General features: G+C 73.2%; 44 protein-coding genes and 1 tRNA gene. 24 read left to right on the top strand and 21 right to left on the bottom strand.

Features of this window, described 5'->3' with window-relative positions; all coding sequences use genetic code 11:
- Positions 1 to 64: 64 nt before the first annotated feature.
- Complete coding sequence (locus ACFWIC_RS09190) at positions 65 to 448, bottom strand: VOC family protein (protein WP_329949113.1); 384 nt, start codon at positions 446 to 448, stop codon at positions 65 to 67.
- A gap of 117 nt (positions 449 to 565) precedes the next feature.
- Between ACFWIC_RS09190 and ACFWIC_RS09185 the strand changes: the two genes are divergently transcribed.
- From ACFWIC_RS09185 to pcaB, 7 genes are all read left to right on the top strand, one after another.
- The gene (locus ACFWIC_RS09185) at positions 566 to 1,318 is read left to right on the top strand and encodes a TetR/AcrR family transcriptional regulator (protein ID WP_380517224.1); all 753 of its coding nucleotides are present in this window, start codon (positions 566 to 568) and stop codon (positions 1,316 to 1,318) included.
- A gap of 130 nt (positions 1,319 to 1,448) precedes the next feature.
- Complete coding sequence (locus ACFWIC_RS09180) at positions 1,449 to 1,880, top strand: GNAT family N-acetyltransferase (RefSeq protein ID WP_380355355.1); 432 nt, start codon at positions 1,449 to 1,451, stop codon at positions 1,878 to 1,880.
- A 206-nt stretch (positions 1,881 to 2,086) separates the two neighbouring features.
- Positions 2,087 to 2,629 (top strand): SRPBCC family protein, encoded by a 543-nt coding sequence (locus tag ACFWIC_RS09175; protein WP_380355347.1) that lies wholly within the window; start codon positions 2,087 to 2,089, stop codon positions 2,627 to 2,629.
- A 232-nt stretch (positions 2,630 to 2,861) separates the two neighbouring features.
- On the top strand, positions 2,862 to 4,442 hold the full coding sequence (locus tag ACFWIC_RS09170) for a class I adenylate-forming enzyme family protein (RefSeq protein WP_329949110.1): 1,581 nt from the start codon (positions 2,862 to 2,864) through the stop codon (positions 4,440 to 4,442).
- Positions 4,439 to 5,719 carry an FAD-dependent monooxygenase gene (locus ACFWIC_RS09165; protein ID WP_380355345.1) on the top strand — a complete coding sequence of 427 codons (1,281 nt, stop codon included), beginning with the start codon at positions 4,439 to 4,441 and terminating at the stop codon, positions 5,717 to 5,719. The genes ACFWIC_RS09170 and ACFWIC_RS09165 overlap by 4 nt, the downstream gene beginning before the upstream one ends.
- Positions 5,716 to 7,728, top strand: a complete 2,013-nt coding sequence (locus tag ACFWIC_RS09160) for an FAD/NAD(P)-binding protein (protein WP_380355352.1) — start codon at positions 5,716 to 5,718, stop codon at positions 7,726 to 7,728. The genes ACFWIC_RS09165 and ACFWIC_RS09160 overlap by 4 nt, the downstream gene beginning before the upstream one ends.
- Positions 7,725 to 9,212, top strand: a complete 1,488-nt coding sequence (gene pcaB / locus ACFWIC_RS09155) for a 3-carboxy-cis,cis-muconate cycloisomerase (protein WP_380517221.1) — start codon at positions 7,725 to 7,727, stop codon at positions 9,210 to 9,212. The genes ACFWIC_RS09160 and pcaB overlap by 4 nt, the downstream gene beginning before the upstream one ends.
- Positions 9,213 to 9,359: 147 nt before the next feature.
- Here the strand turns inward: pcaB and ACFWIC_RS09150 are convergent, their stop codons facing one another.
- From ACFWIC_RS09150 to ACFWIC_RS09105, 10 genes are all read right to left on the bottom strand, one after another.
- Positions 9,360 to 10,742: an aldehyde dehydrogenase family protein gene (locus tag ACFWIC_RS09150; RefSeq protein WP_380517218.1), complete on the bottom strand. Its 1,383-nt coding sequence runs from the start codon at positions 10,740 to 10,742 to the stop codon at positions 9,360 to 9,362.
- A gap of 56 nt (positions 10,743 to 10,798) precedes the next feature.
- Positions 10,799 to 11,911, bottom strand: a complete 1,113-nt coding sequence (locus ACFWIC_RS09145; RefSeq protein ID WP_329884539.1) for a phenazine antibiotic biosynthesis protein — start codon at positions 11,909 to 11,911, stop codon at positions 10,799 to 10,801.
- Positions 11,912 to 11,934: 23 nt separating this feature from the next.
- Positions 11,935 to 12,360, bottom strand: a complete 426-nt coding sequence (locus ACFWIC_RS09140) for a DUF4440 domain-containing protein (protein ID WP_329949106.1) — start codon at positions 12,358 to 12,360, stop codon at positions 11,935 to 11,937.
- A gap of 5 nt (positions 12,361 to 12,365) precedes the next feature.
- Complete coding sequence (locus ACFWIC_RS09135; RefSeq protein ID WP_329949105.1) at positions 12,366 to 13,169, bottom strand: arylamine N-acetyltransferase; 804 nt, start codon at positions 13,167 to 13,169, stop codon at positions 12,366 to 12,368.
- A gap of 105 nt (positions 13,170 to 13,274) precedes the next feature.
- On the bottom strand, positions 13,275 to 14,297 hold the full coding sequence (locus ACFWIC_RS09130; protein ID WP_380355336.1) for a 3-oxoacyl-ACP synthase III family protein: 1,023 nt from the start codon (positions 14,295 to 14,297) through the stop codon (positions 13,275 to 13,277).
- A gap of 44 nt (positions 14,298 to 14,341) precedes the next feature.
- Positions 14,342 to 16,405: an anthranilate synthase family protein gene (locus ACFWIC_RS09125; RefSeq protein WP_380517214.1), complete on the bottom strand. Its 2,064-nt coding sequence runs from the start codon at positions 16,403 to 16,405 to the stop codon at positions 14,342 to 14,344.
- Entirely contained in the window at positions 16,402 to 17,154 is a 753-nt protein-coding gene (locus tag ACFWIC_RS09120) for an isochorismatase family protein (protein WP_380517211.1), read from the bottom strand. Before ACFWIC_RS09120 ends, ACFWIC_RS09125 begins: the two co-directional genes overlap by 4 nt.
- Positions 17,147 to 17,917, bottom strand: coding sequence for a 2,3-dihydro-2,3-dihydroxybenzoate dehydrogenase (locus tag ACFWIC_RS09115; protein ID WP_380517208.1), 771 nt, complete (start codon positions 17,915 to 17,917; stop codon positions 17,147 to 17,149). Before ACFWIC_RS09115 ends, ACFWIC_RS09120 begins: the two co-directional genes overlap by 8 nt.
- Before the next feature lie 244 nt (positions 17,918 to 18,161).
- Positions 18,162 to 19,343 (bottom strand): 3-deoxy-7-phosphoheptulonate synthase, encoded by a 1,182-nt coding sequence (locus ACFWIC_RS09110; RefSeq protein ID WP_380517205.1) that lies wholly within the window; start codon positions 19,341 to 19,343, stop codon positions 18,162 to 18,164.
- A 56-nt stretch (positions 19,344 to 19,399) separates the two neighbouring features.
- Entirely contained in the window at positions 19,400 to 20,017 is a 618-nt protein-coding gene (locus tag ACFWIC_RS09105) for an NAD(P)H-dependent oxidoreductase (protein WP_329949100.1), read from the bottom strand.
- 248 nt (positions 20,018 to 20,265) lie between these two features.
- Here ACFWIC_RS09105 and ACFWIC_RS09100 point away from each other — a divergent pair, with 248 nt between their 5' ends.
- Both ACFWIC_RS09100 and ACFWIC_RS09095 read left to right on the top strand, forming a co-directional pair.
- Entirely contained in the window at positions 20,266 to 21,441 is a 1,176-nt protein-coding gene (locus ACFWIC_RS09100) for a transaldolase family protein (protein WP_329884557.1), read from the top strand.
- Between the two features lie 174 nt (positions 21,442 to 21,615).
- Complete coding sequence (locus ACFWIC_RS09095; RefSeq protein WP_329949099.1) at positions 21,616 to 23,544, top strand: helix-turn-helix domain-containing protein; 1,929 nt, start codon at positions 21,616 to 21,618, stop codon at positions 23,542 to 23,544.
- A gap of 47 nt (positions 23,545 to 23,591) precedes the next feature.
- Here the strand turns inward: ACFWIC_RS09095 and ACFWIC_RS09090 are convergent, their stop codons facing one another.
- From ACFWIC_RS09090 to ACFWIC_RS09080, 3 genes are all read right to left on the bottom strand, one after another.
- The gene (locus ACFWIC_RS09090) at positions 23,592 to 24,761 is read right to left on the bottom strand and encodes a transposase (protein ID WP_329949098.1); all 1,170 of its coding nucleotides are present in this window, start codon (positions 24,759 to 24,761) and stop codon (positions 23,592 to 23,594) included.
- Positions 24,762 to 25,131: 370 nt separating this feature from the next.
- Entirely contained in the window at positions 25,132 to 25,980 is an 849-nt protein-coding gene (locus ACFWIC_RS09085; protein WP_329884562.1) for an NAD(P)H-binding protein, read from the bottom strand.
- 91 nt (positions 25,981 to 26,071) lie between these two features.
- Positions 26,072 to 27,259, bottom strand: coding sequence for an acyltransferase (locus ACFWIC_RS09080; RefSeq protein WP_329949097.1), 1,188 nt, complete (start codon positions 27,257 to 27,259; stop codon positions 26,072 to 26,074).
- A gap of 231 nt (positions 27,260 to 27,490) precedes the next feature.
- Here ACFWIC_RS09080 and ACFWIC_RS09075 point away from each other — a divergent pair, with 231 nt between their 5' ends.
- The 5 genes from ACFWIC_RS09075 to ACFWIC_RS09055 all read left to right on the top strand — a co-directional run bounded on the left by ACFWIC_RS09075 (position 27,491) and on the right by ACFWIC_RS09055 (position 35,333).
- A complete protein-coding gene (locus tag ACFWIC_RS09075) occupies positions 27,491 to 28,471 on the top strand; it encodes an NADPH:quinone reductase (protein WP_329949096.1) in 981 nt (326 codons plus the stop codon).
- A gap of 131 nt (positions 28,472 to 28,602) precedes the next feature.
- On the top strand, positions 28,603 to 30,057 hold the full coding sequence (locus tag ACFWIC_RS09070) for an MFS transporter (RefSeq protein ID WP_380517199.1): 1,455 nt from the start codon (positions 28,603 to 28,605) through the stop codon (positions 30,055 to 30,057).
- Positions 30,058 to 30,128: 71 nt separating this feature from the next.
- A complete protein-coding gene (locus ACFWIC_RS09065; RefSeq protein WP_329884568.1) occupies positions 30,129 to 30,908 on the top strand; it encodes an alpha/beta hydrolase in 780 nt (259 codons plus the stop codon).
- 238 nt (positions 30,909 to 31,146) lie between these two features.
- Positions 31,147 to 35,139 carry an ATP-dependent RNA helicase HrpA gene (gene hrpA, locus ACFWIC_RS09060; protein WP_380355312.1) on the top strand — a complete coding sequence of 1,331 codons (3,993 nt, stop codon included), beginning with the start codon at positions 31,147 to 31,149 and terminating at the stop codon, positions 35,137 to 35,139.
- 120 nt (positions 35,140 to 35,259) lie between these two features.
- Positions 35,260 to 35,333: transfer RNA gene (locus ACFWIC_RS09055), tRNA-Asp, on the top strand.
- Positions 35,334 to 35,694: 361 nt separating this feature from the next.
- On the opposite strand, the gene bldC is transcribed toward ACFWIC_RS09055, so the two are convergent.
- Entirely contained in the window at positions 35,695 to 35,901 is a 207-nt protein-coding gene (bldC, locus tag ACFWIC_RS09050; RefSeq protein WP_014137253.1) for a developmental transcriptional regulator BldC, read from the bottom strand.
- 529 nt (positions 35,902 to 36,430) lie between these two features.
- A complete protein-coding gene (locus tag ACFWIC_RS09045) occupies positions 36,431 to 37,357 on the bottom strand; it encodes a hypothetical protein (RefSeq protein ID WP_329949094.1) in 927 nt (308 codons plus the stop codon).
- A gap of 335 nt (positions 37,358 to 37,692) precedes the next feature.
- On the opposite strand from ACFWIC_RS09045, the gene ACFWIC_RS09040 reads away from it, so the two are divergent.
- Both ACFWIC_RS09040 and ACFWIC_RS09035 read left to right on the top strand, forming a co-directional pair.
- A complete protein-coding gene (locus tag ACFWIC_RS09040; RefSeq protein ID WP_380355309.1) occupies positions 37,693 to 38,853 on the top strand; it encodes a Glu/Leu/Phe/Val dehydrogenase dimerization domain-containing protein in 1,161 nt (386 codons plus the stop codon).
- Between the two features lie 395 nt (positions 38,854 to 39,248).
- On the top strand, positions 39,249 to 39,506 hold the full coding sequence (locus ACFWIC_RS09035; RefSeq protein ID WP_327679361.1) for a DUF3073 domain-containing protein: 258 nt from the start codon (positions 39,249 to 39,251) through the stop codon (positions 39,504 to 39,506).
- A 195-nt stretch (positions 39,507 to 39,701) separates the two neighbouring features.
- On the opposite strand, the gene purM is transcribed toward ACFWIC_RS09035, so the two are convergent.
- The 3 genes from purM to ACFWIC_RS09020 all read right to left on the bottom strand — a co-directional run bounded on the left by purM (position 39,702) and on the right by ACFWIC_RS09020 (position 43,601).
- A complete protein-coding gene (gene purM / locus ACFWIC_RS09030) occupies positions 39,702 to 40,787 on the bottom strand; it encodes a phosphoribosylformylglycinamidine cyclo-ligase (RefSeq protein WP_380517194.1) in 1,086 nt (361 codons plus the stop codon).
- A 79-nt stretch (positions 40,788 to 40,866) separates the two neighbouring features.
- Positions 40,867 to 42,450, bottom strand: coding sequence for an amidophosphoribosyltransferase (gene purF / locus ACFWIC_RS09025; RefSeq protein WP_329884600.1), 1,584 nt, complete (start codon positions 42,448 to 42,450; stop codon positions 40,867 to 40,869).
- Between the two features lie 290 nt (positions 42,451 to 42,740).
- Complete coding sequence (locus ACFWIC_RS09020) at positions 42,741 to 43,601, bottom strand: diacylglycerol kinase (protein ID WP_329884602.1); 861 nt, start codon at positions 43,599 to 43,601, stop codon at positions 42,741 to 42,743.
- A gap of 126 nt (positions 43,602 to 43,727) precedes the next feature.
- Between ACFWIC_RS09020 and ACFWIC_RS09015 the strand changes: the two genes are divergently transcribed.
- A complete protein-coding gene (locus ACFWIC_RS09015) occupies positions 43,728 to 45,011 on the top strand; it encodes an adenylosuccinate synthase (protein ID WP_329884604.1) in 1,284 nt (427 codons plus the stop codon).
- A 126-nt stretch (positions 45,012 to 45,137) separates the two neighbouring features.
- Positions 45,138 to 45,740 (top strand): GNAT family protein, encoded by a 603-nt coding sequence (locus ACFWIC_RS09010; RefSeq protein WP_355400512.1) that lies wholly within the window; start codon positions 45,138 to 45,140, stop codon positions 45,738 to 45,740.
- Between the two features lie 134 nt (positions 45,741 to 45,874).
- Here the strand turns inward: ACFWIC_RS09010 and ACFWIC_RS09005 are convergent, their stop codons facing one another.
- Entirely contained in the window at positions 45,875 to 46,072 is a 198-nt protein-coding gene (locus ACFWIC_RS09005; RefSeq protein WP_329949092.1) for a hypothetical protein, read from the bottom strand.
- 501 nt (positions 46,073 to 46,573) lie between these two features.
- On the opposite strand from ACFWIC_RS09005, the gene ACFWIC_RS09000 reads away from it, so the two are divergent.
- The 3 genes from ACFWIC_RS09000 to metG all read left to right on the top strand — a co-directional run bounded on the left by ACFWIC_RS09000 (position 46,574) and on the right by metG (position 49,882).
- Positions 46,574 to 46,744: a DUF397 domain-containing protein gene (locus ACFWIC_RS09000; protein WP_329884610.1), complete on the top strand. Its 171-nt coding sequence runs from the start codon at positions 46,574 to 46,576 to the stop codon at positions 46,742 to 46,744.
- 104 nt (positions 46,745 to 46,848) lie between these two features.
- A complete protein-coding gene (locus tag ACFWIC_RS08995; RefSeq protein WP_380355300.1) occupies positions 46,849 to 47,970 on the top strand; it encodes a damage-control phosphatase ARMT1 family protein in 1,122 nt (373 codons plus the stop codon).
- Between the two features lie 181 nt (positions 47,971 to 48,151).
- Positions 48,152 to 49,882, top strand: a complete 1,731-nt coding sequence (gene metG / locus ACFWIC_RS08990) for a methionine--tRNA ligase (RefSeq protein ID WP_380517188.1) — start codon at positions 48,152 to 48,154, stop codon at positions 49,880 to 49,882.
- A gap of 167 nt (positions 49,883 to 50,049) precedes the next feature.
- Here metG and ACFWIC_RS08985 read toward each other — a convergent pair whose 3' ends face one another.
- The gene (locus ACFWIC_RS08985; protein WP_380517185.1) at positions 50,050 to 50,529 is read right to left on the bottom strand and encodes a MarR family winged helix-turn-helix transcriptional regulator; all 480 of its coding nucleotides are present in this window, start codon (positions 50,527 to 50,529) and stop codon (positions 50,050 to 50,052) included.
- Positions 50,530 to 50,679: 150 nt separating this feature from the next.
- On the opposite strand from ACFWIC_RS08985, the gene ACFWIC_RS08980 reads away from it, so the two are divergent.
- The 3 genes from ACFWIC_RS08980 (at position 50,680) to ACFWIC_RS08970 (ending at position 51,917) form a co-directional block, all read left to right on the top strand.
- Positions 50,680 to 51,099 (top strand): DMT family transporter, encoded by a 420-nt coding sequence (locus ACFWIC_RS08980; protein ID WP_380517182.1) that lies wholly within the window; start codon positions 50,680 to 50,682, stop codon positions 51,097 to 51,099.
- An 80-nt stretch (positions 51,100 to 51,179) separates the two neighbouring features.
- The gene (locus tag ACFWIC_RS08975) at positions 51,180 to 51,500 is read left to right on the top strand and encodes a multidrug efflux SMR transporter (RefSeq protein ID WP_355400501.1); all 321 of its coding nucleotides are present in this window, start codon (positions 51,180 to 51,182) and stop codon (positions 51,498 to 51,500) included.
- 93 nt (positions 51,501 to 51,593) lie between these two features.
- Positions 51,594 to 51,917 carry a DUF6087 family protein gene (locus ACFWIC_RS08970; RefSeq protein WP_380355291.1) on the top strand — a complete coding sequence of 108 codons (324 nt, stop codon included), beginning with the start codon at positions 51,594 to 51,596 and terminating at the stop codon, positions 51,915 to 51,917.
- The last annotated feature ends 186 nt before the right edge of the window (positions 51,918 to 52,103 follow it).

The following is a 52,103-nucleotide window of genomic DNA, read 5'->3' as shown; positions in this document are numbered from 1 at the left end:
GGTGAGGCCCCAGGGAGCGGTAGGGGAAGGGACCCCCGCATACCAGGGCCGTCCGTCGCGGGCCTCAGCGGCCGGCGTCGGAGGCGCGGGTCATGATCTCCAGGTTGTGGCCGCTGGGGTCCTCGAAGTAGGCGCCGCGCCCGCCGTACCAGTCGTTGGTGCGGCCGGCGTGGCGGTGGAACGGGTCGGCCCAGAAGGTGAGCCCGCGGGCCCTGACCCGGTCGAGGATCTCGTCGAACTCCGTGTCGTCGACCAGGAAGGCGTAGTGCCCGGTGGTGATCGGGCCGTCGACCCGCATGACGTCGAGCGCGACGTCGTTGCTGAGCCGGACGATCTGGAAGGGCTCGCTGTAGACCGGGTCGGCGAGGCCCAGGATGTCGGCGAGGAAGCGCGCGGACTCCTTGTCGTCGCGCGCCGGAACGATCGTGTGGTTCAGCTGAACGGCCATGGAACGCTTCCCTCCGGGTGGTTCTGGACGTGCCACCGAGCGTAGGACTTCAAGTCCGCTTCACCTCAAGCATGTCGTAAACTACACGATGTAGTGCACTGCAAGGAGGTTATTCCGATGGTCGAACAGACCGCGACGGCACCGGTTTCGGCCACGCCGGCCACGCCGGACGCCACGGCGGCCCAGGCCGCCCCGGCGACACCGGCCACTCAGGCCGCTCAGGCCGCTCAGGCCGCCGGTCACCGCGGCATGCCGGAGAAGCGGGTGGCCATCGCCCGCGCCGCGCGCACCGTGTTCGGCCGGGAGGGCTTCACCCGCACCAGCGTGGACGCCATCGCCGCCGAGGCCGGCGTCTCCAAGCGGACCATCTACAACCACTTCGCCGACAAGGAGCAGCTGTTCCAGTCGGTGATCCTGGAGGGCGCCTCCACGGTGGCCGCCACCCAGGCGAAGATCGCCGACCGCCACCTTCGGAAGATCGTCGACCTGCGCGGCGACCTGATCGACTTCGGCCTGGACCGGGTCGGGTCGCTGACCACCTTCGCCGAGCACTGGGCCCTGGTCCGGACGATCGAGGCCGAGGCCCTGCACATCCGCCCGGCCGTCCTGGAGGCCTGGCAGGAAGCCGGGCCCCGCGAGACGCACCGGGTGCTCACCCACTGGATGACCGAGTTCGCCGACCGCGGGCTGCTGCTGGTGCCGGACCCGGACGAGGCGGCCCGCCACCTCAACCTGCTGACCTTCATCGCCGTCGCCCAACCCACCTTCTACGGTGCGATCCCGATGCCGGCGGAACGGATCGCCGAGGTCGTGGCGAGCGGGGTGACGGCGTTCCTCAAGGTGTACCGCGCCACCGGAGCGACCACGTGACCGGACGGACCACGCCGACCGCTCGACCGCTCGACCGCTTCACCAGCACGTGAGCACGTGACCGCTTGACCGTTTGACCGCTTGACCGTTTGACCGCTTGACCGTCGAAGCCGCCAGGGGGGCCGCGCAGATGGAACTGACCGTCGTCGACGTCGTACCGGGAACGCCTGCGCTGACCCGCGACGTCGCACCGCTGATCGGCGCCCTGCGGCCGGCGCTCGGCCCGGACGGGTTCGTCGCGTTCGCCACCGAGGCGCACGGCCAGGGGCTGGTGTTCACGGCCGCGTACGACGCCCGCGGGCGCTGTCTGGCGGTGGCCGCGCACCGGGTGCTGGCCACCAGCCGGGGGCGGCTGTTCTTCGTCGACGACCTGGTGACCGCGCCCGAGGCCCGGTCGACCGGGGTCGGCGGGCGGCTCTTCGCGGTCCTCCGGGAGCGGGCCCGGGCCGCCGGCTGCGTGCGGATCGAGCTGGACTCGGGCACGGCCAACCACGGCGCGCACCGCTTCTACCACGCGCACCGGATGGCCGTGACCGCCCTGCACTTCGGCCTGGAGGTGTAGCCCGGCGGGTCGCGGCACAGGTGGCGGGGCAGGTCACGAGCCGCCCCGACCCGACCCGCCCCGACCCGCGTGCGCCGGGAGCGTACCGGGGCCGCCACCCGCCGCCCGACCGGCCGGCCGCTGATCTGTCAGGTCCACCACCGGACTTGACGGACCCGCCGGGCGACCTTTGACCCTCCCGCACGCCGCCGCCCAGGATTCCGGCCATGGGAGAAAACACCGCAGAAATCGCGCCCCTTTTCGCATCCCGCGCCGAGCTCCGGATTTCCGCCGGACCGGCCGAGGTCTATTCGGTGATCAGCGACCTCCCGCGCAGCGGCGAGTGGAGCCCGGAATGCCAGGGCGGCAGCTGGATCTCCGGCGAGCCCGGAGCGGTCGGTTCGGTGTTCCGCGGCGAGAACCTGCGCAGCCCGGACGTGGTCTCCTGGGCGCCGGTGGTCCGCGGCACCTGGTTCACCCACGCCGAGGTGCTCGCGGCCGACCCGGGCCGGACCTTCCGCTGGGCCATGCGGGACAGCGGCGGACGGGCCCAGGACAGCGTCTGGGCCTTCGACATCGAGGCCGACGGCGACGGCAGCCTGCTGGTGCACCACTTCAGGATGGGCACCGCCACCGAGGGGATCCGCGGGATCACCGCGGAGATGGACGCGGACGCGAAGCGTCGGTTCTTCGCCGAGTGGGGCGAGAAGGTGGCCGGGGACCTCGGCGTGACCCTGGAGCGGATCAAGCAGGTCGTCGAGAAGGGCTGACGGAGCCCGGGTGCCGTTCGCGGCACATCCCGGCCGCCGACCCGACCGCCCGTCCCCGACACCCCGCCCGGTCGCTCACGGCAGCCTTCCCGGCCGCCTCCCCAGACCCCTCCCGGCCGCCTTCCCGGCCGTCTCCGGCCTCCGTGTGTCTGTGCACACCTCTGAACAGCGCTTGAAATGCCTTTCGATCCCCCCCTGAAAGAAAACCCGAAACCCACGAGAGGGCGGAACGGTGCTACTTCAGCGCATTGCCAACCGGGGCATCCGGCTGGGCACGCTCTTCGAGCGGGCCGCCGTCCGGAACGGCGCGAACGTGGTGATCCTCGACCACGACCTCGACATCGCCCCCGACCTGGGGCGGCGGGCCACCGTCGCCGAGATCGCCGACCTGGTCGACGACTTCGCGTCCCGGCTCTGGGCCGCCGGGGTCCGCCCGGGCCGCCGGGTGGTGGTCTACAAGTCGAACAGCTTCGACATCACCCTGCTCGCCTGCGCGGTGGCACGGACCGGCGGCGTCCCGGTGCTGCTGTCCCCGAAGCTGGACGGCGAGACCGTCGCCGAACTGATCCGCCGCACCGACGAGCCATTCCTCGTCACCGACCAGGAGAAGCTCGAACAGGAGCTGCCGGCCGAGGTGTTCGGACTGGCGCACACCGTCCTGCTGACCAAGGGCGGCCACCCCGACGGGATCGGGCTGGCCGGGCTGGCCGGCTCGCCCCGGATCGCGCCGGTGACCATGCCGCCGGAGCACCCGACGCTGATCACCCACACCTCCGGCACCACCGGTACGCCCAAGCTGGCCGTCCACACCGGCCGGACCCTGGAGGCCCGGTACCGCCCGCAGGCGACCGTCGTCCGGCCGCTGGTCCCCGGCCGCGAGACGATCGCGATGCACGTCTCCTTCGTCCACTCGCGGCTGATCACCGCCCTGGCGATCTCGCTGTTCCGCGGCTTCCCGATCCTGGTGCTGGCCGATTCGGACCCCCGGCACGTCGGCGACCTGTTCGCCCGGCTGCGGCCGGGGATCCTGGAGGCGCACCCCAACTCCTTCATGGAGTGGGAGGAGCTGGCCGAGGACCCGCGCCGCCCGCTGGCCAACGTCAAGCTGTTCTCCTCCACCTTCGACGCCATCCACCCGCGCACCGTGCAGACCATGCTGAACGCCTCGGCGCGCCGCGCCCCGGTGTTCGGCCAGCTGTACGGGCAGAGCGAGGTCGGTCCCGCGGTGGTCCGGTCCTTCTCGAAGCGGCGCGGCCCGGACGCGGACGGCCGGTGCGTGGGCATGCCGTTCCCGGGCTTCACCGACGTCCGGGTGGTCAGCCGGAACGGCGCGCCGCCGTCGGCCGAGAACCCGGGGTTCATCGAGGTGCGCAGCGACGGCCGGATCGTCACCTACCTCGGTGAGCAGGAGCGGTACGACAAGCAGGTCAACGACGGCTGGTGGCGGATGGGTGACGTCGGCTACCGCACCCGGTGGGGCTGTGTGCACCTGCTGGACCGCGAGGTCGACGTGATCGAGGGCTTCGGCTCCACCCTGGCGGCCGAGGACACCCTCTTCGCCCGGCTGGCCGACCTGGCCGAGGTGGTCATCATCCCCGGGCCGGACGGGCGGCCGGTCCCGGTCGTCTGCACCAAGGACGACCGCCCGCTCGACCGCACCGCCTGGCGGGCCGCGGCGGCGGGCCTGCCCCCGATGGCCGACCCGGTGCAGTGGAAGCTCGGCGAGCTGCCCGCCACCGCCACGACCAAGATCAAGCGGCTGGAGCTGGCCCGCCGGCTGGCAGCCGCCGAGGACGGCGGGGCGGGCCGATGAGCGCGCTCCCCGAGCGGGACGGGCGACCCCCGGCCGCGCCCCCCGACACGCTCCCCGGCGCCCCGGCGACCGTCGTCGTGGTCGGCGGCGGGATCGGCGGCCTGGCCACCGCCCTGGCGGTCAGCCGGGCCGGCCACCGGGCCGTCGTCCTGGAACGGGCCCCCGAGTTCGCCGAGATCGGGGCCGGCATCCAGATCGCCCCCAACGGCATCCTCGCGCTGGAGCGGCTCGGCCTCGGCGACGCCGTCCGGGCGGCCGGTGTCCACATGGCCGAACTCCGCTTCATGGACGGCGTGACCGGCGAGCACGTCACCAGCCTGACGCTCACCGAGCGCTACCGGCGGCGGTTCGGCAACCCGTACGTGGTGGTGCACCGCGCCGAACTGCACGGGCTGCTGCTGAAGGCCTGCCTGGCCGACGCGCGGATCGACCTGCGCGCCGCGACCGCCGTCACCGGCTACCGGCAGGACGGGCGCGGCGCCACGGCCCTGCTGGCCGGCGGCGGGACGGTCGCCGGGGACGCGCTGATCGGGGCGGACGGCATCCACTCGGCGGTCCGTGCCCAGCTGGTCGGCGACGGCGAGCCGAGGATCTCCGGGATCACCGTCTACCGGGCGATCGTCCCGATGGAGCGGGTGCCCGAGGAGCTGCGGCTGCCCACCTCGGTGACCTGGTGGGCGGGTCCGCACTGCCACTTCGTCCACTACCCGATCGCGGGCGGCGCCTTCCTCAACCTCGCCGCCTCCCGGGACAACGGCGCGACCGAGGCGATCGCCGGCGTGGCGGTCGGCGAGGAGCTGGTCCACGCCCAGCTGGCCGGTCTCACCGCGCCGGCCGCCCGCCGGCTGCTGGCCCTCGGCGAGGGCTGGCGCTCCTGGGTGCTGGTGGACCGCGACCCGGTGGACGGCTGGACCGACGGGCGGGTCGCGCTGCTCGGCGACGCCGCCCACCCGATGCTGCACTACGCGGCGCAGGGCGCCTGCCAGGCGCTGGAGGATGCCGTCCTGCTCGGCGAGTTGATGGTCCAGACCACCGAACTCACGGACACGCTCGAACGGTTCGCCGCCGAACGGCACGCCCGCACGGCGGCGATCCAGCGCGCGGCCCGCGAATCGGTCCGGCTCTGGCACCCGGCCGGGGAGGACGCGACGGCCCGAAACAAGCTGCTCGGCGGCCTCTCCGAGGACGAACTGCACGAGCACGTGGCCTGGATGCACGACATCCGGCCCTTTCCATCAATGGATCATCACAACTACGATGGCGAGCCGTGGGCATGATCGATCGCCATCTCCAGATCTGCGTCATCGGCGCAGGTCCGCGCGGCCTCTCGGTACTGGAGAGGCTCTGCGCCAACGAACGGAAGTCACCGGCCGGGTGCGCCGTCACCGTGCACGTCGTCGACCCTGCGGCGCCGGGGGCGGGCCGGGTCTGGCGCACCGACCAGTCCCGGCACCTGCTGATGAACACGGTCGCCTCGCAGATCACCGTCTACACGGACGACAGCGTCCGGGTGGAGGGGCCGATCGAACCCGGTCCGAGCCTCTACGAGTGGGCCACGTCCCTCTCCAAGGGCGAGCATCCGGGCGGGTACGACGAGCGGACCCTGGCCGAGGCCGCCGACCTCGGCCCCAACACCTACCCCACCCGGGCCTTCTACGGGCAGTACCTGAACGACGCCTTCCTCGCCGTGGTGGCCGGCGCCCCGCCGTCCATGACCATCCGCGTCCACCGCTCCCGGGCGGTCGCGATGGCCGACGCGCACGGCGTTCCCGGCGGGCCGCAGGGCGTCCGGCTGGAGGACGGCACCCGGCTCAACAAGCTGGACGCCATCGTGCTCGCCCAGGGGCACGTGTCGGCCCGGCTCACGCCCCGCGAGGCCCGCACCGCCAGCCTCGCGCGGATCCACCACCTGACCTACGTCACCCCCACCAACCCGGCCGACGTCCAGGTGGCCGTCCGGCCCGGTCAGACCGTGCTGCTGCGCGGCCTGGGCCTCAACTTCTTCGACCACATGGCGCTCTTCACCCTCGGCCGGGGCGGCCGCTTCGAACGGGTCGGCACCGGCCCCGCCGACGAACGCCGGCCGGGCGACGGGCAGCCGGAAGGCAGGCTGGTGTACCGGGCGTCCGGCACCGAGCCCCGGCTCTACGCCACCTCCCGGCGCGGCATCCCGTACCACGCGCGCGGCGAGAACGAGAAGGGCGCGTACGGCCGCTACCTGCCCCGGCTGCTCACCCCCGAGGTGATCGCCGAGCTCCGCGGACGCGCCCGCCGGGGCGAGCCCGCCCGGTTCGCCACCGACCTGTGGCCGCTGATCTCGCGCGAGGTGGAGTCCGTCTACTACGGCGCCCTGCTCACCGCGAGGGGGCGCGGCGCCGAGCGCGAGGAGTTCACCGACCGGTTCCTGACCACCGACGACCCGGCCGGGCTGCTCGACGCCCACGGTGTCGAGGAGTCCGGGCGGTGGAGCTGGGAGCGCCTCTCCCGGCCCTACGCCGGACGCGAGTTCGCCGACCGCGCGGAGTTCCGCGACTGGCTGCTCGACTACCTGCGCCAGGACGTCGCCGAGGCCCGGGCCGGCAACCTGAGCGGCCCGCTCAAGGCCGCCCTGGACGTGCTGCGCGACCTGCGCAACGAGGTCCGGCTCGCGGTCGACCACAGCGGCCTGGAGGGCAGCTCGCACCGCGACGACCTGGAGGGCTGGTACACCCCGCTGAACGCCTTCCTCTCGATCGGCCCGCCGACCGAGCGGATCGAGCAGCTGATCGCCCTGGTCGAGGCCGGGGTGCTGGAACTGCTCGGCCCGGGCACCGAGATCCGCATCGACCCGGTGGACCCGGCCTTCACGGCGCACTCCGCCACCGTGCCGGGGGAGCCGGTCCGGGCCTCCGTGCTGATCGAGGCCCGGCTGCCCGAACCCGACCTGCGGCGCACCGACGATCCGCTGCTGCGGCACCTGCTGGAGACCGAGCAGTGCACCACGTACCGGATCGACGGGGAGCACGGGAACGGCTACGAGACCGGCGGCCTCGCCGTCACCGAGCGGCCCTACCGGCTGCTGGACGCCCGCGGACGGGCGCACCCGCGCCGGTTCGCGTACGGCATACCGACCGAGTCGGTGCACTGGGTGACCGCCGCGGGCATCCGCCCCGGCGTCGACTCGGTGACCCTCGGCGACTCGGACGCGATCGCCCGCGCGGTGCTGGCCCTGCCGCTGGTGTCCGAGGTGCCGGCCGAGGTGCGGCCCCAACCGGCCGAGACCGACCTGAGAGGCGTCGTGATATGACGGACAGCCACCTTCCGCCGCAGGAATCCGCGGCGAACGGGACCGGACCGCAGGAGACCGGACCGCACGGAACCGGACCGCAGGGGACCGGCGCGGAGGCCGACCAGGACTCCGGACTGCTCTCCCCCGTCCGCGCCGGCACCCCGGTCGAGCGGGCCGTCGGCGACCGGGCCTGGCTCCAGGCCATGCTGGACGCCGAGGCCGCGCTGGCCCGCGCCCAGGCGGGGCTCGGCACCGTCCCCGTCCCGGCCGCCGCCGCGATCACCGTGGCGGCCCGGGCCGAACGGTTCGACCTCCGGGCGCTGGCCCTGGCCTCCCGGGAGACCGCCAACCCCGTCGTCGGGCTGGTCCAGGCGCTGACCCGGGTGGTCGCCGCCGAGGACCCGGCCGCCGCCGAGTACGTGCACCGCGGTTCGACCAGCCAGGACATCTTCGACACCGGCGCGATGCTGGTGGCGGCCCGGGCGCTGCGGCTGGTCCGGGCCGACCTGGACCGCACCGCCCGGGCGCTCGCCGCGCTGGCCGCCGAGCACCGGGACACCGTGCTGGCCGGACGCACCCTGGCCCTCCAGGCGGTGCCGACCACCTTCGGCCTCAAGGCTGCCGGCTGGCGCCAGCTGGTGCTGGACGCCGACCGGCGGCTGGCGGCCGTCCTGGCGGACGGTCTGCCCGTCTCCCTCGGCGGCGCCGCCGGCACGCTGGCCGGCTACCTGGAGTACGCCCGGCTGGACGGCCCGGACCCGGACGTCGACGCCGGTGCGTACCTCGACCGGCTGGTGGACGCGTTCGCCGCGGAGACCGGGCTGGCCCGCCCGGTGCTGCCCTGGCACGCGCTGCGCACCCCGATGGCCGACCTGGCCGCCGCCCTGGCCTTCACCGCCGGCGCGCTGGGCAAGATCGCGGTGGACGTGCAGTCGCTGACCCGGACCGAGGTCGGCGAGGTGGTCGAGCCGGCCGCGGCAGGCCGCGGAGCCTCCTCCGCGATGCCGCACAAACGCAACCCGGTACTGGCCACCCTGCTGCGCAGCGCCGCGCTCCAGGTGCCGGTGCTGGCCGCCGGGCTGACCCAGTGCCTGGTGACCGAGGACGAGCGCTCCGGCGGCGCCTGGCACGCCGAGTGGCTCCTGCTGCGCGAGTGCCTGCGGCTGGCCGGCGGGGCCGCGCACACCTCGGTGGAGCTGGCCGAGGGGCTGCTCGTCCGGCCGGAGCGGATGCGGGCCAACCTCGGGCTCACCGGCGGGCAGCTGGTCTCCGAGCGGATCGCGGCCCGGCTGGCGCCGAAGCTCGGCAAGGCGGTGGCCAAGCAACTGCTCACCGAGGTCTCCCTGACGGCGGACCGGGAGGGCCGTGCGCTGGCCGACGTCCTCGTCGAACAGGCCGAACTGGCAGGCAGGTTCACCCCGGCGGAGATCGCCGAGCTGTGCGACCCGGCCGGCTACACCGGCGCGGCCGGCGCGCTGGTCGACCGGGCGGTCGGTTCCTGACCTCCCGCGACCGCACGGGAAGGCCCCCCGCTCCCGGGGGGCCTTCCCGTGCCCGCGTCCGCGTCGTCCCGCGGCCGCCCGGTACCCCGACTGCCCGGTGCCGTGACTGCCCGGTACCGCGACTGCCCGGTACCGCGTCAGCCGGGCTCAGTCCCGGATGACGGTCTTGGTCCGCATCAGGAACTCCCCCAGGTAGCCGTCGTGCGGCACCCCCGGCCGGAGCCAGTACGTCGGGTGGTCACCCCGGTAGACGTTGCTGATGCTCGGCTCCCGGAGCAGCCGGTCGAACAGCGCGTCGTCCCGGGTGATCGCGGTGAGCACCAGGGAGTTGCGCAGCGGCGCGACGCCCGCCTCCTGGCTCCACGGCGCCACCCAGACGCAGGGGAAGGCGAGCTCGATGCCCGCCTGCTCGGCGTCGGGCCGGTCCAGCTGGTGCACGGCGGGCCGCAGCACCGCGCTGCCGTCGCCGAGTTCGGCGACCACGCCGTCCCCGCCGAGCCAGGCCCGGGTGCCGGCCGCGCGGCGCAGCAGGAACGCCTCGATCGCCCGGGCCTCCGCCACCGGCTGCACGGAGAGCACCGCCTTCTCGTCCTCCGGCGGCAGGCTGGGGATGACGGCCAGCCGCTCGGCGATCGCCCGGGCGAGCGGCGCCGGGTCGCCCTCGATCAGGACGGCGGTGGCGTTGATGCAGGCGACGCCGCCCTGGTGGCTGATCGAGTCGACGATGGTGTCCAGGTGCGCGCGCCAGTCGGTGTCCGCGGTGACCAGGATCTTGGAACGGCCGGGGCCCTGCGGCAGGACGGTGCTGCCCGCGTACTTGCGGACCACCTCGTCGCCGCCGTAGACCATGCCGAGGTCGGCGCCGTTCAGGATCTCGTCGGCCGCCTCGTGGTCGGTGGGCAGCAGCATCACCTGGTCGGCGCCGAAGCCGGCCAGCCGCAGGGCGGTGACCAGCCGGTGCGGGGTGAGCGGCTCGCGCCGGGAGGGCCGGACGGCGACCCGGTAGCCGAGTGCCAGTGCCTCCAGCCAGAGTCCGTGCGGGCCCGGGTGGTTGCCGGCCGCGTGGACGGCGAAGACGTCGCCGCGCCTGGTCCAGACGGCGCTGCCGTCGAGGGTGGCGCCGTCCCGCCAGTCGCTCACCGAGCCGACCGGCTGGGCCCGGTGGGCGGCCCAGCCGGCCTTCCCGGCCGAGTCGGCGATGGACCGGACGGCGTCGCGCACGACGCCGATCGGCACCCCGGAGACCCGGGCCACGGCCCGCTGGTAGCCGGGGAGGTCGAGGCCGTCGATGGTCGCCTCGGTGAAGATCCGCCCGGCCCGGGCCAGCGCGGCGAACCGCTCGGCGGCCGGCAGGGACTCGGCGGCGTGCAGCGCCCGCATCGCCCGGGTGACGAACAGCCTCGGTACGAGGCTGAGTTCGGCGAACGGCGCACCGGTGACGTCGGCGACGACGGTCCGCCGGCGGGCCCGGAAGGGCTCGCCGGGGCCGAGCGCGTCCAGTTGCAGGAGCCCGGCGGGCTCCGGAGGCACGTCCGCCCCGTGGGGCCCCGGCTCCCGGGACCCGGCGGGCTGCAGCGGTCCGGCCATCAGTAGACCCCCTCGATCACGGTCTCGTTGTCGAACTCCCGGACCGGGGCGATGTCCGCCACCGAGTCGCCGAGCTGCCCGGGCAGCGGGGCGATCCTGGTGCCGAGGTCACGCTCCAGGTTGTTGGGCATCAGCAGGCTCTTGGAGACGTGGTGCATGACCACCTGGCCGCGTTCGCCGAAGTCGACCGTCCGGCCGGTCTCCGGGTCGATCACGCCGAAGCTCATGTACGGCGAGTACGGGTCGTAGACGCAGGGGTCGTCGTCGGTCAGCCCGTGCCGCTCGCTGGCGTTGCCGAGGATCATGGTCGAGCCGTAGCCGCTGTAGAGCACGGCGTCGGGGAAGATCTCGGTGCGGTACAGGTGGCGGGTGTCCGGGTCCATCTGGGTGCCGACCCAGTTGATCGCCCGGACCTTCTCGCCCACGAGCTTGGCGAGGCCGTCCCGGCGGGCGATCCGCTCCAGGACGGGCGGGGTGCACATCAGCACCCCGACGTCCTGGGTCTCCAGCAGGTAGGCGACCTGGTCGACGATGTGCTCGGCGTACGCGCCGGCCTCGGCGGCCCTGCCGTCGGAGATCAGCTTCTTCACCCAGCGCGGGTCGAGGTCGACGGTGAACGAGAGGCCGCCCCGGTAGGCGGTCTGGGCCTTGATGACGTCACCGACCATGTGCGGGCCGGTGGGCGCGACGACCAGCCAGTTGACGCCCTGCGGCACGCCGTGGCCGTCGAGCTGGGCGCTGGACCAGCCGAGCAGCCGGTCCAGCCAGTCGCGCAGCAGCACGATCCGCTTGGGCGCGCCGGTGGTGCCGCCGCTCTCGTAGACGCCGAGCACGTCGGGGCGGTCGCCGTAGCCGCGCGGGACGAGGTCCTCGACACGGGCGGTGCGCAGTTCGTTGGCGAGGTTGGGGAACTTCGCGAGGTCGGCGTGGGTGCGGACCTCGGTGAGCGGGTCGAAGCCGAGGGAGCCGGCCCTGGACAGCCAGAACGGGGAGCCGGTCGCGGGCGAGAAGTGCCAGCGCATGGCGGCGCGCAGGTACTCCTCGGGGTCGGGCACGGCGTCGAACGGGAGGTCCAGCACCGGGTCGGCGGCGGGATCGTCGACAGGAGACACAGCGGTCCTTCCAGGGGTGGGGTTCAGCGGTCGGTGCCGGGCGGGTTGTCGATGGCGTAGCGCCAGCGGCCGTCGGCGCCGCGCCGGGCGACGTCGGTGGCGGTGCCCTCGGACCGGAACGGCCCGTCCGGCCCCTCGCCCTCGATCAGGTAGTCGCCGATCAGCAGGGCGAGGTCGCCGTTCTCGTAGCAGTGCCGGAGGGTGATCCGGATCGGCAGGCCGAGGGCGAGGAAGCGGCCGGTCGCGGCGCGCCGGTCGTCGCCGGTCAGCGGGGTGCCGGGCCGGTCGACGAGGACCGCGCCGGGCTCGAAGAGCTCCTCGACGGCCGCCCGGTCGCCGGTGTTGAAGGCCGCGACGAAGGCGGCCGGCAACCGCGCCGGATCGGTGGGCGCCGGGTGCACCGGCTGCGCCGGTCGCCCGGTCGCGGTGCGGGGTTCGCTGGTGGTCATGGCGGTCATCCCGTCTGGACGCCGGCGGTGACGCCGCCGCCCGGCTGGTCGGGCAGCCGGTCCAGGCTGAACCCGAAGTGGGTCTTGTACGCCTCCAGGACGGCGGCGTCGCCGACGAACTCCTCGGTGGAGCGGTCGCTGCCGGCGACCGTGGAGAGCTGGTTGCCCTTGAGGGTGATCCGGCCGTCCTCGGTCCGCAGCGAGCAGAACACGTCCTGCAGGAAGGGGGATTCGGGCGCGGTGCGGTACCACCAGAGGGTCGGCCGGAAGTCCTCGATGCGGACCGGGCGGTCCTCCAGGCGGTACAGCGGCTTGCCGTTGAGCAGGACGTCGAAGCCGCCGCCCTCGACGTCGGCGAGCTGGAAGTCGCCGTCCGGGTCGTGCTGGACCTCGCGGGAGGCCAGCCGGAGCGGGCGCCGGCTGTTGCGGCCGAAGCCGGTGTCGACGAGCCACTGCTCGCCGTCGACGGTGACCCGCAGGGCCAGGTGGCACAGGGCCGCGCCGAGCGTGCCGCCGGGCCGGTGGACCCGGCCGGGGAGGATCTCGACCTGGTAGCCGAGGGCGGTGAGCAGGAACGAGAGGGCCGGGTTGACCTCGTAGCAGCCGCCGCCGCGGCGCTGGCGGACGATCTTGTCGAGGACCTGCTCGTCCATGTGGATCGGCTCGTCGAGGTGGTAGCCGAGGTTCTCGAACGGCACGGACAGCACGTGCCGCTCCTGGATGCGGGTGAGCGCGTCGAGGTCGGCCCGCTCGGGCCGTTCGGCGCCGATCCGGGCGAGGTACGCGTCCACCATGGCGTCGTCCAGCACGGTGATCTCCTTGTCGGTCGTTCGGTCGAACCGGGTGGGAAGGTGCGGGCGGTACGGACGGGGGGTGCTGGGGGGGAGAGCGGGGGCCGGCCCGGGCCGGGGCCGTCACCAGCGCAGCAGGGCGAGGCCGATCGCCATGCCGCCGCCGAAGCCGGCCAGCAGCACCAGGTCCCCGGGGGCGAACCGGCCGGCCCGGGCGGCCCGGTCGAGGGTGACGGCGATCGAGGCCGAGCCGGTGTTGCCGTACTCCTCGACCGTGGTGCACGTCCGTCCGACGGGGATGCCGAGCCGGTCGGCCAGGTCGGCGAGCAGCAGCCCGTTGGCCTGGTGCGGGACGAAGCCCGCCAGGTCCCCGGGGGTGACCCCGGCGTCGGCCAGGAAGGACCGGACCGCCTCCGGGAGCCGGGTCTCGACGAACTCGCGCACGCCGCGGCCGTCCATCCGGAACCAGTGCAGGCCCTGGGCGAGGGTGTCGGCGCTGGCGGGCAGCCGGCTGCCCCCGGCCGGGACGCCGATCAGTCCGCGGTCGGCGCCGAACCCGGCCAGCCGCCCGGCGAGCAGGCCCCGGCCGGGTGCCGGGGCCGGGCCGAGCACCACCGCGCCGGCGCCGTCGCCGAACAGCACCGCGGTCCGGCGGTCGGTGGGGTCGAGGATCCGCGAGTAGACGTCGGTGCCGACCACCAGCGCGTAGCCGGGGGCGGCGTCGCCGAGCATCCGTTCGGCGGCGGTGAGGGCGAAGACGAAGCCGCTGCAGACCGCGTTGACGTCGAAGGCCGCGGTGCCGGGGGCGGCGCCGAGCCGGTCGGCGACCACGCTGGCGGTCGGCGGCTGCGGGGAGTCGGGGGTGGAGGTGGCGACCATGATCAGCGCGAGGTCGGCCGGGTCCACCCCGGCGTCCGCCAGCGCCGCCCGGCCGGCCGCCACCGCGAGGTCGCTGGCGGCCTGGTCGGGCCCGGCGCGGCGGCGCCGGACGATTCCGGTCTTCCGGGCGATCCATTCCCCGGTGACACCGGCCGGGGCGGCGGCCTCGGAATTGCTCACCACCCGGGCCGGCAGGTACGAGCCGGTTCCCAGGACGGCGACTCCCGTGTGCGTGCGACCCTTCCCGGGAATTCCCGTCGTTATCATCCTTGTCCCCTCGATCGGATCGGACACCGGGCTCCGACGCATCGTCAGGCGCCGGGAATGGACGGGCCGTAGGAGCCGGTACCGGCCCGCAGGACGGACCCCGGATCGGCCGGGGCGGACGGATCGGACGGGGCGGCCGGGCCGCCCAGCACGTGGGCGATCAGGTCGCCGATGATCCGCACGCCGTCGCGGGTGAGCACCGACTCGGCGTGGAACTGCACCGAGGCGAAGTGCGGGCCGCGCAGCGCGTGCACCTCCCCGGTGGCGGCGTCCCGGGCGACCCGGACGGCGCCGCCGGGCACGGTGAACGCCCCCTCCGGCCCCGTTCCCCCGGTCCAGGAGGCGGCGAAGGTGTTGTAGAAGCCGACCCGCTCACCGGCGCCGAAGAGGTCGATCTCCCGCTGGACGCCCTGGTTGGGCGTCTCCCGGCGGACCAGCGGCAGCCCGAGTTCCGCGCAGAGCACCTGGTGGCTCAGGCAGACCGCCAGGAACGGCCGCCGCTCGGCGAGGAACTCCTTCACCCGGGAGCGGAGATGGGCGATCTTCGGGTGGGCGGTGTCCCGCGGGTCGCCGGGCCCGGGGCCCAGCACCACCAGGTCGACCCCGTCCGGCGCGTACGGCCGGTCGAACCGCCGGACGTCGACGTCGAGGCCGAGCGCCCGCAACTGGTGGTCGATCATCGCGGTGAAGGTGTCCTCGGCGTCCACCACCAGCACCCGGCGGCCGGCCAGCTCGGCGCGGGCGAAGGACCGCTCGACGGAGCGCTCGAAGGACCCCTCGCCGTCGTCGGCGAGCCAGAACCCGGCCAGCGTGCGGTTACGCCCGGCCAGCGCCTGCCGGACGCTCGGATGCGCGCCGAACCGGCCCCGGCCGCCGTCCTCCAGCGCGGCGAGCAGCCCGGCCGCCTTGGCCCTGGTCTCGGCCACCTCGGAGTCCGGGTCGGAGTGGCGGACCAGTGTCGCGCCGACGCCGATCCGCAGCCGGCCGGCCGCGTCGATGTCGGCGGTGCGGATCAGGATGCCCGAGTCCAACGCCCGCGCGCCCTCCGCGTCACGGCCGATCAGGGCGACCACTCCGCTGTAGTAACCCCGGCCCCCCGGTTCGTACTTGGCGATCACCCGGGCGGCGGACTCCAGCGGGCTCCCGGTCACCGTCGGCGCGAACAGCGTCTCGCGCAGCACCTCGCGCGGGTCCCGGTCGGTCCGGCCCTCGATGAAGTACTCGGTGTGCGCGAGCCGGGCCATCTCCTTCAGGTACGGGCCGACCACCCGGCCGCCCGTCGTGCAGATCCGGGCCATCATCTTGAGCTCCTCGTCGACCACCATGAAGAGCTCCTCGGCCTCCTTGCGGTCGGCCAGGAAGTCCATCAGGCCGTCGAGGTCGGGGCCCCGCTCCGGGTACCGGTAGGTGCCGCTGATCGGGTTCATCACCGCCCGCCCGCCGTGCACGCTGATGTGTCGCTCGGGGGTGGCGCCGACCAGCGTCCGCTCCCCGGTGTGCACCGCGAAGGTCCAGTAGGCGCCGGTCTCCCGCTGGAGCAGCCGGCGGAACAGGGTGAGTGCGGCGGCCGGGGTGTAGCCGGTGATCTCGGCGACGAACGAGCGCTTGACCACGAAGTTGGCGCCCGTCCCCTCGCCGATCTCCTCGCCGATCACCCTGCGGACGGTCTCCGCGTACTCCTCGTCGTCGGCGTCGAAACGACCGCCGGCCAGCGTGATCGGCACGTCGGGGAGGCGGGCGAACAGTTCGGCGAGCGGCAGGACGGCCTGCTCGGTGACGGTCAGCGCGAGCAGTGGGGTGCCGTCGTCGGGCGCCTCGAAGCCGCGCTCGGCGATCTGCCGGTAGGGGACCAGCGCCAGCACTTCGTGGCGCTTCCCCGCAGTCTCCCCGGCCCCGGCCGGTCCGGCGCGGCGGGCGGGGTCGGCGGGGTCGGCGGGGTCGGCGGGGTCGGCGGGGTCGGCGGGCAGCGGGAGGTCCGCCAGGGTGGCCGGTTCGGAGACCTCGCCGACCAGCAGGTCGACCAGGCCCGGCCCGGTCGCCTCCGGGCGGTGCAGCAGCGCGAAGGCCGGCGGGTGCTCGGCCAGCACCCGGTCCAGCAGCTCGCTCATCGGGTCACCGCCCCGGCCGTCGACGGGTCCGGGCTCGACGGGTCCGGGCTCGACGGGTCCACGGAGGCCCGGTCCGCGGACGACGGGCCACCCGTCACCGAGTCCCCGGTCACCGCATCCGCGGTCAGCACCACGGCGCAGCGCCGGGCCGCGTACTCCAGGGCCATCCGGTGGTCCTCGGCCGTGAAGTCGGCCACCGCGTCGGCCACCAGGAAGGTCTGGATGTCGTTGGTGAACGCCTCGACGGCCGTCATCAGCACCCCGACGTGCGCGTACACGCCGCAGAGCACCAGCTGGTCCCGGCCGGCGGCCCGCAGCCGCGCCAGCAGGTCGTTGTTGAAGAAGGCGCTGTACCGCCACTTGGTGACCAGCCAGTCGGCCGGTCCCGGGGCGAGCCGGTCGACGATCTCCCGGTCCGCGGGGGCGGCCTGCATCCCCGGGCCCCAGAAGTCGGCCAGCAGGCCGCGCTGTTCGGGGGTCATGCCGCCCGGCTGCGCGGTGTAGGCCACCGGCACGTCGTGCGCGCGGGCCCAGTCCCGGAGCCGGACGGCGTTGGCGAGCAGCGGGCCGTCCTCGCCGAACGGCGCGAGGAAGTAGCGCTGCATGTCGTGCACGAGCAGGACCGCGCGGTCCGGATCGAGCGTCCAGCCGGCCGTGTTGGCGGGCAGGTCGGCCGCGGTGGGCAGCGGGTAGGGGGCGATCGCCGGGAGGCCCGGCCGCCGCGCCGGAGTGGGGAGGCCATTACGCACCGAGCCCGGCACCCCCGTCCACCGTGAGGTCGTGCAGGGTGATGTGGCCGGCCTCGTCGGAGAGCAGGAAGACGACGGCGTGCGCGACGTCCTCCGGCTCGGCGAGCTTGCCGAGCGGGATGCCGACCCGGTACGCGTCCGGCCGGCCCTCCAGGGTGCCGGCACGGCCGCTCTCGTCGTGCCACATGGAGCTGAGCATCGGGGTGTCGGTGGAGCCCGGCGCCACCAGGTTGCAGCGGATGCCGTACCGGGCGACCTCCAGGCCGAGGCTCTTGGTGAAGAGGGTCGCCGCGGCCTTGGAGGCCGCGTAGGCGGCCATCTCGCTGCGCGGGGTGGTGGCGGCGTTGGAGGCCACCGTGACGATCGCGCCGCTCCGGCGCGGGATCATCCGGTTGACCACGGCGCGGGAGACCCGGAAGACGCCGTCGGCGTTGACCGAGAAGGTGCTGTGCCAGTCCTCGTCGGTGAAGTCGCGGACCTCGCCGAGCCGGAGCACACCGGCGGTGTTGACCAGGTAGTCGAGCGGGCCGAGCCGCCGTTCGGCGGTGTCGACGGCCTCCTCGACGGAGGCGCTGTCGGTGACGTCGGCGGGGATCGCCACGACGGTGAGGCCCTCGGCGGTCAGTTTGCCGGCCAGCTCGGCGAGTCGACCGGCGTCCCGGTCGACGGCGGCGACGAGGACGCCGCGAGCGGCCAGGGCCCGGGCCACGGCGGCGCCGATGCCGCCGGCCGCGCCGGTGATGAGTGCCACCTTGTTCTGCATGTGCCAGACCTCCCTGGGGTCGGCCCGGGGGTGCGGGCCGGCAGTGTGGGTTGGGGGTTGTGCACGGTCGGACGGGACGGACCCGGGTCGGGTCCGCACCGGATCGGGTGGTGCGGGACAGCTGCTGCGGAACAGCTGCGGGGCAGGTCGTTCGGGACAGGTGGTGCCGGACAGTGGTGCGGGGCGGGCGGGTCGTACGGGGCGGGCCGGAAGGAACGGGGCGGGGCCCGTTGCCGTGCCCGGGTCAGGCCCGCCAGGCGGACATCACGGCGATGGCCTGGCCGGGGTTGAGCCGCGGATCGCAGAAGCTCGTGTACTTGTCACCGACCCGGCCGAGCCCGGTCTCGTCGTCGGCGCACTCGGTGACGTCGTCGGGCGTGGTCTCCAGGTGCAGGCCCCCGGCGGTGCCGCCCTCGGCACGGACCGCCTGCTGGAAGGCCTCGACCTCGCGGACGACGGTCTCCACCAGACGGGTCTTGAGGCCGTCGGGCCGGCTGACCGTGTTGCCGTGCATCGGGTCGGTCAGCCAGACCACCGGGTGGCCGGCGGCCCGCACGGCCCGGACCAGCCCGGGGAGGACCCCGGCGACGCGGTCGGCGCCCAGCCGGGCGATCAGGGTGAGCCGGCCGGGTTCGCGGCCGGGGTCGAGCAGGGCGCAGAGCCGGAGCAGCTCGTCCGGGGTCGTGGTCGGGCCGACCTTGCAGCCGACCGGGTTGACCACCCGGGCGAGCAGCGCGACGTGGGCGCCGTCGGGCTGGCGCGTGCGTTCGCCGATCCACGGGAAGTGCGTGGAGGCGAGCAGCGGCCGGCCCTCGTCGTCCCGGCGGAGCAGCGGCAGTTCGTAGTCGAGCAGCAGCGCCTCGTGGCTGGTCCATACCGGAGGGCAGGCCGCGGAGGGTTCGCCGGGGGCGAGCCGGCCGAGGTGGACCATGGTCTGCCGGGCGGCATCGTAGCCGGTCAGCAGGCGGCGCGGGTCCGGGGTGCGCTGGGCCGGGTCGGGCTCCGGGCCGTTGACCATGTGGCCCCGGTAGACGGGTAGTTCGACGCCGTCGCAGAGTTCGGTGGGGTGCGAGCGGGGCTTGGCGAACTGGCCCGCGATCCGGCCGATCCGGACCACCGGACGGTGGGTGGTGATCTTCAGGAGGCCGGCCAGCGCGTCCAGCAGACCGGCCTTGCGGGCGACGTCCCCCGCGGTGCACTCCTGGGGGTCCTCGGCGCAGTCCCCGGCCTGGAGCACCTGTGCACGGCCCTCGGCGACCTGGCCGAGCAGGGCACGCAGCCGGTGCACGTCGGCGGCCGACACGAGGGCGGGCCTTTCGGCCAACTCCTCTTTGACAGAATCGAGTTCGACGGAATTCGGCCAGTCCGGCTGCTGTCTTGCGGGGCGGCCGGCGAGCTGGCCCACGAGCAGGTTGTCCACTGACATCTCCATCACGGGTTGGGGGCCGGCCTGCGGCAGGCAACTGCGGCAGGCCCTCGGCCCTAGGGCGTGTCGAGGCCCCGGACCACACCGGCGACCCGGACCACGCGCCGGGCCTGGTACTCGACCGCGGCGATGTTCTCCTCGTGGACCTGTCCGGGCACGTTCCGGGAGACCGCGCTGGCGCCGTAGGGGTTGCCGTTGTTGGGCCGGAACAGCACCGGGTCGGTGGATCCGGTGGCCAGGATCAGCGAGCCCCAGTGGCAGAACGCGTTGTGCAGCGCGAGGATCGTGGTCTCGTGGCCGCCGCGCGGCGCCGAGCCCGAGGTGAACGCCGAGACGGCCTTGTCGGCCAGCCCGCCCGGGATCGACAGCGGCGCGGTGGAGTCGATGAACCGCAGGACCGGCGCGGCCGGCAGGCCGAACCGCACCGGGCTCCCGATCAGGATGCCGTCCGCCCACGCCAGGTCCGCGAGGTCGACCACGGGGACGTCCGCGGTGCGTTCCCGCAGCTCCCGCGCGGCGTCCTCGGTCCCGGGCACGTAGGTGTCGTCGGGCAGGTCCGCGATCCGGCGCAGCCGCACCTCGGCACCGGCCTTCTCGGCGGCGGAGGCCGCCGCCTCGGCCAGCCTGGCGACATTTCCGGTCGACGAGTAGTAGACGACGGCAATGGTGGTCATGACGGCGAACTCCTCAGGGACGGGGACGCGTTCAGCTGATCCTTGACGGTGGACAGCAGCTCGGCCAACGGAGTTACCGGCACTTCGTCAGGTGGCGTCGCACTCCGTCGAATACTCATCAGATGTCCCGTTCGACCCGACCTGACATTGACCGGAGCAGTCACTTTTCCGGGCACGAATTGCTCCCTATCCTCGGTGCCCGGCACCGTTTTCGGGCCGCCGCAGAGCCGAGGAGCAGTGATCCCGCAGTGAAGAAACCGCCGGCCGCCCCACCCCGTCGACGAGACCTGCGGCCGCTGATCGCCGAAGGCGTCTCCCCCTGGCTGGACGGGATCCACCGCGGCCTGGCCACCTCGGGCCTGCTCGGCCGGCTGATCGACGAGACCGGACTGCGCGGCGCCACCACCAACCCCGCGCTGCTGGCCGGACGACTGCGCCGGGACCCGGTCTACGGCGAGCAGTTGGCCCGGCTGGCCGGGCACGACGTGTCCCCGGAGGGCTCGGTGTGGGCCGCGTCGGTGCAGGACCTGCGGCTGGTCTGCGACCAGTTCCTGGACGTCTTCCGCACCGCCCACGGTCACGACGGCCTGGTCTCGGCGGACCTCGACCCGAGGCTGGCGCACGATCCGGCGGCGACCACCGCCGAGGCCGTCGAGCTGGCCCGCGCGGTGGACCGGCCCAATCTGCTGGTGAAGATCCCGGCCACCCCCGAGGGCCTGGGCGCGATCCGCGACTGCGTCGGTCTCGGCCTCGGCGTGCACGCGACCGGGCTGTTCTCGGTGCACCGCTACGGGCAGGTCGTGGACGCCTACTTCGACGGGCTGGAGCAGGCGCTGGCGGCCGGCCGGCCGCTGGCGGCGATCGCCTCGGTGGCCTCGCTGCCGGTCGGCCGGGTCGACCTGGAGATCGACCGCAGGCTGACCGCGATCGGCACCCAGGACGCCCTCGCCCTGCGCGGCCTGACCGCCCAGGCGGCGGCCCGACTGATGTACCGGGCGTACGAGGAGCGGCTCGGCGACGGCCGCTGGCGCACCCTGCGCGCCTCCGGCGCCCGGCCGCAGCGCCTGCTGTGGACCGACGCCGCACTGGCCGGCGCCGCCGCCGCGCAGGCCCGGTACGTGGCCGGCCTGGTCTCCTGGGGCACCGCGCACGCGATGACCCGCCCGGTGCTGGACGAGGCCGTCCGCAAGCTCCGCCTCGACGGCGACACCCTGATGGGCCGGCACGAGGCGGCCCAGGCGGTGCTCGACCGGCTGGGACGGCTCGGCATCGACTACTGCGCGGTGGTGCGACGGCTGGAGGAGGAGAGCGTCCCGCGGCTGGTCGACCACTGGCTCCGCCTGCACGCCTCGGCCGCCACCCGGCTGGCCCGCCCGGCCGACCTGCCGGGAGACAGCGAACCCGCCCGACTCCGTGGCAGTTGAGGATCTTTGACGAACCATCACCCTGTCGGCGCCGGGAGCGCCCGAACCCGCACCGGTGGCCCGGCGACCGGCCCGGACCTGTGCTTGACGGGAACATCCGCCCCCGCATACCTTCCGATTTGCAGGCCGTCACGCACTCCTTCTGCTCAGGAGGGCCTGGGGGGAGGGAAGGTCATGACGCGACGGTCGGCCGACTCAATCGCGTTCAACGTCCTGGAGTTGCTGGCCAGCGAGGCGCCCGCCGCCCAGCTGGCGGAGCTGGTCGAGCAGGCCCGGAAGAGTTGCGAGTCGCCCCGTGAACGGGAGGCGCTGGGCCGGATCGAACAGCTCGGCCTCTCCATACGCACACAGTCACAGCGCCGCCGCCGGCGCGAGGCCGGGCTGGCCGCGCTCGCCGACACCGCCCGCGACCTGGCGCTTCCGTACGACCTGGACGGCCTGCTGGCGGTGATCACACGCCGGGCCCGGCTGCTGCTGGGCGCCGACGTGGCCTGCCTGACCACCACCGACGAGGAGCACGGACAGGTCAGGATCCGCACCACCGACGGCCCGACCGGGGCGCTCGCGGTCGGCCTGCCCCTGCCCGACGGCTTCGGCCTGGGCGCCGGTGTCCTGGCCGACCCGGCGCCCTTCTGGACCCCGGACTACCTGCTCGACGAGCGGATCCGGCACAGCCCCGCGATCGACGAGACGATCCGCGCCGAGGGCCTGCACGCCGTGATGGCCGTCCCGCTCGGCCACCGCGCCCACCCGTTCGGTGTGCTGTACGTCGCCGAACGCACGGTCCGCCGCTTCACCGCCGACGAGATCTCCCTCATGGCCGCGCTCGGCGACCTCGCCGGGGTGGCGGTCGAGAAGGCCCGGCTGCTGGAGGAGGCCGCCCGCCCGGCCCCCGTCCCGGAACCGGACCGCACCGCCGGCGAACTCGCCGCGGTGCACCGCGCCCTGGTCGACCTCGCGCTCTCGGGCGGCGACCCGCACGCCCTGGTCCGGGACGCCGGGCGCCGTCTGGACCTCGGCCTGCGGGTGTACGCCACCGACGGCACGGTGGTCGCCTCGTTCGGCGACCTGCCCGAGCTGGACGAGCCCACCGTGGTCGCCGCCGCACTGGACACCCACGCCGCCGGCCGGCCGGTCCGGCTCGCCGGTCCGCTCTGGGCCGCCCCGGTCTGCGCCGGCTCGACCGACCTGGGCACCCTGCTCGCCCGGCCGGCCGACGGACGGGCCGACCTGGCCGCGGAGTCCTGCCAGGGCCTGGCGCAGGCGGTGGCGGTCGCACTGCTGCTGGAGAGCGGCCGGGCGGCCGGGCACACCGGCCCGGCCGGCCAGGTCCGGGACGAGCTCCTCGACGAGCTGCTGGCCAGCCCGCAGCGACCGCCGCAGCAGCTCGCGCTGCGCGCGCGCCGCCTGGGCATCGACCTCTCCACCGCGCACGTCCTGGTGGTCGCCCGGCCCGAGGGCGAGGCCCAGGGCAAGGCCGCCACCTGGGCCAACCTGTACGCCCACCGGATGAGCGGGCTGAAACGCGTCCACAACGGCCGGGCCGTCCTGCTGCTGCCGGGCAGCGACCCGGGGACGGCCGCCCGCGCCGTCTCCGACGAGCTGACCCCGCTGCTCGGCATCCCGGTGACGGTCAGCGCGGCCGGTCCGGTCTCCGATCCGACCTCGGTGTTCCACGGCTACCAGGAGGCGCTGCGCTGCCTGGACGCGATGACCTCGCTCGGCGCAGTCGGCCGCGCCGCCTCTGTGCGTGAACTCGGCTTCGTGGGCGTACTGTTGGCAGACAACCATGACATCGAGGGATTCATCGAGTCCGCCGTCGGGCCGGTCCTCGACTACGACCGGCAGCGGCTCACCGAGCTGACCCGCACGCTCCAGGCGTACTTCGAGACCGGCAACAGCCCGACCCACGCCGCGCAGCAGCTGCACGTCCACCCCAACACGGTGGCCCGGCGGCTGGACCGGATCGGCGAACTGCTCGGCCCGGACTGGCAGAAACCCGAGCGGGCCTTCGAGATCCAGCTGGCGCTCAAGCTCTGCCGGGTGCGTCGCGTCCTGCTGGACCGCGCGGCCCGCAAGGACCGCCCCGGACCGCCGTCCTGACGCTCCGCGCGCACGGACGGCCCCGACACCGTCCACCCGGGGCTCCGTCACGCCCGCCGGTCGTCCCCCCGGGCCAGCACCGCCACCGCGTGGGCCGCCGAGGCCAGGGTGATGTGCCGGTGCCATCCGCTGAACGACCGCCCCGCGAAGTCCCGCACCCCGACCCGGTCGGCGGTCCGGGCGAAGTCCCGGCCCACCCGGTCGGTCAGCCGGGCCAGCCGGACCAGCGCCGCGGTCGGCAGGTCCACCAGATCGGTGAGCCAGAGCTCGGCCGGCCAGCGCCGCCCGGCCGCGCCCACCCCGAGCAGCAGCAGTTCCCCGCCGCCCCGACGGTCCCGCCCGCCCGACCGGGCACCGCGCCCGGGCAGCCGGACCGGGACCGTGGCCACCAGACCGTTGCGCAGCCCGCCGGCCGGACCCGACCAGACCACCGGCCGGCGCAGCTCCCGGGCCGCCGACATCAACCGGTGGGCGGGGCCCGGGCCGGCCGGGAGGCCGGTCAGCACCGGCCCCACCGGCAGCAGCGGGAACGAGCCGCCGACCCGGACCAGCATCGGCAGCCGCTCGGCCCGCAGCCGGCGCACCATCCGCATCCCGTCCGCGTCCCGGGCGTCCGCCACCACCGGGCGGACGGGCAGGCCCCAGCGGGCCGGCAGGCCGATCACCGCCTCCAGCGCGCAGTCGCCGAGGGTCTCCGCGTCCACCTCGTCCGGGATCAGCGCCTGGCTGCGCCGCGGCTCGTTGTCCAGCCAGGCCTGCGGCAGGTGCAGGCGCCAGTTGAGCGGGCCGCTGAAGCTGTCCGAGGCGGCCCATACCCCCACCGCCTGCTGGGCGTTGAGGACCTGGCCGAGCGCCGGGATGAACCGGCGGTCCACGCCCACCGAGTGGTCACCGGCCTTCGGGATCACCATCGGCCGCAGCACGTACGCCTGCGGCGGGGCGATCCGGGCCAGGTGCTGGGCCAGCGCCTGACGGACCGGTCCCCAGTCCCAGGTGGAGCTGGTGATGAAGTGGTGCAGGCTCTGTTCGGCGGCCTGGCCGCCGACGACGGTGGCGATGTTCCGGATCGACTTGCGTCCGCGCGCGCCGAGCAGGCCGCGGAGGTACTGGGCGCCCTTCTGCCGCTGGTCGCTGCGGGGCAGGGAGGCGAACAGCACGGCGCACAGCTCCCGGAGCAGGACGTCGTGCGAGGCGTCGAGGCCCGGCAGCTCCCGCACCGCCGGAACGCCGTGGGCCGCGGTACTGCGGGCCGGTACCCCCTGTACCGGAACGCCGTGGGCCGGAAGGCCGTGCAGTGGAACACCGTGCAGTGGAACGCTGTGCAGTGGAACGCTGTGGGCTGGGGCGCCCACGGCGCCCAGGGCGAGACCGCTCATTGATCCCCCTCGAATGCGCGGATGGCTGCGCCGTCCTCACGCTAGGCGCCGCGCTCCCTCCCGCTAAGGTGCGCTGCCCACCCGTCCGGCGCTCTCGGTGGTGGCCCGGCCACCGGGGTCCGTCCCACCGGTGCGGCGGGAGCGGAATCCGGCGCGCCGGACCGGCACCGGCCGGGTGCGCCCGCGAGGGCGCCCCCCCGGCCGGACGGGGTCAGGCGGTGAAGTCCGACGCGTGGTCCCGGGCCCAGTCGGCGAAGGTCCGGGCGGGTCGGCCGGTGAGCTTCTCCACCGTGTCGGACAGCTCGGTGGGGACGCCGTCGGAGCCGGCCCAGTAGCCGACGACCGCGTCCATCACCCAGACCGGCACGATCGGGGAGAGCGCCTCGCGCGCCTCGGCGTCGGTCAGCTCCTCGAACTCCAGCGGCCGGCCGAGCACCTCGGCGAGGGTCGCCAGCTGCTCCCGCTGGGTGACCGACGCCGGACCGCTGAGGAAGTGGGCCTGGTTCTCGTGGCCGGGCTGGGTCAGCGCGACCACGGCGACCGCGGCGATGTCCTTCTCGTGGATCGCGTCGCTGTGCGACTCGGGGTACGGGAAGCGGATCCGCCCCTCGGCCCGGATCGACTCCGGCCACCCCCACATCAGGATGTTGGTGGCGAAGTTGTGCGGCCGCAGGAAGGTGTGGGGGATGCCCGAGGCGACCACGGCCGCCTCGACCGTCCGGTGCATCTCGACGATCGGCCGCTGCACCGGGAAGGCGTCCACCACGGTCTGCGAGGAGAGCACCACGACGTGCCGGACGCCGGCCTCCTTCGCCGCCGCGAGGAAGCCCTCGGTGCCCTGCGGCACCGCGTAGAGGAAGACCTTCTCGACGCCGGCCAGCGCCGGTCCGTAGGTCTCCGGGTCGGTCAGGTCGAGCACGGCGGTCTCGGCCGTGGTGGTCGACGCCAGCTTCTCCGGGGTCCGGGCACCGGCCCGGACGTCGGCGCCGGCGGCCAGCAGCTGCGCCAGCACCTCGGCGCCGACCTGGCCGGTCGCCCCGGTGACGAGGATCTTGCCCATGGGAACGGCTCGCTTTCTTGACGGACTGACGGACTGACGGTCTGACGAACGGACGGTCTGACGGGTCGACGGACGGGCGACGGGCGGCCTGTCAGTCGTTCCGGACGGCGGGTCGGTCGCGGCGCGGGGAGGAGAAGCGCCGGGTGATCGGGGCCTCGACCAGCCGGTACAGCACCCAGGAGACCAGGACGGTCGCCGCGATGGCGAAGAGGAGCAGGCCGACACCCTCCACGGTGGAGTACATCCGGGTGCCGAGCAGGTCGCGCAGCTCGGTCAGCACGATGAAGTGCAGCAGGTAGAAGGCGAAGGAGATCTCCCCCAGCCAGGTCATCGCCCGGTTGCGGAAGATCGTGAACCGCCCCTCGTTGTCGGCGATCGCGGCGGCCGCGATGAGCAGCGCGATCGGGACGACCAGGACGGCCCGCTGCGCGTACAGGTAGGGCACGTAGTGGGTGGCGACGTAGCCGGCCACCAGCAGCAGGCCGGACCAGACCATCCCGATGTTGCGCCAGCGACCGCTGCGCACCGCGTGGGCGACCAGCATGCCGAGCGCGAAGTCCAGCATCCGCACCGGCGGCAGCACGTAGCTGAACCAGTACTGCGAGACCGAGCCCTCGTACCCGCCGGGGACACCCGGGGTGTCGGGCAGCAGCAGGTAGGCGACGGCGGGGGTGGCGACGACGGCGGCGACCGCGCCGGTGATCCAGAACACCAGCCGCTCGGGGCGGATGGCCCGGAACACCCGGTGCAGGAAGGGGAACGAGAGGTAGAAGAACGCCTCGGCGCCCAGCGACCAGCTCGGCGGGTCGACGCTGAAGTAGGTGTTGAAGTCGGGTATCCAGACCTGGAGCATCAACAGGTTGACGATCGCGGTCCGGGCCGGGGTGTAGGTGCTCGCGAACAGCACCATGGCCAGCGCCCAGGCGACCACGTAGTTCGGGACGATCTTGACCAGTCTTCGCCGCCAGAACCCGGTGACCGTGTCGTCGGCGCGGGCCGACCAGGTGAGCACGAAGCCGCTGAGCACGAAGAAGAACGCGACGCCGAGACCGCCCGCCTGGTCGGCGATGTCGACGAAGCGGAACTCGGTGCCGTCGTCGGCGAAGAGCCGCAGGGTGGGGATGGGCAGGGCCGCGTGGTACGCGAAGACCGCAAGGGCGGCGGGGAAGCGCAGGCCGGTCAGCGACGGCAGACGGCTGGTGAAGGGGCGCTGCGACTGCTGTCCGCTCCCGCCGTCCGGTGTCGGTCCCGGCTGGGCGAGGAGTCGGTCGGTGGCCATGGTTCCGTCCTTGAGGGTGTCGAGCCTGTGGAGCGGACCGATGGCGCCGGTCCGACCCGAGACCCAAGTAAACTACTCGGTGCAGATGAGAGATTGCACCGATCGGTGTAGCATCTATGTCAGGTCGGGGGACACTCCGGTCCGCTCCGCCTTTCCTTCCGAGCCAGAGGAGTTGACGAACGATGCCGCGATCCGCCGCAGCCCGGCCGTCCCTCCCGGAGGATCGGCCCCATGTACGCAGCGTTCATCACCCAGCACGGACCGGCCACGGACATCCGCTACGGCGAGGTGCCCCGGCCGGTCCCCGGGCCCACCGATGTCCTGGTCGACGTGGCCGCGGTCTCGGTCAACCCGGTCGACACCTTCGTCCGCTCGGGGCTCTTCCGCACCCCGCTACCCTTCCCCTTCGTGATCGGGCGGGACCTCGTGGGCACCGTCGCGGAGGCGGGCCCGGGAGCCCCCGGCTTCGCCCCCGGTGACCGGGTCTGGTCCAACAGCCTCGGGCACGGCGGCCGGCAGGGCCCGACGGCCGAACAGGCCGTCGTCCCCGCCGACCGGCTCTACCACCTGCCCCCGGGCGTGGACGGGCCCGGCGCCGTCGCCGTGGTCCACCCGGCCGCCACCGCCCACCTCGCGCTGTTCGCCCACGGCGGGCTCCGGGCCGGCGAAACCGTCCTGGTGGCCGGTGGGGGCGGCAACGTGGGCGGCGCCCTGGTCGTCCTGGCCGCCGAGGCCGGCGCCCGGGTGGTCGCCACCGCGAGCGCGGCCGACGCCGACCACTGCCGGGACCTCGGCGCCACCGAGGTCCTCGACTACCGCGCACCCGACCTGACCGACCGGATCCGCGCCGCCTGCCCGGGCGGCGTCGACGTCCACCTCGACACCTCCGGCACCAACGACCTCGCCACCGCCGTCGACCTGCTCGCCCCGCGCGGCCGGATCGTGCTGCTCGCCGGCGCCCGCTCACGCCCCGAACTGCCCGCCGGACAGCTGTACATGAAGGACGGCTCGATCCGCGGGTTCGTCATCTCGCACGCCCGCACCGACGAGCTCGCCGAAGCCGCCGGCACCGTCAACCGCCTGCTCGCCGCCGGTCGGCTGCGAGCGCGCGCCCTGGAGAACCTCCCGCTCGACGCCGCCGCCGAGACCCACCGGCGGCTGGAGAAGGGCGGGCTGAACGGCCGCCGGGTCGTCCTGCGACCCGACCTGTGACGCCCCGCCCACGACAGCCCCGACCACAGCCCCGACCACAGTCCTGTCCACAGCCGCACCCAAGACAGCTCCCCGGCACGGTCCGTGACGCCCCGTCCGCCGAGCCCCCGTCCCCGAAAGGCCGCCCCCCCATGCCCCCGTCCGCCGGCGCCGACCAGGCGTCCGGGCCGCGTCATTCGGGTCTCCTCCTGGCCCTGCTGGCGTTCGCCCAGTTGATCGTCTCGGTCGACTACAACATCGTCTACGTGGCGCTCCCCGAGATCGGCAACGGCCTCGGCTTCTCCGCCCAGAACCTCCAGTGGGTGGTCAGCGCCTACGCGGTCGCCTTCGGCGGCTTCCTGCTCTTCGGCGGCCGCGCCTCCGACCTGTTCGGACGCCGCCGGATGTTCGTCCTCGGGCTGCTGCTGTACGCCGGCTCCTCGCTGATCGGCGGACTGGCCACGACCCAGGGGCTGCTGATCGCGGCCCGCGCCCTCCAGGGGCTCGGCGGCGCCTTCCTCTTCCCCGCCACCCTCGCCCTGGTGGTCACCAGCTTCGCCGAGGGCCGCGAACGCAACCGGGCGCTCTCGGTCTGGGCCGCGGCCGGCGCCAGCGGCATGATCATCGGCTCGCTGGCCGGCGGCGTGCTGACCTCCGCCTTCGGCTGGGAGGCGGTCTTCTACGTCAACGTGCCGCTCGCCGGCGGCGCCGCCCTGCTCGCCCCCCGGCTGATCCGCGCCGACGGGCCCCGCGAGCAGGGCCGCTCCTTCGACCTGCCCGGCGCGCTGACCGCCACCACCGGCGCCACCCTGGTCGTCTTCACCCTCGTCCAGGCACCCGCCTCCGGCTGGACCTCGCCGCTGGTGCTGACCACCGCCGTCCTGGGCCTCGCCCTGGTCGCCGCGTTCCTGGCGATCGAGGCCCGCACCACCGACCCGCTGATGCCGCTGCGGCTCTTCCGCAACCGCAACCTCTCCACCGGCGTGGTCACGACCTTCCTCTTCATGGCCTCCTTCGGCACCCTGCTGTACTTCCTGACCGTCTACTTCCAGACCGTGCACGAGTACAGCGCGCTGCGGACCGGCGTGGCCTTCCTGATCCCGATGGCCTGCGGCTTCCTCGGCTCCATGCTGGGCGGCCGGCTCGCCACCCGGTTCGGCGCCCGCACCACCCTGGTCGCGTCCTTCGTCCTCGGCGCGCTCGGCACCACCGTGATGGCGTTCGCGATGGAACCGGACGGCTCCTACGTCTCGCTGCTGCCCGGTCTGGTCGTGCTCAGCCTGTGCCAGGGCGTCATCTTCACCACGATGTTCTCCGCCTCCGCGACCGGGGTGCACCCCTACGAGCAGGGCATCGCCTCCGGCATCGTCTCCACCGGCCAGCAGGTCGGCAGCGCGGTCGGACTGGGCGTCCTGGTCGCGATCGCCAACGCCGGCACCTCCGGGCTGACCGGCGAGGCGTTCCGCACCGCCACCACGGACGGTCTGCGCACCGCCGTGCTGGTCGCCACCGGAGGGATCGTCGCCCTGATCCTGGTCGCACTCGGCTTCGAACGCGCCCCGCGGGCGGCGGCCGTCAAGGAGACCCCGGCCGAGAGCCTGGCCTGACCCCGCCCGCCCGCACCCGTACCTCCCGCCCACCCACCTGTCCCACTCGTACTCCGAGGAGAACCGCCACCATGCCCATCGTCTCCACTCCCAGCGCCCGCGTCTCCTACGAGGTGGACGGCTCCGGCCCGGGTCTGGTCTTCGTGCACGGCACCGGCTTCGGCGCCGCGGGCACCTTCGGCCACCTCGCCGGCGACTTCACCGGCTCCCGCACCGTGGTCCTGCCGGACTACGCCGGCTGCGGCGACACCGAGGACGACGGCGGCGAGCTGACCGTCGAGCTGCTCGCCGAGCAGATCATCGGCGTGATCGAGGAGGCCGGCAACGGCCCGGTCGACCTGGTCGGCTTCTCGCTCGGCTCCGTGGTCGCCGCCGCCGTCGCCGCCACCCGGCCCGACCTGGTCCGCAGCCTGGTGCTGACGGCCGGCTGGACCCGCCCGGACGACGCGTACCTGCGCAACCACATGACCACCTGGCTCGGCACCAGGGCCGACACCGACGCCTTCGGCCGGTTCGGCACGCTGACCGCGTTCAGCCGCGACCACCTCAACAGCCTCGACCACGGCGTCGTCGAGGGCATCATCAAGGGCAACCAGCCCACCGACGGCGCGCTGCGCCACATCGACCTCAACCTCCGGGCCGACATCCGCGAGCTGCTGCCCCGGATCACCGCCCGCACGCTGGTGATCGGCTGCGCCAAGGACGCCACCGTCCCGGTCGAGCTGACCCGCGAGCTGGCCGAGGCGATCCCCGGCAGCACCTACGCCGAGATCGAGAGCGGCCACGTGGTGGTCTACGAGAAGCCGGCCGAGTGGGTCCGGCTGGTCAGCGACTTCATCGCGCAGGACTGACCCGCGCCGCCCGGCGCACCGCACCGCCCGTCGCACCGTGGGGCCCGTCCGAGCAGTCCGGACGGGCCCCACGGCCGTCCCCGGAACCGTCCTCGGAGCCGTCCCAGGAGCCCTCCCCGGCCCCGTGCCCTGTTCCGCTTCCGGGCCGTCGTTGGCAGCGGACCGCCGTCCCCTGTGACACTGGAGTCGCTCGAAAACCGAGGTGCGCTCCACCGCATCTCCTTGCGAACCTAGAGGGATGCCCGCCGTGAGTTCTCCCGCAGTCCAGCCCGCCGACGCCCCCACCGAGGACCAGGGGCCCGGGATCGGCGAGCTGGCCGCGCGCCTGCCCGAGCTGACCCTGCGCGACCAGGTGCGCATCGGCCGCCGGCTGGAGGGTGCCCGCAAGGTCCGCAAGCCCGAGGCCCGCCGGCAGATCGCCACCGAGATCGCCGGCGACATCGAGCGCGCCGAGCTGCTGGTCGAGCGCCGCCGTGCCGCCGTCCCCGCGATCGACTATCCCGCCGAGCTGCCGGTCAGCCAGAAGAAGGACGAGATCCTCGAAGCCCTCCGCGACCACCAGGTGGTGATCGTGGCGGGTGAGACCGGCTCCGGCAAGACCACCCAGATCCCGAAGATCTGCCTGGAGCTGGGCCGCGGCGTACGCGGCCTGATCGGCCACACCCAGCCCCGCCGGATCGCCGCCCGCACGGTGGCCGAGCGGGTCGCGGAGGAGATGCGGACCCCGCTGGGCGAGGCCGTCGGCTGGAAGGTCCGGTTCACCGACCAGGTCGGCCCGGACACGCTGGTCAAGCTGATGACCGACGGCATCCTGCTCGCGGAGATCCAGACCGACCGCGAGCTGCGCCAGTACGACACCCTGATCATCGACGAGGCCCACGAGCGCAGCCTCAACATCGACTTCCTGCTCGGGTACCTCAAGCAGCTGCTCCCCCGCCGCCCCGACCTCAAGGTGGTCATCACCTCGGCGACGATCGACCCGGAGCGCTTCGCCCGGCACTTCGGCGAGGCCCCGATCGTCGAGGTCTCCGGCCGCACCTACCCGGTCGAGGTCCGCTACCAGCCGGTCACCGACGAGTCCGACCCGGACGGCGACGGCGACGAGGTGGACCGCGACCGCGACCAGATCCAGGCGATCTGCGAGGCGGCCCGGGAGCTGCAGGCGGAGGGTCCGGGCGACATCCTGGTCTTCCTCTCCGGCGAGCGCGAGATCCGGGACACCGCCGACGCGCTCGACAAGCTCAAACTGAGGTCCACCGAGATCCTGCCGCTCTACGCCCGGCTGAGCTCCGCCGAGCAGCACAAGGTCTTCCAGCGCTCCGGCTCCCGCCGGATCGTCCTGGCCACCAACGTCGCCGAGACCAGCCTCACCGTCCCCGGCATCAAGTACGTGATCGACCCGGGCACCGCCCGGATCTCCCGCTACAGCCACCGCACCAAGGTCCAGCGCCTCCCGATCGAGGCGATCAGCCAGGCCAGCGCCAACCAGCGCAAGGGCCGCTGCGGCCGCACCTCGGACGGCATCTGCATCCGGCTCTACTCGGAGGAGGACTTCCTCTCCCGCCCCGAGTTCACCGACCCCGAGATCCTGCGCACCAACCTGGCCTCGGTCATCCTCCAGATGACCGCCGCCGGCCTCGGCGACATCGCCGCCTTCCCGTTCCTGGACCCGCCGGACTCCCGCAACATCAAGGACGGCGTCAGCCTCCTGCACGAGCTGGGCGCGCTCGACCCGGAGGAGAAGGACGTCCGCAAGCGGCTCACCCCGCTCGGCCGCAAGCTGGCCCAGCTCCCGGTGGACCCGCGGATGGCGCGGATGGTCCTGGAGGCCGACCGCAACGGCTGCGTCCGGGACGTCATGGTCATCGCCGCCGCGCTCTCCATCCAGGACCCGCGCGAGCGTCCCGCCGAGAAGCGCCAGGCCGCCGACGAACGGCACCGCCGGTTCAACTCGGAGACCTCCGACTTCCTCGCCTTCCTCGCCATGTGGCGGTACGTGCGCGAGCAGCAGCGGGAGCTGTCCTCCTCGGCCTTCCGCCGGATGTGCAAGGCCGAGTTCCTCAACTACCTGCGGATACGGGAGTGGCAGGACATCTACTCCCAGCTGCGCACGGTCGCCAAGCAGCTCGGCGTCACCATCGAGGAGCCGCACGACGACGCCGAGCCGGACGCCGACCGGATCCACCAGTCGCTGCTGGCCGGCCTGCTCTCCCACATCGGCCTGTACGACGTGGAGAAGCGCGAGTACGGCGGCGCCCGCGGCGCCCGGTTCGCGGTCTTCCCCGGCTCCGGCCTGTTCAAGAAGCCCCCGCGCTGGGTGATGTCCGCCGAGCTGGTGGAGACCTCCCGGCTCTGGGCCCGGATCAACGCCAAGATCGAGCCGGAGTGGGTGGAGCCGCTGGCCGCCCACCTGGTGAAGCGCAACTACAGCGAGCCGCACTGGGAGAAGAAGTCCGGCGCGGTGCTGGCGTACGAGCGGGTCACCCTCTACGGGGTCCCGGTGGTCGCCCAGCGGAAGGTCAACTACGGCCGGATCGACCCGGAGCTCTGCCGCGAGCTGTTCATCCGCAACGCGCTCGTCGAGGGCGACTGGGAGACCCACCACCGGTTCTTCGCGGAGAACCGGAAGCTGCTCAGCGAGGTCGAGGAGCTGGAGAACCGGGCCCGTCGCCGGGACATCATGGTCGACGACCAGACCCTGTTCGACTTCTACGACAGCCGGCTGCCGGACGGGATCGTCTCCACCCGGCACTTCGACTCCTGGTGGAAGCAGACCCGGCACGAGCAGCCGGACCTGCTCAACTTCGAGAAGTCGATGCTGATCAACGACGCCGCGGACGGCGTCACCGAGGACGACTACCCGGACTACTGGCAGCAGGGCAAGCTCCGCTTCAAGCTGACCTACCAGTTCGAACCGGGCAGCGACGCGGACGGCGTGACCGTCCACATCCCGCTGCCGGTGCTGAACCAGGTCACCGCCGAGGGCTTCGACTGGCAGATCCCGGGCCTGCGCGAGGAGCTGGTCACCGCCTGGATCAAGTCCCTGCCCAAGGCGGTCCGCCGCAACTTCGTGCCCGCCCCGGACTTCGCCAAGGCGGCGCTGCGCGAGCTGAGGGAACGGCAGGAGCCCCTGCTGCCGACCCTGGAGCACGTGCTCAAGCGGATGACGGCGATCACGGTCCCGCCGGAGGCCTGGGACGAGGAGCGCGTCCCGGAGCACCTCAAGGTGACCTTCCGGGTGGTGGACGGCCGCAAGAAGCTCGCCGAGTCCAAGGACCTGGAGGAGCTGCGGCTGAGCCTCAAGCCGAAGCTGAAGGAGACCCTCTCCTCGGCGGCCTCCGGGCAGGGCATCGAGCAGTCCGGGCTGACCGCCTGGCCGTCCGCCCTGCCGGTGCTCCAGCGCACCTTCGAGCAGCGCTCCCGGGGCCATTCGCTGCGCGCCTACCCGGCGCTGGTGGACGAGGGCGACACGGTCGGCATCAAGCTGTTCGACACCCCGCAGGCGCAGGCGCAGGCGATGTGGGCGGGCACCCGGCGGCTCCTGGCGCTGACCACCACCTCGCCGGCCAAGTCGATCCAGGGCCGGCTGGGCAACCAGGCCAAGCTCGCGCTGTCCTACAACCCGCACGGCTCGATCCCGGCCCTCTTCGAGGACGTGGTGGCCTGCGCGACCGACCGGCTGATGGCCCGGGCCGGCGGACCGGCCTGGGACGAGGCGGCGTTCGGCTCGCTGCACGACAAGGTCCGGGCCGACCTGTACGACCTGTCGGCGGACACCACCCTGAAGTCGGCCACCGCGCTGATCGCCTTCCACAAGGCGTCGAACCGGCTGAAGTCGGTGAGCAGTCCGGTGCTGCTGGGCGCGGTGAACGACATCCGGCTGCACCTGGCCTCGCTGGTGCACCCGGGCTTCGTGACCGCGACCGGCTGGCAGCGGCTGCCGGACCTCAAGCGGTACCTGCTGGCGGTGGACCGCCGGCTGGAGGCGCTGCCCAACCACCCCCAGCGGGACTCCCAGCAGCTGCTGAAGGTCCAGCAGGTGCAGCAGGCGTACGGGGAGCTGCTGGCGGCCGTACCGGCCGGGCAGCAGCCCTCCGAGGAGGTGCGGGCGATCCGCTGGATGATCGAGGAGCTGCGGGTCAGTTTCTTCGCCCAGTCGCTGGGCACGCCGTCACCGGTCTCCGAGAAGCGGATCATGAAGGCGATGGAGGCCGCCCGGGCGTCGCTCTGAGCCCGCCCCAGCTCAGCGGGCCGGGGTCCCCAGGAGCCAGTTCGACCTGGGGGCCCACCATGGGCTACAGTCTGTCTTGTTCGCAGCGCAGCAAGCGAGTGAACGAGATCAGAACACTCTGGTCCCGTGGAGCAGTTGGTTAGCTCGCCACCCTGTCAAGGTGGAGGTCGCGGGTTCAAGTCCCGTCGGGATCGCCGTAGTCGAGAGGCCCGGAACCGTTTGGTTCCGGGCCTCTCGTTTTTGTCTGACGCCCCATTACCCGGTCCAGGTCTAGACCACAAGTGACCGTGTGTGTGATGGTCGTCACCCACCCCCTCCGGGAACCGGCCGTTCGAACGCCTCTCCGGGAGGGCGCTAATTTAATATGTAAAATTGTACTGTCATTAACAGTAAATCCCCCCCACCCCATCCACCTCAAATCGTTATCCGGAGTTCAACATTCCGGGCGGTGGCGCCACCACGACAGACGTGTAGAAACAAAGAAAGGGACCGCTTACCGGACCCGGCGGAGTCCGGTAAGCGGCCCCTTTCGAAGAGCCTTGCGTCTTCGGCCCGTCAGGCCTCGGTGCGCTGAGCCGGAATACCGGCCAGCAGGGCGCGCACCTCCGCCTCGCGATAGCGGCGGTGACCGCCGAGCGTGCGAATGGACGTGAGCTTGCCGGCCTTGGCCCAGCGCGTCACGGTCTTCGGGTCCACGCGGAACATGGTGGCGACCTCTGCCGGCGTCAGCAGAGGTTCGGCATCAGGGGTACGAGCGGTCATGAGCGGCCTCCTCGGGAGAACCGAACCAGGGCGGTTCTATCCTTCAAATTCTGCACCTTGGCCCGCGATGCCCGAAATGGCATAGACGGGCCGAGTCGGTAATAGGACGAACGGCTTGTCCTGGTGTCTACAACTACACCATCCGTCCAGCCCTATCGACCAAACCGCCAAAATTGACCCCTCACGGGTTCAAGGCCGACGGATGGCGATGGACCACCCCATAACGGGCAGTCACGTAATAGTGACATTCGGTTACGAGGGGACCAGACCCCCCGTTTTCCCGCAAAGCGCGCATCGACTCCAGAACCACCCAAAAGTGGGCACGCTCACGTGAAGTTGGGCTGGTTGTCCCATTTTTGCACATAGGGGTTAGTTCGCGTCAACGGTGAGTAGTGTCACGTTCGACAGGTATTGACCCGAACCAGGACCTTGGTCATGCAGGACGGGCCGTAGGACTCTTACAGTCTTACAAGTACCACCGACACCCCGAGGGCCCTGCCGTGACGGCCCCTCAGCCGGACGGGCCCGCCTAGTTCGCGTACCGCAGCGCCAGCACCCGCCGCCAGCGCACCGTGAGCTCCTCGTACGCCCTCATGGCCTCCGCGGCCTCCCCGGCCCGCAGCGCCCGCAGCCCGTCCTCCAGCTCCCCCGCCGAACGGTCCGCCGACAGCCGCTCCGGCCCCAGCAGGTGCACCAGCCCCCCGTAGTCCAGTTCCACCAACGACCGCGGATGGAACTCCTCCAGCCACCGCCCCACCTGTTCCGCCCCCCGCACCAGTTCCCCCTCCGGCACCGCCTCGCGCAGCGCCCGGTACGCCCGGGCCACCCGCCGGCGCGCCTGCGCCATCGGCGTCAGGTAGAAGAGCGCCGCCGTGTCCCCCCGGATCCCCTCCCCGTCACGTTCCCCCGTTTCCCCCTCTCCCACTCCTGCGGGGACGAAGCACCGGTCCTCCTCCCCGAACGGCAGGAACCACCGCACCGGCACCTCCCACCGGCTGGTGAGGATCCACGGCCGGGCGTCCGGGTGCTCGGCCCGCCAGCGCTCCCGGTCCGCCTCCGCCGCCTCCCGGGTCGCCTGCGGCAGCGCGGTGTCCACCAGCGCCACCGGGGCCCCCGCCCGCAGCTCCTCCAGCGCCTGCCAGCTCCGCAGCCTGGTCGCCCACGGGCAGACGTACAGCACCCCGTCCACGGCGCGGACGAACGCCCGCTCGCTCTCCCGCTCCGGCAGCGCCCGCGGCGTCCGGCCGACCACCTCGGCCAGCGCCGAGCGCTGCTCGTCCAGGACCGCCGCCGCGACCGACCGGCCGGCCTCCGCCGCGTCCGGCCCGTGCTCCGCCGCGTAGGCCTGCCAGCGTGCCCGCTCGGGTTCCGGGTACGCGGCCAGCGGTTCGTAGACCCGCAGGTGCGCGGCGTAGGGCGGCAGCACGGAGGTGCGTACGACGGTCACGTCCTGCATGGTCCCACGCGGCCCCGCCGGCCGGGAGGGTGCGGTTCGCGGACGCACTCCCGCGTCGCCGCCGAACCGTCCCCGAACCGTTCGCGGACGGCCCCCGGGAGCGGCTCCGGAACGGCTCCGGGCCTGGTCCGGGCCGCGGGCGGGCCACGGGCGGGCCTGGTCCGGACCGCCCGCCGGTCGGACCGGCGGAGCCCCTCCCACCCGGCCCGTCTCACCCATCGGACAACCGGCCCGAGCTTCGCCAAGGGGGCGGATCGGCGGCTTTCCCGCGGCTACGCTTCGCCCTACGCGCCCGCACCACAGCAGCGGGCCTCGGAATTACTGGAGTCACCACAGTGACCGACGTACAGACCGCATCCGCCACGCACCCCGCACCCGGCGTGCTCAGCAGGATCTTCGGCACCTCCCAGGACGGCGCCAACGGCGACGGCCACGAGCAGGTCGTGCTCTGCCACGACCGCTCCTCCGGACTCAAGGCGATCATCGCCGTCCACTCCACCGCGCTGGGCCCCGCCCTCGGCGGCACCCGCTTCTTCCCGTACGCCTCCGAGGAGGCGGCGCTGGAGGACGCCCTCAACCTCTCGCGCGGCATGTCCTACAAGAACGCGCTGGCCGGGCTCGACCTCGGCGGCGGCAAGGCCGTCATCATCGGCGACCCGAACAAGGACAAGAACGAGGCGATGCTCCGCGCCTACGGCCGGTTCGTCGAGTCGCTGCGCGGCCGCTACATCACCGCCTGCGACGTCGGCACCTACGTCCAGGACATGGACGTCGTCGCGCGCGAGACCGGCTTCGTGACCGGCCGCTCGCCCGAGAACGGCGGCGCGGGCGACTCGTCCATCCTCACCGCGTTCGGCGTCTTCCAGGGCATGCGCGCCTCGGCCCAGGCCCGCTGGGGCCAGCCGACCCTGCGCGGCAAGCGCGTCGGCGTCGCGGGCGTCGGCAAGGTCGGCCACTACCTGGTCGGCCACCTGGTCGCGGACGGCGCCACCGTCGTCGTCACCGACGTCTCGGAGACCGCCGTCAACCGCGTGCGGGCGGCCCACCCGGAGGTGGAGGTCGTCGCCGACACCGCCGCGCTCCTCCAGGCCAAGCTGGACGTCTACGCCCCCTGCGCCCTCGGCGGCGCGCTCACCGACGACTCGGTGGCGGCGCTGGGCGAGTTCGGCACCGTCGTCGTCTGCGGCGCCGCGAACAACCAGCTGGCCCACCCGGGCGTCGAGAAGGACCTCGCCGACCGCGGCATCCTCTACGCCCCGGACTACCTCGTGAACTCCGGCGGCGTCATCCAGGTCGCCGACGAGATCGAGGGCTTCAACTTCGACCGCGCCAAGAACAAGGCGACGAAGATCTTCGACACCACCCTGGAGATCTTCACCCGGGCCGCCTCCGACGGCGTGCCGCCGGCCGTCGCCGCCGACCGCCTGGCCGAGAAGCGGATGCGCGAGATCAGCGCGCTGCGCTCGGTGCTGCTGCCGGCCGCCCGCCGGGGCTGATCCCGGGCCCCCGGCCGGACCGGGTCGACCCGCGGTGCGCGGGGGGCGTCCACTTCCGTCCCCCGCGCATCACAATGTGGAACCGGATTCTCACTTCTGCGCCCGATCGGGTGATCCAACGTCCCCCTTGGGGGGATAATCGATCCGGGAACAACGGACCCGAGACACCTCCGGACAGCGTGCAGAAAGCCGCAAAACCTCCCCTGACCTGGGACGACCCGGTCGCGGGTGCGGCCGGTGCGCGCCACGTCACACCGACGACGTACCGTCCAGCGGCAGAAACAGGTACCGTTAATGCTCCAAGGGACGGTTCTCCCCATTCGGGCAGGCCGCTCTTGATCATGAACACGTGTCAGACTCGGGGCCGTGAGCCCCATCGTTGAGGGGGTCGACCCATGGGGCGCGGCCGGGCCAAGGCCAAGCAGACGAAGGTCGCCCGCGAGCTGAAGTACAACAGCGGCGGGTTCGACGCCAATCGTCTCTCCAGCGAGCTGGGCGTATCGCCCTCCACCTCCCCGATCGAGCCGGAGCCGATCGAAGAGGACGAGGACGACGACCCCTACGCGGAGTACGCGGCTCGTTACGCCGATGACGGCGAGGACGACGACACCGAGTCGGGTACCGGGCCTTCGCAGGCCCGCCGGCGCGCGTAGTCTCCCAGTCTGACCAGACCGGCCTCGGTGCCCAGTGCACCGGGCCGGTTTTCGGCGTTCCCGCGTGCTCCCGGCGCACCCCGGGGCTCGTGGGGCACCCGCCCGGGCCTTCGCGTACCCCTGCGCACGGGCACCGGTACGCGAAGGGGCCCCGCCGGCGTGCCGCCCGGCGGGGCCCTTCGCCCGGTTCCGTGCTCAGCCCGCGGTGAAGCCCTCGTAGGCGTTGTAGAGCGCCGCGCCGCCGTCGTGCTCGTCGGTCCGCTCGACGATGTCGCCCAGCAGCCAGGACTCGACGCCGCGGTCCTCCAGGATCGACAGCACCACGTCCACCGAGTGCGGCGGGACGACCGCCACCATGCCGATGCCCATGTTGAGCGTCTTCTCGATCTCCAGGGTGGCCACCCCGCCGACCCGGGCGACGGCCTGGAACACCGGCAGCGGGGTCCAGGTGCCGCGGTCCAGGCGGGCGTGCAGGCCGTCCGGGACGACCCGGGCCAGGTTGGCCGCGAGACCGCCGCCGGTGACGTGCGAGAAGGCGTGGACCTCGGTGGCCCGGGTCAGCGCCAGGCAGTCCAGCGAGTAGATCCGGGTCGGCTCCAGCAGCTCCTCGCCGAGGGTCCGGCCGAACTCCTCGACCTTGCGGTCCAGCTTCCAGCCGGCCTCGTTCAGCAGCACGTGACGGACCAGCGAGTAGCCGTTGGAGTGCAGGCCCGAGGCGGCCATCGCGATCACCACGTCGCCGGCCCGGACGCGCTCGGCGCCCAGCAGCGCGTCCGCCTCGACCACGCCGGTGCCGGCGCCCGCGACGTCGTACTCGTCCGGCCCGAGCAGGCCCGGGTGCTCGGCGGTCTCGCCGCCGACCAGGGCGCAGCCGGCCAGGGCGCAGCCCTCCGCGATGCCCTTGACGATCGCCGCGACCCGCTCCGGGACGACCTTGCCGACGCAGATGTAGTCGGTCATGAAGAGCGGCTCGGCACCGCAGACCACCAGGTCGTCGACGACCATGCCGACCAGGTCGTGGCCGATCGTGTCGTGCTTGTCCATGGCGGCGGCGATCGCCACCTTGGTGCCCACGCCGTCGGTGGCCGAGGCCAGCAGCGGCCGCTCGTAGCGCTTGAAGGCGGACGCGTCGAAGAGCCCGGCGAAGCCGCCGATGCCGCCGACCACCTCGGGCCGGCTCGCCTTCTTCACCCACTGCTTCATGAGCTCGACGGCGCGGTCGCCCGCCTCGATGTCGACGCCGGCGGCGGCGTAGGTGGCGCCGTTCTGGTTCGTGGTCACTGCGGTGCGGCCCTCTCGGGTCAGTGGGGGTCGGAACAGCGGTGGGGCCCCGGGGTTCCGGGACCCCACCGTCGGGTCGTTACGGGCGGCGCAGCGCGTCGGCCGCGCCCGCCCCGCCGAGCAGCGACTGGACGCCGTCCAGGTCGCTGCCGCTGGTCGGCTTGCCGCGGACCGCCGGCTGCTGCTGGCCGCCCTTGATCTCGGCCTCCAGCAGGAGCTTGCCGAGCAGCGCCGGATCCGGCAGCTCCATCGGGTACTCGCCGTCGAAACAGGCCCGGCAGAGCCGGTCCTTCGGCTGCTTGGTGGCCTCGATCATGCCGTCGATCGAGATGTAGGAGAGCGAGTCCGCGCCGAGCGTGCGGCCGATCTCCTCGATCGTCATGCCGTTGGCGATCAGCTCCGCACGGGTGGCGAAGTCGATGCCGAAGAAGCAGGGCCACTTCACCGGCGGCGACGAGATCCGGATGTGGACCTCGGCGGCGCCCGCTTCGCGGAGCATCTTCACCAGGGCGCGCTGGGTGTTGCCGCGGACGATCGAGTCGTCGACCACGACGAGGCGCTTGCCCTGGATGACCTCGCGCAGCGGGTTCAGCTTGAGCCGGATGCCGAGCTGGCGGATGGTCTGGCTGGGCTGGATGAAGGTGCGGCCGACGTAGGCGTTCTTCACCAGGCCGGAGCCGTACGGGATGCCGCTGGCCTCGGCGTAGCCGATCGCGGCGGGGGTGCCGGACTCGGGCGTCGCTATCACCAGGTCGGCGTCGGCCGGAGCCTCGGCGGCCAGCTTGCGCCCCATCTCCACGCGGGAGAGGTGCACGTTGCGGCCGGCGATGGAGGTGTCCGGGCGGGCCAGGTAGACGTACTCGAAGACGCAGCCCTTGGGCCGGGCCTCGGCGAACCGCGAGGTGCGCATGCCGTTCTCGTCGATGGCGATGAGCTCGCCCGGCTCGACCTCGCGGATGAAGGAGGCGCCGCAGATGTCCAGTGCCGCCGTTTCGGAGGCGACCACCCATCCGCGCTCCAGCCGGCCCAGCACCAGCGGGCGGATGCCCTGCGGGTCGCGGGCGGCGTAGAGCGTGTGCTCGTCCATGAAGACGAGCGAGAAGGCGCCCTTGACCTTGGGCAGGACGAGCTTGGCCGTCTCCTCGATGGAGAGGTCCGGGTGACCGGCGAGCAGCGCGGTCACCAGGTCGGTGTCGTTGGTCGCCGCCGAGCGTCCGGAGCGGGAGACGTGCTCCTCACCGGGGAGTTCGGCGACCATGGCCGCCAGTTCGGCGGTGTTCACCAGGTTTCCGTTGTGCCCGAGGGCCAGCGAACCGTGGACGGTCGCCCGGAAGGTCGGCTGGGCGTTCTCCCAGACCGAGGAACCGGTGGTCGAGTAGCGGGCGTGTCCGACGGCGATATGCCCGTGCAACGACCCCAGCGAGGCCTCGTCGAAGACCTGGGAGACGAGTCCCATGTCCTTGAAGACGAGAATCTGGGAGCCATTGCTCACTGCGATGCCCGCGGATTCCTGACCGCGGTGCTGCAGGGCGTAAAGGCCGAAGAACGTGAGCTTGGCGACCTCCTCGCCGGGAGCCCAGACACCGAAGACGCCGCAAGCGTCCTGGGGGCCTTTCTCACCGGGAAGAAGATCGTGGTTGAGTCTTCCGTCACCACGTGGCACGCCTTCGAGTCTAGGGCAGTTGGCACAGGCTTCCGGAACCCGGGAGGACGGGATTGTCGGGCGGTCGGCTGGTAACGCGCGTAGACAAAACCCCTTACCCGCGGTGGATTTCGGCGGCCCCGCATTCCCCGCGCACCCGGTTGGCCTTGCGGTTCGCGCCCGTTGGCGCATTCCGTGCACGGACGACCCTTCGCCGCGCGTTCGGCCGCCGTTCGCCCAACGTGAGCCTGCTCACCCGGGCCGTTCGATGACGCCGGGTGTCCTCCGGGTAGCGCTGCGCTCCGCGGCGACTACGCAGCCGGCAGCAGCAGGCCCCAGCAGCCGGGGTGGACCGTCCAGGTGCGCGCCCGGACGGGGCCGACCGGATGGCCGTCCGCCTCGTACCCGAAGCCGCGTCCGACCACCGAGACACTGGCCGCCCGCACCCGCACCAGGGCGCCGGGCGTGCGGACCACGATCTCCATGACGCCCTCGCCGAGCGCCTCGCCGGACGGCAGCGTCACCTGGACCGCCCGGACCGGGTGGTGGACGTCGGCGAGCAGCCGGCCGTCCGCCTCGACCCGCACCCGGGCGCCCTGCTCGCCCCTGCTCTCGGCCCCGGCCTCGGGCGTGAGTACGGTCCCCTGCTCGGCCGCAGCCAGTTTCGCCCATAGCGAACGCCAGCCGCTCGAACGGCCGACCGGGCGACGGGTTCCGCCCCCCGGGATCCGCACGCCGCCGAGCGCCACCCCGCCGCCGTCGTCCACCAGCAGGTCGAGCTTGCGCGGCGCCCCCGCGAGCACCGCCCGCGCCGCCGCCACCGGAGCCCCCGGCACACCCAGCGCCCGCGCCGCCGCCAGTCCGTCCGCCCGGCCCACCGGGACCATGCCCACCGCGTCGGCCCCCAGCTCACGCTGGCGGTGCAGGGCCTGGAGCACACGCTGCAACGCGAGGTCGGAACCGATCACCACCGGTCGCCTCCGGCCGCGGTGCGAAAGCACCCGGTCGAGCTCGGACGGGCTCTCCGGGCACGCCACCTTGACGTCCGCCCCACCGGAGAGAACGTCCTTCGCGATCCGCACCGACTCGCCGTCGGTCTGCCGGGCCGCCGGGTCGAGGAGGAGCAGGAGCGGCTCGGGGCCGCCGGTTGCGGGCGTGGACAGGGACGACACAACCGGTCCTTCCTCAGGTAATCTCTCGGTGCAAGAGCCCCTTGCGCTATTGCGCCAGGGGCTTCGTCTATCTCGGGGCAGACTGCGGCCTACGCAGGATGCCCCAACCGGAAGGGGTGTACGCCTGTGCCGGCACTCGTGCTCGTTGGCGCTCAGTGGGGAGACGAGGGCAAGGGGAAGGCGACGGACCTCCTCGGCGGCTCCGTCGACTACGTCGTCCGCTACCAGGGCGGCAACAACGCCGGTCACACGGTGGTCATCGGCGACCAGAAGTATGCCCTGCACCTGCTCCCTTCCGGCATCCTCAGCCCGAACGTGACGCCGGTGATCGGCAACGGTGTCGTCATCGACCCGGGCGTGCTGCTCTCCGAGCTCAGCGGCCTGAACGAGCGCGGCATCGACACCTCCAAGCTGCTGATCTCGGGCAACGCCCACCTGATCACGCCGTACCACCGGACCCTGGACAAGGTCACCGAGCGCTTCCTCGGCAAGCGCCGGATCGGCACCACCGGCCGCGGCATCGGCCCGACCTACGCGGACAAGATCAACCGCGTCGGCATCCGGGTCCAGGACCTCTTCGACGAGTCGATCCTGCAGCAGAAGATCGAAGCCGCGCTGCACGACAAGAACCAGCTGCTGGTCAAGCTCTACAACCGCCGCGCCATCCCGGCCGAGCTGGTGCTGGAGGAGTACCTCGGCTACGCGGACAAGATCAAGCCGTTCCTCGCCGACACCACGCTGGTGCTGGACGAGGCGCTCAAGGCGAACAAGGTCGTCCTGCTGGAGGGCGGCCAGGGCACCCTGCTCGACGTCGACCACGGCACGTACCCCTTCGTGACCTCGTCGAACCCGACCGCGGGCGGCGCCTGCACCGGCGCCGGCATCGGTCCCACCAAGATCGACCGGGTCATCGGCATCCTGAAGGCGTACACCACCCGCGTCGGCTCGGGCCCGTTCCCGACCGAGCTGCTCGACGCGGACGGCGAGGCCCTGCGGCGGATCGGCGGCGAGCGCGGTGTCACCACCGGCCGTGACCGCCGCTGCGGCTGGTTCGACGCGGTCATCGCGCGCTACGCGACCCGGGTCAACGGCCTCACCGACTTCTTCCTCACCAAGCTCGACGTGCTGACCGGCTGGGAGCAGATCCCGGTCTGCGTCGCGTACGAGATCGACGGGCAGCGGGTCGAGGAGCTGCCGTACAACCAGTCGGACTTCCACCACGCCAAGCCGATCTACGAGTCGCTGCCGGGCTGGAACGAGGACATCAGCGGGGCGAAGACCTTCGGCGACCTGCCGAAGAACGCCCAGGCGTACGTGAAGGCGCTGGAGGAGATGTCGGGCGCCCCCATCTCCGCCATCGGCGTCGGCCCGGGCCGGTACGAGACGATCCAGATCAACTCGTTCGTCTGAGCACCCGCCACCGGCTGGGGGGAGCCCTGCGGACCTCGTGTCCGCAGGGCTCCCCTTTGCCCTTGCGTGTTTGCACTAGGACAAAGGGACATTGCATCTAGTGCATTCGCCCGCTATTTTTCGATCATGACTGCGAAGCTTCCCGCCCCCGTCACGCTCACCGGCCGCCACGTGCGCCTGGAGCCGCTCGGCCGCGGCCACCTCACCGAGCTGTGGTCGTCCGTCGGCCGGGACCAGGACGTCTGGCGCTGGATCCCGTTCGCCGCGCCGACCACCGAGGAGGAGCTCGGCGCGATCCTCGACCTCCGGCTCGCGGAGGTCGCCGCCGGGACGGCCGTGAAGTTCGCCGCCGTCGACCTCGCCTCGGGGCGGGCCGTCGGCATCACCGGGTTCTACGACTTCAGCGCGGAGAACGAACTGGTCGAGATCGGCGGCACCTGGAACGCCCGGTCGGCGTGGCGGACCGGCCTCAACACCGAGTCCAAGCTGCTGCTGCTCACGTACGCGTTCGAGGAACTCGGCATGGGCCGGGTGTTCTGGAAGACGGACGCGCTCAACGACCGCTCCCGCAACGCGATCCTGCGCCTCGGCGCCACGTTCGAGGGCATCCACCGCCGCGACAAGCGGCGCGACACCGGGGTCTGGCGCGACACGGCGTACTTCTCGATGCTGAGGGAGGAGTGGCCCGCGGCCCGTGTGCGCCTGGAGGAGCGGCTGGCCGCGGGCTGACCGCGCAAGGCCCGGGGCCCGCCGGGCGAGCGGGGCGAGCGGCCGACCGGGCGAGCGGGGCGAAGGGGCGAGAAGGTCTCAACACCGGCCGGTGGTGGGCCGTTTCACGACCCGCTGCGGCGTTCCACCGAGAGCTACCGGTGCGAACGCCCCCGCCCCGACGGAAGTCGGCGCGACAGCGCCTCCTCCTGTCGGCCGGTGGAGGAGCGGCCGGAGGCCGAGTCCCCTCCGCCGGAGCGCCTCTCCCGCTGCTGACGGCTCGCGATGATCTGCGCCACCACGCCGACGAAGAGCACCGACACCAGCAGTCCCGTCAGCAGCACGACAGCCATCAGCGATCGACCGCCGCCACGGCCCGAACCGCCCTGCCACAAAGCCCGATGAGTTCCACACCCCAGTCATCGGCCAAAGCGGCGACGAGGTCAAGCCCCCGCCCACCCGTTCGAGCCACCTCCGGTCCCGGTCGGACCGGCGGCGGGGAGCGTCGCGCTTCACGACCATGTGAGGCCGCCCGCACCGCAGTTCGAGCCCGGCGGCGGTTGCGCCGCCGCCGCCGACCAGGGCACCGGTCACCGGCTCGGAGAGGTCGGACCGGTCCGTCGGTGCCGGTCCCGCACGGCCCCGGCAGATCCCGGCAGATCCCGACGAAGATCCCGGAGCAACCGCCTCGGCACCCCGACGGCCCCGTCAGGGGATCCCGCCTGCCGCCCTCCACGAGTGGCGCCGAACCCGCCTCGCGCGCCACACTGCCGAGGCGTCGAGCACGGCGAGTTCGACCACTCCGCTCTCCGGAACCACGCCGCCCCTCACCACCGATCCTCCCGGGAGTACTCATGGACGACCACGACCCGCAGGCTCCGGGCGATCGCCCCCGGGTCACCATCACCCCGGACGCCGTCCTCGTCCGCAGCGGCCGCTCCCCCGACGCGCCCCACGCCGTCCTCACCCACCAGGAGTGGAAGGACCTCGTCGCCGCCGTCAAGCAGGGCGAGTTCACCGTCTGATCGACACCCCGGACCGCCGGGGCAGCGGTCGACCGCCACCCGGATCGGGCCCCGCACCGGGTGGCGCCGACGCCGGAGGGGCCGGGGCCGGTTAGGGTCGCGGCGTGGCTGAGGTGGCGGTGATTCGTAGCGACGTACCCGGGTCGTTCGCATGGGCGGTGTTCCACGAACGGCATCCGCGGCTGGTGAGCCAGGTGCTGGCGGCCCTGCCGTACGGGGCTCGGGAACGGGCGGCAGTGGAGCGGCTGCTGGTGGAGAGCACCACCGGGGTACTGGAGCCGCCGCCGGCGGACGCGCACGACCGCGCCGAGTGGCTGGCCTGGGGCGAGGGGCTCTGGGGGCGGCCGTGGGGCGAGGCACCGTTCCTGTGGGCGGAGAGCTACTTCTACCGGCGGCTGCTGGAGGCCACCGGCTACTTCGGGGACGGCGTCTGGCAGGGGATCGACCCCTTCGGACCGTTCAAGGCACCCGAGTTGGCGGACGCGGCGGTGGACGGGTTCGGCGACGGACCGCAGGAGCTGCTGGTGTCCTCCCTGTGGGGGAACCGGGCGGACCTGGGGTTCCGGATCACCGCCGGCGAAGGCCGGGACGCGGTACGGGACGCGCTGGTGGTGGATGACTCGGCGGCGTTCTGGACCGGGCTGGAGAAGGGCCGGGGCGGGCGGGTCGCCGTGGTGGCGGACAACGCCGGACCCGAACTGCTGCCCGACCTCGCGCTGATCGACCACCTGCTGACGAGCGGACTCGCGGCCGGGGTCGCCCTGTACGTGAAGCCCCGGCCGTACTTCGTGTCGGACGCGACGATGGCCGACGTCCTCGCGGCGGTCGGCCGCCTGCACGGCACGGCGGCGGGCCGGCGGATCCGGCGGGCGATGGAGGACGGCACGCTGGCCGTCCGGACGCACCCGTTCTTCTGCGCGCCGCTGCCCTACGACGCGATGCCCGCCGACCTGCGGGCGGAGTTCGGCGGTGCGGCCCTCACCGTCCTCAAGGGTGACCTCAACTACCGCCGGCTGGTGGGCGACCGGCACTGGCCGCCGACGACGCCGTTCGCCGACACGGTCGACCACTTCCCCTCGCCCGTCGCGGCGCTGCGCACGCTCAAGTCGGACGTGCTGGTGGGGGTGGACCCGGGAACGCTCGCGCGGCTGGACCGCTCCGGGACGGCGTGGCGGACGGACGGGCGGCACGCGCTGGTCCAGGTCCGGGGGGCGGGGCAGCGGTAAATACGAGCGAAGGACGACGGGGAGCTTCGCTAGGATTGGGCCCGCCCACAGTGGAACTCGCTCTGTGCGGCAGCCCGGGAGCCCGCGTGCGTGCCGGCCTCCCGTCGCGGCCCCAGAACCCTGCGCCTGTCACGGCACTCCGGGGTAGGGGTCCGTGCGGGAGAAATCGGAGCATCCGAGGATGGCTCGGCACCTGATCACCAGCGCCCTTCCCTACATCAACGGGATCAAGCACCTGGGCAACATGGTCGGGTCCATGCTGCCGGCGGACGTCTACTCCCGGTACCTGCGGCAGCGCGGGCACGAGGTGCTGTACATCTGCGCGACGGACGAGCACGGCACGCCGGCCGAACTGGCCGCCCAGGAAGCCGGGCTGCCGGTGGCGGAGTTCTGCGCACGGGCGCACGACCGGCAGAAGGCGGTGTACGACGGCTTCCGGCTGTCGTTCGACCACTTCGGGCGCAGTTCCTCGGTGCAGAACCGGGAGATCACCCAGGAGATCGCCCGCGAGCTGCACGCCAACGGGTTCGTCGAGGAGCGGGCGATCCGTCAGGTGTACTCGGTCACCGACGGGCGCTTCCTGCCGGACCGGTACATCGTCGGGACCTGCCCGCACTGCGGCTACGACAAGGCGCGCGGCGACCAGTGCGAGAACTGCACGCGCGTCCTGGACCCGACGGACCTGCTGGAGCCCCGGTCGGCGATCAGCGGCAGCTCGGACCTGGAGGTGCGGGAGACCAAGCACCTGTTCCTGCTCCAGTCGAAGCTGACCGAGCAGGTGGAGCAGTGGGTCGACGAGCACGGTGACCAGTGGCCGGTGCTCGCCTCGTCGATCGCCCGCAAGTGGCTGACCGAGGGCCTCCAGGACCGGGCGATCACCCGCGACCTGGAGTGGGGCGTCCCGGTGCCGGCCGACGTGTGGCCGGAACTGGCGGCCGCCGGCAAGGTCTTCTACGTCTGGTTCGACGCGCCGATCGAGTACATCGGCGCCACCAAGGAGTGGTCGGACGCGGCCGCCGACGGCGAGACCCGGGACTGGAGGTCCTGGTGGTACGAGGCGGACGGCACCGTCCGGTACACCGAGTTCATGGCCAAGGACAACGTGCCGTTCCACACCGTGATGTTCCCGGCGACGATCATCGGCTCGCGCCGGCCGTGGAAGAAGGTCGACTACGTCAAGGCCTTCAACTGGCTGACGTACTACGGCGGGAAGTTCTCCACCAGCCAGAAGCGCGGCATCTTCACGGACGTCGCCCTGGAGCTGCTGCCGGCCGACTACTGGCGCTACTTCCTGATGGCGCACGCGCCCGAGTCGGACGACTCCAGCTTCACCTGGGACCTCTTCGCCTCGACCGTCAACAAGGACCTCGCCGACACTCTCGGCAACTTCGTCAACCGGGTGCTCTCCTTCAGCCGCAAGCGGTTCGGCGACGACGTGCCGGCCGGGCACGCGGCGGCGGAGCCGGAGGAGCGACTGGGGGCGCAGATCGCCGAGCTGCTGGCCGACTACGAGGCGCAGCTGGAGGCCCTCAACTTCCGCAAGGCGACGCAGAGTCTGCGGGCGCTGTGGAGTGCCGGCAACGCGTACCTCGACGAGAAGGCCCCCTGGCTCCAGGTGAAGACCGACCCGGAGGCGGCGGCCCTCACGCTCCGGACGGCGATGAACCTGATCCACCTGTACGCGGTGGTCTCGGAGCCGTTCGTCCCGACGGCGGCGGAGGCCATGCGCGGGGCGTTCGCGCTGCCGGCCGACGCCCCCGCGCGGACCCGCGGCTGGGTGAGCGCGGAGGAGGCGCGGGCGCTGGACGCGGTGCCGGCCGGGACGCCGTTCACGGTGCCGCCGGTACTGTTCGCGAAGATCACGGACGAGGACCTGGCCGCCTGGGCCGAGCGCTTCGGCGGCGGCGAGTAGGCGGGGAGCAGGCGGGAAGCAGGCGGGGCGCGGACCGAGCGCCACCGGGTGGCGGGCACCCGGACGACGCGGCCGCACGACTCCGTCCCGGACGGGGGCGGGCGGCCGCGCCGTCTCCCGGTGCGGTAGCGGCCCCGGCCCCGACTCCGGGCCCGCTCCGGCCCCGCTCAGCCGAGGGAGGCGCGGGCGGCGGCGAGCAGCGGGGCGAGGTCGGGGGTGGCGGTGGCGGCCTCGTCGAGAGCGGCGGTGAGGCTCTCCTCGTAGGTGGTGCGCGCCTCGCCGTGGCGGGCGCGGCCGGCCTCGGTGAGGACGGTGTAGACGCCGCGCCTGTCGTCGGGACAGAGGTCCCGGTACGTGAAGTCGGCGGCGTTGAGGCGGGCGACCAGGCGGGTGACGGAGCTCTGGTTGAGGCCGAGCCCGGTCGCGAGGTCCTGCATCCGCAGTTCGCTCTTCGGCGCCTCGGCGAGCAGGCCGAGGGCGCGGTACTCCGAGAGGCCGAGTCCGTGCCGGCGCTGGAGGACGGTGGCGAGCCGGCCCTCGACCTGAGCGTGCAGGGCCGTCAGGCGGCCCCACATCCGGGTGTCGGCGGTCGGCCCGGCGGCGTCGGGGACCGCACCGGGGGCGGCTGGGCTGGGTCGGGTGGACATCGGGCGCTCCCTGGCCTTGCGGGTCTGGCGGGCGGGTCTGGCGGGCGGGGCGAAACGGGTTGACACGATGTTACTTGTACATGCATGCTCTTGCCCAGGTCGATGTACTTGCACATACATGCAACAACTAAGCCCCGAGAGGTCCTTCCCATGGCCTGGATCTACCTGCTCATCGCCTCGGTCTTCGAGGTGGTCTTCGCCCTCGCCACCAACGCCACCCACGGCTTCACCGTGCTGGGCCCGTCCCTGCTCACCGCGGGCGCCGCGGCCGGCGGGATCTTCTTCCTCAGCCTGGCCCTCAAGACCCTCGACGTCGGCGTCGGCTACACCGTGTGGACCGGAATCGGCTCGGTCGGCACCGTCCTCCTCGGCACCCTGATCTTCGACGAGGAGATGAACGCCGGAAAGGCCGTCGCCTTCGTGCTCATCATCGGCGGCGTCCTGGGCCTCAAGCTGGCCGACCGGCCGGGCCGGGCGGCCACTGCTGCCGGAGCGGCGGAGCAGCAGGCCGGGCAGGCGGGGCAGCAGACCGCCGCACCGGCCCCGGCGGCCACCGTCGCCACCGGCTGACCGCCCCGCCGGCACCCGCACCGCCCCCGCGCTCCGCGCCCCACACCCCGCACAGCCCCACGAGAGAGAGTTGCACCGTCATGGCCTGGGCCTTCCTCGCGATCGCCGTCGTCTTCGAGATCGTCTTCGCCCTCGGCACCAACGCCACCAAGGGCTTCACCGTGTTCTGGCCCTCCGTCCTCACCCTGACCGCCGCCGCGGGAGGGATCTACACGCTGAGCCTCGCCCTCCGCACCCTCGACGTCGGCGTCGGGTACACCATCTGGACGGGGCTGGGTTCGATCGGCACCGTCGTCCTCGGCGCGCTGATCTACAAGGAGCGCATCACACTGCCCAAACTGCTCTCCTTCGCCTCGATCATCGCGGGGGTGCTCACGCTGAAGCTGGCGTCAGGAGTCTGATCCCCCAGGGGATTTCACCCGATCGTGGAATCGTCCGCCCGATCCGGATCGGGAAGACTGGCCGTCCCCGACCGATCCCCGAGGGAGGCGGCGATGGACGCCGAGGACGAGCCGCTGGCCGAGTGGTACGCGCGGCGGGCACGCCGCCGACGGGCCCCCGGGACGCGCGACGCGATCACGCTGGCACCCGGGCCGCGGCGCGGGGCGCACCTGTTCCGGGACGTGCCGAGACTGGTCGTCGAGTGGGACGGCTTCGCCTGGCAGCCGGTCGCGGTGGCGGAGAGCTACGCCGAGGCGTACCCGCTGATCGTCCGGCCCGACGAGGCGGCCGGGCCGGCCACCGCCTTCCCCCAGGCGGACACCCCCGTACCACTGCTGCGCAAGGGAACCGGGCGCCACCGGAAGCCGGACCGGTAGCGCCCGGCCCGCCGCCCGACCGGGCCCCGCCGGGCCCCGCCGGGCCGCACCGGCCCGGCGCACGACCGGGGGCCGGGCACATCGCCGCGATACCGACGCCGGGCGCCACGAGCCCCGCGACCGTACACCGACGATCCCGTCATCCTTCCAGGACGAACCGTCCGCTCCCCGGATCGGGCGCCGTCC

Origin of the sequence: Kitasatospora sp. NPDC127035 (genome assembly GCF_042726075.1) — a bacterium.
Classification (GTDB): domain Bacteria; phylum Actinomycetota; class Actinomycetes; order Streptomycetales; family Streptomycetaceae; genus Kitasatospora.
Note: the sequence above shows the minus strand (reverse complement) of the source record. Positions and strands in the feature narration are given on the sequence as shown.

What these genes read in the sequence shown, in the direction of transcription:
- ACFWIC_RS09190 (WP_329949113.1), bottom strand. Translation starts at nt 448, where the DNA reads ATGGCCGTTCAGCTGAACCACACGATCGTTCCGGCGCGCGACGACAAG.
- ACFWIC_RS09185 (WP_380517224.1), top strand. Translation starts at nt 566, where the DNA reads ATGGTCGAACAGACCGCGACGGCACCGGTTTCGGCCACGCCGGCCACG.
- ACFWIC_RS09180 (WP_380355355.1), top strand. Translation starts at nt 1,449, where the DNA reads ATGGAACTGACCGTCGTCGACGTCGTACCGGGAACGCCTGCGCTGACC.
- ACFWIC_RS09175 (WP_380355347.1), top strand. Translation starts at nt 2,087, where the DNA reads ATGGGAGAAAACACCGCAGAAATCGCGCCCCTTTTCGCATCCCGCGCC.
- ACFWIC_RS09165 (WP_380355345.1), top strand. Translation starts at nt 4,439, where the DNA reads ATGAGCGCGCTCCCCGAGCGGGACGGGCGACCCCCGGCCGCGCCCCCC.
- ACFWIC_RS09160 (WP_380355352.1), top strand. Translation starts at nt 5,716, where the DNA reads ATGATCGATCGCCATCTCCAGATCTGCGTCATCGGCGCAGGTCCGCGC.
- pcaB (WP_380517221.1), top strand. Translation starts at nt 7,725, where the DNA reads ATGACGGACAGCCACCTTCCGCCGCAGGAATCCGCGGCGAACGGGACC.
- ACFWIC_RS09140 (WP_329949106.1), bottom strand. Translation starts at nt 12,360, where the DNA reads ATGACCACCAGCGAACCCCGCACCGCGACCGGGCGACCGGCGCAGCCG.
- ACFWIC_RS09130 (WP_380355336.1), bottom strand. Translation starts at nt 14,297, where the DNA reads ATGATAACGACGGGAATTCCCGGGAAGGGTCGCACGCACACGGGAGTC.
- ACFWIC_RS09125 (WP_380517214.1), bottom strand. Translation starts at nt 16,405, where the DNA reads ATGAGCGAGCTGCTGGACCGGGTGCTGGCCGAGCACCCGCCGGCCTTC.
- ACFWIC_RS09115 (WP_380517208.1), bottom strand. Translation starts at nt 17,917, where the DNA reads ATGCAGAACAAGGTGGCACTCATCACCGGCGCGGCCGGCGGCATCGGC.
- ACFWIC_RS09110 (WP_380517205.1), bottom strand. Translation starts at nt 19,343, where the DNA reads ATGTCAGTGGACAACCTGCTCGTGGGCCAGCTCGCCGGCCGCCCCGCA.
- ACFWIC_RS09105 (WP_329949100.1), bottom strand. Translation starts at nt 20,017, where the DNA reads ATGACCACCATTGCCGTCGTCTACTACTCGTCGACCGGAAATGTCGCC.
- ACFWIC_RS09095 (WP_329949099.1), top strand. Translation starts at nt 21,616, where the DNA reads ATGACGCGACGGTCGGCCGACTCAATCGCGTTCAACGTCCTGGAGTTG.
- ACFWIC_RS09085 (WP_329884562.1), bottom strand. Translation starts at nt 25,980, where the DNA reads ATGGGCAAGATCCTCGTCACCGGGGCGACCGGCCAGGTCGGCGCCGAG.
- ACFWIC_RS09080 (WP_329949097.1), bottom strand. Translation starts at nt 27,259, where the DNA reads ATGGCCACCGACCGACTCCTCGCCCAGCCGGGACCGACACCGGACGGC.
- ACFWIC_RS09075 (WP_329949096.1), top strand. Translation starts at nt 27,491, where the DNA reads ATGTACGCAGCGTTCATCACCCAGCACGGACCGGCCACGGACATCCGC.
- ACFWIC_RS09070 (WP_380517199.1), top strand. Translation starts at nt 28,603, where the DNA reads ATGCCCCCGTCCGCCGGCGCCGACCAGGCGTCCGGGCCGCGTCATTCG.
- ACFWIC_RS09065 (WP_329884568.1), top strand. Translation starts at nt 30,129, where the DNA reads ATGCCCATCGTCTCCACTCCCAGCGCCCGCGTCTCCTACGAGGTGGAC.
- hrpA (WP_380355312.1), top strand. Translation starts at nt 31,147, where the DNA reads ATGCCCGCCGTGAGTTCTCCCGCAGTCCAGCCCGCCGACGCCCCCACC.
- bldC (WP_014137253.1), bottom strand. Translation starts at nt 35,901, where the DNA reads ATGACCGCTCGTACCCCTGATGCCGAACCTCTGCTGACGCCGGCAGAG.
- ACFWIC_RS09045 (WP_329949094.1), bottom strand. Translation starts at nt 37,357, where the DNA reads ATGCAGGACGTGACCGTCGTACGCACCTCCGTGCTGCCGCCCTACGCC.
- ACFWIC_RS09035 (WP_327679361.1), top strand. Translation starts at nt 39,249, where the DNA reads ATGGGGCGCGGCCGGGCCAAGGCCAAGCAGACGAAGGTCGCCCGCGAG.
- ACFWIC_RS09010 (WP_355400512.1), top strand. Translation starts at nt 45,138, where the DNA reads ATGACTGCGAAGCTTCCCGCCCCCGTCACGCTCACCGGCCGCCACGTG.
- ACFWIC_RS09005 (WP_329949092.1), bottom strand. Translation starts at nt 46,072, where the DNA reads ATGGCTGTCGTGCTGCTGACGGGACTGCTGGTGTCGGTGCTCTTCGTC.
- ACFWIC_RS09000 (WP_329884610.1), top strand. Translation starts at nt 46,574, where the DNA reads ATGGACGACCACGACCCGCAGGCTCCGGGCGATCGCCCCCGGGTCACC.
- metG (WP_380517188.1), top strand. Translation starts at nt 48,152, where the DNA reads ATGGCTCGGCACCTGATCACCAGCGCCCTTCCCTACATCAACGGGATC.
- ACFWIC_RS08985 (WP_380517185.1), bottom strand. Translation starts at nt 50,529, where the DNA reads ATGTCCACCCGACCCAGCCCAGCCGCCCCCGGTGCGGTCCCCGACGCC.
- ACFWIC_RS08980 (WP_380517182.1), top strand. Translation starts at nt 50,680, where the DNA reads ATGGCCTGGATCTACCTGCTCATCGCCTCGGTCTTCGAGGTGGTCTTC.
- ACFWIC_RS08975 (WP_355400501.1), top strand. Translation starts at nt 51,180, where the DNA reads ATGGCCTGGGCCTTCCTCGCGATCGCCGTCGTCTTCGAGATCGTCTTC.
- ACFWIC_RS08970 (WP_380355291.1), top strand. Translation starts at nt 51,594, where the DNA reads ATGGACGCCGAGGACGAGCCGCTGGCCGAGTGGTACGCGCGGCGGGCA.